This is a genomic window from Streptomyces sp. NRRL F-5123 (assembly GCF_000721495.1).
In the GTDB taxonomy this organism is placed as follows: domain Bacteria; phylum Actinomycetota; class Actinomycetes; order Streptomycetales; family Streptomycetaceae; genus Actinacidiphila.
Genome location: NZ_JOHY01000009.1, coordinates 115,344 through 172,137, shown reverse-complemented (window position 1 = coordinate 172,137; position 56,794 = coordinate 115,344). Strand labels below are relative to the sequence as shown.

General features: G+C 74.3%; 48 protein-coding genes (2 of these 48 only partly in view). 26 read left to right on the top strand and 22 right to left on the bottom strand.

Annotation, left to right across the window (positions count from 1 at the left end):
• Positions 1–885, top strand: partial view of an NAD-dependent epimerase/dehydratase family protein gene (locus tag IH54_RS0111900; protein WP_031515724.1) — the 3' portion only. The gene continues 15 nt to the left of window position 1, outside the view; the window shows 885 of its 900 coding nt (coding positions 16–900); the start codon falls outside the window, past its left edge; the stop codon is at positions 883–885.
• Between the two features lie 396 nt (positions 886–1,281).
• Here the strand turns inward: IH54_RS0111900 and IH54_RS0111895 are convergent, their stop codons facing one another.
• Both IH54_RS0111895 and IH54_RS0111890 read right to left on the bottom strand, forming a co-directional pair.
• Complete coding sequence (locus IH54_RS0111895; RefSeq protein ID WP_043180553.1) at positions 1,282–2,028, bottom strand: hypothetical protein; 747 nt, start codon at positions 2,026–2,028, stop codon at positions 1,282–1,284.
• A gap of 207 nt (positions 2,029–2,235) precedes the next feature.
• The gene (locus tag IH54_RS0111890; protein ID WP_031515720.1) at positions 2,236–3,888 is read right to left on the bottom strand and encodes a PucR family transcriptional regulator; all 1,653 of its coding nucleotides are present in this window, start codon (positions 3,886–3,888) and stop codon (positions 2,236–2,238) included.
• Between the two features lie 284 nt (positions 3,889–4,172).
• On the opposite strand from IH54_RS0111890, the gene IH54_RS0111885 reads away from it, so the two are divergent.
• The 6 genes from IH54_RS0111885 (at position 4,173) to IH54_RS0111860 (ending at position 11,164) form a co-directional block, all read left to right on the top strand.
• The gene (locus tag IH54_RS0111885; RefSeq protein WP_031515717.1) at positions 4,173–5,060 is read left to right on the top strand and encodes an FAD binding domain-containing protein; all 888 of its coding nucleotides are present in this window, start codon (positions 4,173–4,175) and stop codon (positions 5,058–5,060) included.
• Entirely contained in the window at positions 5,051–5,527 is a 477-nt protein-coding gene (locus IH54_RS0111880) for a (2Fe-2S)-binding protein (RefSeq protein WP_031515715.1), read from the top strand. Before IH54_RS0111885 ends, IH54_RS0111880 begins: the two co-directional genes overlap by 10 nt.
• 5 nt (positions 5,528–5,532) lie before the next feature.
• Positions 5,533–7,926 (top strand): xanthine dehydrogenase subunit D, encoded by a 2,394-nt coding sequence (gene pucD, locus IH54_RS0111875; protein WP_031515713.1) that lies wholly within the window; start codon positions 5,533–5,535, stop codon positions 7,924–7,926.
• 91 nt (positions 7,927–8,017) lie between these two features.
• Positions 8,018–9,148 carry an XdhC family protein gene (locus IH54_RS0111870; protein WP_031515711.1) on the top strand — a complete coding sequence of 377 codons (1,131 nt, stop codon included), beginning with the start codon at positions 8,018–8,020 and terminating at the stop codon, positions 9,146–9,148.
• Positions 9,149–9,236: 88 nt separating this feature from the next.
• Complete coding sequence (locus tag IH54_RS0111865) at positions 9,237–9,881, top strand: ArsR/SmtB family transcription factor (RefSeq protein WP_078862110.1); 645 nt, start codon at positions 9,237–9,239, stop codon at positions 9,879–9,881.
• Positions 9,878–11,164 carry an MFS transporter gene (locus IH54_RS0111860; protein ID WP_031515707.1) on the top strand — a complete coding sequence of 429 codons (1,287 nt, stop codon included), beginning with the start codon at positions 9,878–9,880 and terminating at the stop codon, positions 11,162–11,164. The genes IH54_RS0111865 and IH54_RS0111860 overlap by 4 nt, the downstream gene beginning before the upstream one ends.
• A 253-nt stretch (positions 11,165–11,417) precedes the next feature.
• Here the strand turns inward: IH54_RS0111860 and IH54_RS0111855 are convergent, their stop codons facing one another.
• Positions 11,418–13,100 carry a DUF4132 domain-containing protein gene (locus IH54_RS0111855; protein ID WP_031515705.1) on the bottom strand — a complete coding sequence of 561 codons (1,683 nt, stop codon included), beginning with the start codon at positions 13,098–13,100 and terminating at the stop codon, positions 11,418–11,420.
• A 410-nt stretch (positions 13,101–13,510) separates the two neighbouring features.
• Between IH54_RS0111855 and IH54_RS0111850 the strand changes: the two genes are divergently transcribed.
• Entirely contained in the window at positions 13,511–14,605 is a 1,095-nt protein-coding gene (locus IH54_RS0111850) for a winged helix DNA-binding domain-containing protein (protein ID WP_031515703.1), read from the top strand.
• Positions 14,606–14,741: 136 nt separating this feature from the next.
• Here the strand turns inward: IH54_RS0111850 and IH54_RS0111845 are convergent, their stop codons facing one another.
• The 6 genes from IH54_RS0111845 to IH54_RS0111820 form a co-directional block, all read right to left on the bottom strand.
• On the bottom strand, positions 14,742–16,682 hold the full coding sequence (locus tag IH54_RS0111845; protein WP_031515701.1) for a sigma-70 family RNA polymerase sigma factor: 1,941 nt from the start codon (positions 16,680–16,682) through the stop codon (positions 14,742–14,744).
• 124 nt (positions 16,683–16,806) lie between these two features.
• The gene (locus IH54_RS0111840; RefSeq protein ID WP_031515699.1) at positions 16,807–18,231 is read right to left on the bottom strand and encodes a cellulose binding domain-containing protein; all 1,425 of its coding nucleotides are present in this window, start codon (positions 18,229–18,231) and stop codon (positions 16,807–16,809) included.
• Between the two features lie 176 nt (positions 18,232–18,407).
• Positions 18,408–19,928, bottom strand: coding sequence for a beta-N-acetylhexosaminidase (locus tag IH54_RS0111835; RefSeq protein WP_420711731.1), 1,521 nt, complete (start codon positions 19,926–19,928; stop codon positions 18,408–18,410).
• Positions 19,929–20,027: 99 nt separating this feature from the next.
• The gene (locus tag IH54_RS0111830; protein WP_052397317.1) at positions 20,028–20,909 is read right to left on the bottom strand and encodes a carbohydrate ABC transporter permease; all 882 of its coding nucleotides are present in this window, start codon (positions 20,907–20,909) and stop codon (positions 20,028–20,030) included.
• Positions 20,906–21,889, bottom strand: a complete 984-nt coding sequence (locus IH54_RS0111825; RefSeq protein ID WP_324607775.1) for a sugar ABC transporter permease — start codon at positions 21,887–21,889, stop codon at positions 20,906–20,908. Before IH54_RS0111825 ends, IH54_RS0111830 begins: the two co-directional genes overlap by 4 nt.
• Positions 21,890–21,959: 70 nt before the next feature.
• The gene (locus IH54_RS0111820; protein ID WP_234343464.1) at positions 21,960–23,258 is read right to left on the bottom strand and encodes an extracellular solute-binding protein; all 1,299 of its coding nucleotides are present in this window, start codon (positions 23,256–23,258) and stop codon (positions 21,960–21,962) included.
• A gap of 262 nt (positions 23,259–23,520) precedes the next feature.
• On the opposite strand from IH54_RS0111820, the gene IH54_RS0111815 reads away from it, so the two are divergent.
• Positions 23,521–24,366, top strand: coding sequence for a GntR family transcriptional regulator (locus tag IH54_RS0111815; protein WP_031515689.1), 846 nt, complete (start codon positions 23,521–23,523; stop codon positions 24,364–24,366).
• A gap of 254 nt (positions 24,367–24,620) precedes the next feature.
• Here IH54_RS0111815 and IH54_RS0111810 read toward each other — a convergent pair whose 3' ends face one another.
• From IH54_RS0111810 to IH54_RS0111800, 3 genes are all read right to left on the bottom strand, one after another.
• The gene (locus IH54_RS0111810; protein WP_031515687.1) at positions 24,621–26,150 is read right to left on the bottom strand and encodes an MFS transporter; all 1,530 of its coding nucleotides are present in this window, start codon (positions 26,148–26,150) and stop codon (positions 24,621–24,623) included.
• Between the two features lie 161 nt (positions 26,151–26,311).
• Positions 26,312–26,938 carry a LysE family translocator gene (locus IH54_RS0111805; protein ID WP_052397316.1) on the bottom strand — a complete coding sequence of 209 codons (627 nt, stop codon included), beginning with the start codon at positions 26,936–26,938 and terminating at the stop codon, positions 26,312–26,314.
• A gap of 393 nt (positions 26,939–27,331) precedes the next feature.
• Positions 27,332–28,132, bottom strand: a complete 801-nt coding sequence (locus tag IH54_RS0111800; protein WP_043180604.1) for a helix-turn-helix transcriptional regulator — start codon at positions 28,130–28,132, stop codon at positions 27,332–27,334.
• A gap of 140 nt (positions 28,133–28,272) precedes the next feature.
• On the opposite strand from IH54_RS0111800, the gene IH54_RS0111795 reads away from it, so the two are divergent.
• On the top strand, positions 28,273–29,946 hold the full coding sequence (locus IH54_RS0111795; protein ID WP_031515681.1) for an AMP-binding protein: 1,674 nt from the start codon (positions 28,273–28,275) through the stop codon (positions 29,944–29,946).
• Positions 29,947–30,121: 175 nt separating this feature from the next.
• Here the strand turns inward: IH54_RS0111795 and IH54_RS0111790 are convergent, their stop codons facing one another.
• Together IH54_RS0111790 and IH54_RS0111785 are read right to left on the bottom strand one after the other, a co-directional pair.
• Positions 30,122–30,865, bottom strand: coding sequence for a hypothetical protein (locus tag IH54_RS0111790; protein ID WP_031515679.1), 744 nt, complete (start codon positions 30,863–30,865; stop codon positions 30,122–30,124).
• Between the two features lie 441 nt (positions 30,866–31,306).
• A complete protein-coding gene (locus tag IH54_RS0111785; RefSeq protein ID WP_031515676.1) occupies positions 31,307–32,059 on the bottom strand; it encodes a hypothetical protein in 753 nt (250 codons plus the stop codon).
• A 118-nt stretch (positions 32,060–32,177) separates the two neighbouring features.
• Here IH54_RS0111785 and IH54_RS0111780 point away from each other — a divergent pair, with 118 nt between their 5' ends.
• From IH54_RS0111780 to IH54_RS0111755, 6 genes are all read left to right on the top strand, one after another.
• Positions 32,178–32,429 carry a hypothetical protein gene (locus IH54_RS0111780; RefSeq protein WP_031515674.1) on the top strand — a complete coding sequence of 84 codons (252 nt, stop codon included), beginning with the start codon at positions 32,178–32,180 and terminating at the stop codon, positions 32,427–32,429.
• A 59-nt stretch (positions 32,430–32,488) separates the two neighbouring features.
• Positions 32,489–32,818, top strand: coding sequence for a helix-turn-helix domain-containing protein (locus tag IH54_RS0111775; RefSeq protein ID WP_199923372.1), 330 nt, complete (start codon positions 32,489–32,491; stop codon positions 32,816–32,818).
• 70 nt (positions 32,819–32,888) lie between these two features.
• Positions 32,889–33,401: a 2-oxo-4-hydroxy-4-carboxy-5-ureidoimidazoline decarboxylase gene (gene uraD / locus IH54_RS0111770; protein WP_031515670.1), complete on the top strand. Its 513-nt coding sequence runs from the start codon at positions 32,889–32,891 to the stop codon at positions 33,399–33,401.
• Positions 33,398–33,739, top strand: a complete 342-nt coding sequence (gene uraH / locus IH54_RS0111765) for a hydroxyisourate hydrolase (protein WP_031515668.1) — start codon at positions 33,398–33,400, stop codon at positions 33,737–33,739. Before uraD ends, uraH begins: the two co-directional genes overlap by 4 nt.
• A 4-nt stretch (positions 33,740–33,743) precedes the next feature.
• Positions 33,744–34,643: a factor-independent urate hydroxylase gene (gene pucL / locus IH54_RS0111760; protein WP_031515666.1), complete on the top strand. Its 900-nt coding sequence runs from the start codon at positions 33,744–33,746 to the stop codon at positions 34,641–34,643.
• 40 nt (positions 34,644–34,683) lie between these two features.
• Positions 34,684–36,063, top strand: a complete 1,380-nt coding sequence (locus IH54_RS0111755; RefSeq protein WP_031515664.1) for an 8-oxoguanine deaminase — start codon at positions 34,684–34,686, stop codon at positions 36,061–36,063.
• Between the two features lie 30 nt (positions 36,064–36,093).
• Here IH54_RS0111755 and aceB read toward each other — a convergent pair whose 3' ends face one another.
• Together aceB and IH54_RS0111745 are read right to left on the bottom strand one after the other, a co-directional pair.
• Positions 36,094–37,725, bottom strand: coding sequence for a malate synthase A (gene aceB / locus IH54_RS0111750; RefSeq protein WP_031515662.1), 1,632 nt, complete (start codon positions 37,723–37,725; stop codon positions 36,094–36,096).
• Positions 37,726–38,330: 605 nt separating this feature from the next.
• Positions 38,331–38,972 (bottom strand): nucleotidyltransferase family protein, encoded by a 642-nt coding sequence (locus IH54_RS0111745; protein WP_031515660.1) that lies wholly within the window; start codon positions 38,970–38,972, stop codon positions 38,331–38,333.
• 195 nt (positions 38,973–39,167) lie between these two features.
• Here IH54_RS0111745 and IH54_RS47640 point away from each other — a divergent pair, with 195 nt between their 5' ends.
• The gene (locus IH54_RS47640; protein WP_052397315.1) at positions 39,168–41,258 is read left to right on the top strand and encodes a serine/threonine-protein kinase; all 2,091 of its coding nucleotides are present in this window, start codon (positions 39,168–39,170) and stop codon (positions 41,256–41,258) included.
• 206 nt (positions 41,259–41,464) lie between these two features.
• Positions 41,465–41,740: a DUF5955 family protein gene (locus IH54_RS0111735; RefSeq protein ID WP_234343462.1), complete on the top strand. Its 276-nt coding sequence runs from the start codon at positions 41,465–41,467 to the stop codon at positions 41,738–41,740.
• On the opposite strand, the gene IH54_RS0111730 is transcribed toward IH54_RS0111735, so the two are convergent.
• Entirely contained in the window at positions 41,715–42,482 is a 768-nt protein-coding gene (locus IH54_RS0111730) for an IclR family transcriptional regulator (protein ID WP_043180544.1), read from the bottom strand. The genes IH54_RS0111735 and IH54_RS0111730 overlap by 26 nt on opposite strands.
• A 221-nt stretch (positions 42,483–42,703) precedes the next feature.
• Here IH54_RS0111730 and allB point away from each other — a divergent pair, with 221 nt between their 5' ends.
• The gene (allB, locus tag IH54_RS0111725) at positions 42,704–44,083 is read left to right on the top strand and encodes an allantoinase AllB (RefSeq protein ID WP_052397330.1); all 1,380 of its coding nucleotides are present in this window, start codon (positions 42,704–42,706) and stop codon (positions 44,081–44,083) included.
• A 46-nt stretch (positions 44,084–44,129) separates the two neighbouring features.
• Here allB and IH54_RS0111720 read toward each other — a convergent pair whose 3' ends face one another.
• Genes IH54_RS0111720 through IH54_RS0111705 form a run of 4 tightly spaced genes read right to left on the bottom strand, consistent with a single transcriptional unit; the run spans position 44,130 to position 48,735 of the window.
• Positions 44,130–45,485, bottom strand: coding sequence for a GH1 family beta-glucosidase (locus IH54_RS0111720; protein WP_031515651.1), 1,356 nt, complete (start codon positions 45,483–45,485; stop codon positions 44,130–44,132).
• A gap of 20 nt (positions 45,486–45,505) precedes the next feature.
• Positions 45,506–46,381, bottom strand: a complete 876-nt coding sequence (locus IH54_RS0111715; RefSeq protein WP_078862109.1) for a carbohydrate ABC transporter permease — start codon at positions 46,379–46,381, stop codon at positions 45,506–45,508.
• Positions 46,374–47,378 (bottom strand): carbohydrate ABC transporter permease, encoded by a 1,005-nt coding sequence (locus tag IH54_RS0111710; RefSeq protein WP_031515647.1) that lies wholly within the window; start codon positions 47,376–47,378, stop codon positions 46,374–46,376. Before IH54_RS0111710 ends, IH54_RS0111715 begins: the two co-directional genes overlap by 8 nt.
• A 16-nt stretch (positions 47,379–47,394) precedes the next feature.
• Positions 47,395–48,735: an ABC transporter substrate-binding protein gene (locus IH54_RS0111705; RefSeq protein ID WP_031515646.1), complete on the bottom strand. Its 1,341-nt coding sequence runs from the start codon at positions 48,733–48,735 to the stop codon at positions 47,395–47,397.
• Positions 48,736–48,883: 148 nt separating this feature from the next.
• Here IH54_RS0111705 and IH54_RS0111700 point away from each other — a divergent pair, with 148 nt between their 5' ends.
• The 6 genes from IH54_RS0111700 to IH54_RS0111675 all read left to right on the top strand — a co-directional run bounded on the left by IH54_RS0111700 (position 48,884) and on the right by IH54_RS0111675 (position 54,943).
• On the top strand, positions 48,884–50,188 hold the full coding sequence (locus tag IH54_RS0111700) for an ROK family transcriptional regulator (protein ID WP_031515645.1): 1,305 nt from the start codon (positions 48,884–48,886) through the stop codon (positions 50,186–50,188).
• Between the two features lie 64 nt (positions 50,189–50,252).
• Positions 50,253–51,083: an AIM24 family protein gene (locus IH54_RS0111695; protein ID WP_031515644.1), complete on the top strand. Its 831-nt coding sequence runs from the start codon at positions 50,253–50,255 to the stop codon at positions 51,081–51,083.
• Positions 51,084–51,369: 286 nt separating this feature from the next.
• Complete coding sequence (locus IH54_RS0111690; protein WP_031515643.1) at positions 51,370–51,987, top strand: bifunctional 4-hydroxy-2-oxoglutarate aldolase/2-dehydro-3-deoxy-phosphogluconate aldolase; 618 nt, start codon at positions 51,370–51,372, stop codon at positions 51,985–51,987.
• A 624-nt stretch (positions 51,988–52,611) separates the two neighbouring features.
• Positions 52,612–53,019 (top strand): GntR family transcriptional regulator, encoded by a 408-nt coding sequence (locus IH54_RS0111685; RefSeq protein WP_031515642.1) that lies wholly within the window; start codon positions 52,612–52,614, stop codon positions 53,017–53,019.
• Positions 53,016–53,876 (top strand): ABC transporter ATP-binding protein, encoded by an 861-nt coding sequence (locus IH54_RS0111680; protein ID WP_031515641.1) that lies wholly within the window; start codon positions 53,016–53,018, stop codon positions 53,874–53,876. Before IH54_RS0111685 ends, IH54_RS0111680 begins: the two co-directional genes overlap by 4 nt.
• A complete protein-coding gene (locus IH54_RS0111675) occupies positions 53,873–54,943 on the top strand; it encodes an ABC transporter permease (protein ID WP_052397314.1) in 1,071 nt (356 codons plus the stop codon). The genes IH54_RS0111680 and IH54_RS0111675 overlap by 4 nt, the downstream gene beginning before the upstream one ends.
• Before the next feature lie 34 nt (positions 54,944–54,977).
• Here the strand turns inward: IH54_RS0111675 and IH54_RS0111670 are convergent, their stop codons facing one another.
• Complete coding sequence (locus IH54_RS0111670) at positions 54,978–55,565, bottom strand: PH domain-containing protein (protein WP_159011780.1); 588 nt, start codon at positions 55,563–55,565, stop codon at positions 54,978–54,980.
• Positions 55,566–55,853: 288 nt separating this feature from the next.
• Between IH54_RS0111670 and aroA the strand changes: the two genes are divergently transcribed.
• Positions 55,854–56,794: the 5' portion of a 3-phosphoshikimate 1-carboxyvinyltransferase gene (aroA, locus tag IH54_RS0111665; RefSeq protein ID WP_420711730.1), read on the top strand. The gene runs 295 nt beyond the window's last position; 941 of the gene's 1,236 nt are visible here — the first part of the coding sequence; the start codon lies at positions 55,854–55,856; its stop codon lies off the right edge, out of view.

Below are 56,794 nucleotides of genomic sequence, written 5' to 3'. Positions count from 1 at the left end.
GTGACCGGCGCGAGCGGCTTCTGCGGGGCGTACGTCGCGGCCGAGGCGGCGGCGCGGGGCGCACGGGTGCTGTGCGTGGGGCGCCGGCCCGGACCCGTCGGGCGGCACGTGCCGTGGGACGCGGCGCGCGAGGTGCCGGACCTGGGCGGGGCGGACGTCGTCGTCCACTGCGCAGCCGCCGTCGGCGACCCCGTGCCGGGCTCGGCGGCGGAGGCCGTGATGCACGCGGTCAACGTGGCCGGCACCGCGCGGCTGCTACGGGCCGCCGCCGGGCGGCCCGTGGTGTGGGTGAGCAGCGCGAGCGTCTACGCGCCCGTCGTGCGTCCGGGCGTCCCCGTCGGGGAGGGCCATCCCGTACGCGACCAGCTCAACGCGTACGGCCGCACGAAGGCGGCGGGCGAGGCGCTGGCCCTCGCGGCGGGCGCGGTCGTGCTGCGCCCCCGGGCCGTCTACGGCGCCGGGGACCCGCACCTCGTGCCGCGGCTGCTCGCGCGGGTGCGCGGGGGAGTGCTGCTGCTGCCGGGCGGTGACGTGCGGATGAGCCTCACGGCGGTGGAGAACCTCGCGGAGGCGTGCCTGGCCGCGGACGGGTGGGCGCCGGGCGCGTACAACATCGCCGACGCGGCGGCGTACGGGCGGGACGCGGCGGTGGGGTGCGTGCTCTCGGCCCACGGCGTACGGGCGAGGGTGCGGCACGTGCCCGTGCCCTTGGCCCGCGCCGCCGCGCGGGGGGCCGAGGCGCTGGCCCGCGCGCGGCCCGGCCGCGAACCGGCCCTCACCCGCTACGCGGTCGACCAGCTCGCCCGCGGACTCGTCCTCGACACCTCCCGCGCGCAGGCCCAGGGCTGGACCCCCACCCGCACGCTGGCCTCCTACACACCGTGAGTCCGCGGGCCAGCCACGCCATGTACCACTCCCGGGCGCCGGGCACGCTGGCCTCCTACACACCGTGAGCCCCAACGCGGTACGAACCGGACCCGCCCGCCCGTGGGTGGCTGTGCGCGCAGTTCTCCCCCAGGGCTTCGCCCGGGAGGCACCCCCACGCGCCCCTGGTTCGTTGCCCTGCGCGGTATGTGCGAGCCTCTGCGGGCGCTTCCCCTTGCGGGGCAGGCTTGCTGGCGGGGGCGAGCGTTTCAGGGGCGCGTGGGGGTACCTCCCAGGCGAAGCCCTGGGGGAGAACTGCGCGACAAGCCCCCACCGGCGGGCGGTCGCGCAAGTCACCGTATGTGGAAGCCCGGTGCGTCCCGCCGGGAAAGCGGGAGAGCGGGAGAGCGGGAGAGCTCAGCGCAGTGACGGGGCCAGCCAGGTCGGGATGGCGCCGAGGAGGGTGAAGAGGCGGGTCGCTTCGGCGCGCAGGGGGGCGGCCTCGTCGTCGGGGGAGACCTCGGCGAGGGAGAGGAGCGCGGGGGCCGTGCCGACGAGGTGGCCGAGGGCCACCCGGAGGCGGAGGGATTCGGCGAAGCCGTGGCGGGCCTCGGCGATGTCGCCGTCCGCCGCGGCGAGGCCGGCGAGGTGGCGCCAGGTGAAGGAGGTCAGGAAGGTGTTGCCGTGGGCCACCGCGCCGGCGTGGGCGCGGCGGTAGGCGGCGCGGGCGGCGGCGGGGTTGGCGGCGATGTGCTCGGCGACGAGCCCGCGGCGGAAGTCGAGCAGCGGGCGCCCGGGGGAGCTGGGGGAGAGGAGTGCGGCGCTGCGCCCGAAGGCGGAGCGGGCCTCGTCGGCGCGGTCGCGTACGTGGTGGAGGGTCGCGCCGTAGGCGAGGTAGCCGCGTTCGGAGGCGGCTGCGCCGCGTTCCTCGTCGGTGCCGGCCATCGCCTCGGCGACGCGCAGCGCGTCCTCGGCCTCGGCCCAGCCGTCGAGGTGGTAGAAGCAGCCCTCGATGAGGATCTCCGCCCGCTGGCGTGCGGCTCCCGGGTCGTCGGCGCAGTGCGGTGCGAGCAGCGCCGCGGCTTCCGCCCAGCATCCGCGGGCGCGCAGCCGCCAGACGTCAGGTGTTCCGACCACAGATTCCGACAGGGCGGTTTCCGCCACTTCTCCCCCAAGCGCGTCGTCGAGCCAGTGCGAGTTGTGCGTGCCGTGCAGCAGTGCAGGGAACTGGACGTCCGCGCCGACCCCCCGCGGTGCGGTATCGGGTTCATGTGTCCGGCAGTTGTCCGCGTGCCTGCCGGTTGCCGAAGTTCAGCACGCGGCGGGGGCTTCCGCCAAGGGGTCGGAGATCACATCTTGTGAACGGGATCACTAGCTCATCCGCAGCGCCAGGAAGAAGTCCAGTTTGTCTTCGAGGCGGGACAGGTCACGGCCCGTCAGCTGCTCGATACGGGTGATGCGGTACCGCAGCGTGTTGACGTGCAGGTGCAGCCGGGTGGCGCAGCGGGTCCAGGAGCCGTCGCAGTCGAGGAAGGCCTCCAGGGTGGTGATGAGGTCGGAGCGGTGCCGCCGGTCGTAGGCGCGCAGCGGGTCGAGGAGGCGGGCGGTGAAGGCGCGGCGGACGTCGTCGGGGACGAAGGGCAGCAGCAGGACGTGCGAGGCGAGTTCCTCGTGCCCGGCGACCGAGACGGTGCCGGGGCGGGCGGCGGCGACCCGGCGGGCGTGCCGGGCCTCCTCCAGGGCGCCGCGCAGGCCCTCGGGGGAGGAGACGGCGGCGCTGACGCCGGCGGTGAGCCGGCCCTCGTCGCCGAGGCCGCGGGCGAGCGGGCCGCGCAGCAGGGCGTGCAGGGAGTCGGCGGTGAGCGGGTCGTGCGGGCCGCCCGGCTCGCCGGGTGCGTGCGCGGCGCCGGCGAGCGGGAGGAGCGCCATGGCCTGGCCCTCGGCGTGGGCGACGGCGACGCGCCCGGGCCCGTCGGCGGCGGGGCCGGCCAGCACCTCTTCGAGCAGCGCCTGCGCGGCCGGTCCTGCCGCGGGTCCGCCGCCGGGCCAGTCCACCGCGGCGACGACGATCTGCCAGTACGTCGCGCCCTCGGCGCCGGGCGCGAGGACGGGGGCGGCGGCGCGCAGCCGGGCGCCGGTCTCGGCGGGGGCGCCGCCGCCCGCGACCAGGTCGAAGATCTCGCCGGCCAGCCGCCGTGCGACGGCCCGGGCGGCGTCGCGCCGGTCGCGCTCCACGGCGATCAGCTGGGTGACGCCGCGCAGCAGGTCGAGCCGCTCGTCCGGCCAGTCGCCCGCGTCGGCCTCGACGGCCAGGAACCAGTCGGTGAGCACCCGGGCCCGCGGGTCGGTCCCGGCGGCGGCGCCGCTCACCGGGAAGAGCGAGTACGTACGGCCCTGCACCGCGATCCGGTAGGGCCCGCGGCGGCCGGTGCGGGCCGCGGCCTGCTGGGCCCCGGCGAGTTCGGCGCCCAGCTGCGGGGGCAGGGGGCGGCCGGGGCCGGCGATCTCCCGCCCGGTGGCCGACAGCACCCACGCCCGCAGGTCCAGGTCGCTGCCGAGCAGGTCGAGCACGGCGTCCGGGCCGCCGCCCGCGGGGCCCGACGACATCAGCCGGCGGTGCCGCTCGACGACGGCCGCGAGGTCGCCGGCCCGCTCGCCGGAGACCTGCCGGGCCACGTACTCGGTGATGGTCGCGAACGCCACCCGCTCGTCGACGGCGAACAGCGGCAGCCGGTGCCGGGCGCACGCCTCGACCAGGTCGTCGGGGACGGCGCGCAGCTCGGCCTCGCCGACCGCGAGCGCGGCGACCCCGGCGGCGGCCAGCAGCCGGACGAACGCCTCGCTGTCGGCGGGCGTGTGCCGCCAGGTCAGCCCGGTGAGCACCAGCTCGCCGCCGCTGAGGTAGCGGCTGGGGTCGCGCAGGTCCGTGGTCATCACGCCGCGGACGGTGCGGTCCAGTTCGGCCTCGCCGCCCAGCAGCCGCAGGCCGAGGGTTCCGGTGTCGAGGAGCGCGCGCAGCCGCATCGTGGTCGCCCTGTCCTGTCGTGCGTGGTCCCGGTGCCGTGCCGCCGCGGGCGCGAGCCGGCTGGTCGGCGCCCGGTGTGGCCGGTGGGAAACCGTGAGGTTTCCGCACGGTCTCTTTCAGAGGAATCTACAAGACCGCAGGCGTGGCCAGCCAAGCGCTTCATGGTTTCGGTGACTGCACCCGGACGGCCCACTCGCCGTGTACTGGGCGTACGCAGCGTGTAACAGGACAGGAAGAGCCGCCCGCCCACCCGAAGACGCCAACCCCGGAGACGAGGCACCGCATGGACTTCCTGCGCCCTGCCACCTGGCAGGAGGCGCTCGCCGCCAAGGCCGCGCACCCCGAGGCCGTGCCGCTGGCGGGCGGCACCGACGTCATGGTCGAGATCACCTACGAGCACCGCAAGCCCCGGCAGCTGCTGGATCTCAGCCGGATCGGCGAGCTGGCCCGGTGGGAGAGCGGCGGGACGGACGTACGGCTCGGCGCCACCGTCCCGTACGCCCAGGTCATCGACCACCTGGCGGACGAGCTGCCGGGCCTGGCGCTCGCGAGCCGTACGGTCGCCTCGCCGCAGATCCGCAACCGCGGCGGCGTCGGCGGCAACCTGGGCACCGCCTCACCCGCCGGTGACGCCCACCCGGCGCTGCTCGCGGCGGGCGCGCAGGTCGAGGCGGAGTCGGTGCGGGGGAGCCGGATGATCCCCATCGACGACTTCTACACCGGTGTGAAGCGCAACGCGCTCGCGCCCGACGAGCTGATCCGCGCCGTGCACGTGGCGAAGGCGACCGGCCCGCAGCAGTTCTCCAAGGTCGGCACGCGCAACGCGATGGTGATCGCGGTGTGCGCCTTCGGCATCGCGCTGCACCCGGACGCCCGCACCGTCCGCACCGGCATCGGCTCGGCCGCGCCGACCCCCGTCCGCGCCCGCACCGCCGAGGAGTTCCTGACCGCGGTGCTCGACGAGGAGGGGCTGTGGGACAGCGGCCGGCCCGTACCGCCGTCCGCGGCACGGGAGTTCGCCGTCCTGGTGGCCGCCGCCGCGAGCCCGATCGACGACGTGCGCGGCACCGCGGCGTACCGCAGGCACGCGCTGGGCGTGCTGGCCCGGCGCACCCTGGAGTGGACCTGGCGGCAGTACCGCGACGAGAGGGGGGACCGGACATGCGCGTGACGTTCACCGTCAACGGCCGGCGACGGCAGGCCGACGACGTCTGGGAGGGCGAGAGCCTGCTGTACGTGCTGCGCGAGCGGCTCGGCCTGCCGGGCGCCAAGAACGCCTGCGAGCAGGGCGAGTGCGGCTCGTGCACGGTCCGCCTGGACGGCGTCCCGGTGTGCTCCTGCCTGGTCGCGGCGGGGCAGGCCGAGGGCCGCCGGGTCGACACGGTCGAGGGACTGGCCGGACCGGAAGGCGAACTCGCCCCGGTGCAGCAGGCGTTCGTCGACGCCGGGGCCGTGCAGTGCGGCTTCTGCACGCCGGGCCTGCTGATCACCGCCGACGAGCTGCTGGAGCGCAACCCCTCGCCGTCCGACGCCGACATCCGCGAGGCGCTGTCGGGCAACCTGTGCCGCTGCACGGGCTACGAGAAGATCCTCGACGCAGTCCGCCTCGCCGCCGCCCGTACCGGAAAGGCCGGGTGAGCGCGATGACCCCCACGCACGGCACCCGCCTGACCCCCGCCGGCCTCACCCAGTCCAGCGCCGCACGCGCCGGCGGCGTCGGCGAGTCGGCCCCGCGCCCGGACGGCACGCTCAAGGTCACCGGCGAGTTCGCGTACGCCTCCGACCTGTGGCACGAGGACATGCTGTGGGGCCACACACTGCGCAGCACCGTCGCGCACGCGCGGATCACCGCGATCGACACCGCCGAGGCGCTCGCCACCCCCGGGGTGTACGCCGTGCTCACCCACGACGACCTGCCCACCGAAGTGCGCCACTACGGGCTGGAGTTCCGCGACACGCCCGTCCTCGCCCACGGCAAGGTCCGCCACCACGGCGAGCCCGTCGCGCTGGTCGCCGCCGACCACCCGGAGACCGCGCGCCGCGCCGCCGCGAAGATCCGCGTCGACTACGCGCCGCTGCCCGTCGTCACCGACGAGGCGAGCGCGACCGGCCCCGGCGCCGTCCTCGTCCACGAGGACCGCGACGACCACCACGCCGCACACGTCCCGCACCCCAACGTCGTCCACCGGCAGCCGGTCGTACGCGGCGACGCCGCCGCGGCCGCCGCCCGCGCCGACGTCGTGGTGCGCGGCGAGTACGTCTTCGGCATGCAGGACCAGGCCTTCCTCGGCCCCGAGTCGGGCCTCGCGGTGCCTGCCGAGGACGGCGGTGTGGACCTCTACGTCGCCACCCAGTGGCTGCACTCCGACCTGCGGCAGATCGCCCCCGTCCTCGGCCTGCCCGAGCGCAAGGTGCGCATGACGCTGTCCGGCGTCGGCGGCGCCTTCGGCGGGCGCGAGGACCTGTCGATGCAGATCCACGGCTGCCTGCTGGCGCTGCGCACCGGCAAGCCGGTGAAGATGGTCTACAACCGCTTCGAGTCCTTCTTCGGCCACGTCCACCGCCACCCCGCCAAGCTCGCGTACGAGCACGGCGCGACCCGCGACGGCAAGCTCACCCACGTCCGCTGCCGCATCGTCCTGGACGGCGGGGCGTACGCGTCCTCCTCGCCCGCCGTCGTCGGCAACGCCGCCTCGCTCGCCGTCGGCCCCTACGTCGTGGACGACGTCGACATCGAGGCGCTCGCCCTTTACACCAACAACCCGCCCTGCGGGGCGATGCGCGGCTTCGGCGCCGTCCAGGCGTGCTTCGCCTACGAGGCCCAGATGGACAAGCTCGCCGCCGAACTCGGCCTGGATCCTGTGGACTTCCGCCGCCGCAACGCCATGAGCCAGGGCTCGGTCATGCCCACCGGGCAGGTCGTCGACGCCCCAGCGCCCGTCGCCGAGCTGCTGCGCCGCGTCAAGGCCCGCCCGCTGCCGCCGGAACGCCAGTGGGAGACCACCGAGGGCCCCGACCTGCGCGCCCTGCCCGGCGGGCTGTCCAACACCACGCACGGCGAGGGCGTCGTGCGCGGGGTCGGCTACGCCGTCGGCATCAAGAACGTCGGCTTCTCCGAGGGATTCGACGACTACTCCACCGCCCGCGTCCGCATCGAGGCCGTCGCGGGCGAGCCCGTGGTCACCGTGCACACCGCGATGGCCGAGGTCGGCCAGGGCGGGGTGACCGTCCAGGCGCAGATCGCCCGCAGCGAACTGGGCGTCGCCCAGGTCACACTGGCCCCCGCCGACACCACCGTGGGCTCGGCCGGCTCGACGTCCGCCTCTCGCCAGACGTACATGACCGGCGGCGCCGTCAAGCACACCTGCGAGGCCGTACGGGAGCGGGTGCTCGACCTCGGCCGCCGCAAGTTCGGCACCTACCACCCGGCCTGGGCCACCGCCGAACTCCTCCTGGAGGACGGCAAGGTGGTCACCGACGGCGGCGAGGTGCTCGCGGACCTCGCCGACGTCCTCGGGGACCAGGCGGTCGACCTGGAGCTGGAATTCCGCCACCGCCCCACGCAGCCCTTCGACCTGCGCACCGGGCAGGGCAACGGGCACGTCCAGTACAGCTTCGCCGCGCACCGCGCCGTCGTCGAGGTCGACACCGAGCTGGGCCTGGTCAAGGTCGTCGAGCTGGCGTGCGCGCAGGACGTGGGCAAGGCCGTCAACCCGCTGTCCGTCACCGGCCAGATCCAGGGCGGCAGCACGCAGGGCCTCGGCGTGGCGGTGATGGAGGAGATCGTCGTCGACCCGGTGACGGCGCTGGTCCGCAACCCGTCCTTCACCGACTACCTGATCCCGACCATCCTCGACACCCCGCCCATGCCCGTCGACATCCTCGAACTCGCCGACACCCACGCCCCGTACGGCCTGCGCGGCGTGGGCGAGGCGCCGACGCTGTCCTCGACCCCGGCGATCCTGGCCGCCATCCGCCAGGCCACCGGCCGCGCCCTGACCCGGGCCCCGGTCCGCCCGGAGCACCTGACGGAGTAGGGACGCGTCTCCCCGTCCCCGGCCTGGGGGACGCCCCATTCCGTCCGACCACCCGCACGCAACGGCCCACCGGCCCGAGGAGGTGAGCGAGATGCTGGACATCGCGGCCGATCTGCACCGGTGGTGCGCCGCGGGCCGGCCCTTCGCCGTGGCGACGGTCGTGGCCGTCAGCGGCAGCGCGCCGCGGCAGCCCGGGGCCGCGCTCGCCGTGGACGAGGACGGCACCGCCGTCGGCAGCGTGTCCGGCGGCTGCGTCGAGGCCGACGTCTACCTGCTGTGCCAGGAGGCCCTGGCCGCAGGGGAGCCGGCGCGCCCGGTGCTGCGCCGCTACGGCTGGTCCGACGACGACGCCTTCGCCGTCGGCCTGACCTGCGGCGGCGAGATCGACGTCCTCGTCCAGCGCGTCGACCCCGCCGCCCGTCCCGAACTCGCCGCCGCCCTGGCCGCGTTCGCCGCCGACGAGGTGTCGGCGCTCGCCCGGATCGTGGCGGGCCCCGCCGGACTCCTGGGCCGCGCCCTCCTCGTACGCCCGGACCTGCCGTACGAGGGCGGCCTCGGCGACGAGCGGCTCGACGCCACCGCGGCCGCGCAGACCCGCGCGCTGCTCGCCGCCGGGCGCACCGGCACCTTCGTGATCGGCGCTGACGGCAGCCACTGCGGCGAGCCGCTGACGCTGCTGGCCGAGTCGAACGCCGCGCCGCCGCGGATGCTGGTGTTCGGGGCGACGGACGTCGCCGCGGCGCTGGCCCGCGCCGGGTCCTTCCTCGGCTACCGGGTCACGGTGTGCGACGCGCGGCCCGTCTTCACCACCCCGCGCCGCTTCCCGGACGCGGCCGAGGTGGTCGTCGACCACCCCGACCGCTACCTCGACGCCGAAGCCGCGGCAGGCCGTCTCGACGCCCGTACCGCGGTGTGCGTCCTCACCCACGACGCGCGCTTCGACGTACCCGTCCTGGCCCGCGCGCTGCGCCTGCCGCTCGGCTACGTCGGGGCGATGGGCTCGCGCCGCACCCACGCCGACCGGACGGCCCGGCTGCGCGCGGCCGGCGTCCCCACCGGGGCGCTGGCCCGGCTGCGCTCCCCGATCGGCCTCGGCCTCGGCGCCCGGACGCCGGAGGAGACGGCGCTGTCGATCACCGCGGAGATCCTGGCGTGCCGCACCGGCGCCTCGGGCATGCCGCTGACCGGCGCGTCGACGCCGATCCACGCCCTGCCCGCCTGACGCGGCAGTTCACCCGCGCGGCAGCGGGCACCGCCGTGTCCATGTTGCAGAGTTTCCTCTGCAGAGGATCCTCTGTAATATCGCCGCCATGCCAGACGCGACGACTCCTGACGCGACCGCTCCCGACGTGACGACGCCCGACGGGCCCGCCCCCGCGGCCACGCGCCCCACCCGCCGCCTCGACGCCCGCAGCCTGCGCGGGCTCGCCCACCCGCTGCGGATGAAGATCTTCGAACTCCTCAGCCTGGACGGCCCGGCCACCGCCACCACGCTCGCCGAGCGCCTCGGCGAGAACACCGGCACCGTCAGCTGGCACCTGCGCCACCTCGCCGAGCACGACTTCATCGAGGAGGAAGTCGGCCGCGGCACCAAGCGGGAGCGCTGGTGGCGCCGGGTGGACACCACGAACGAGCTGAACAGCGCCGACTTCCGGAACGACCCCGACAGCCGGGGCGCCTTCGGCGTCTACCTGCACGAGCTGCTGCACCAGTACTTCAACCGCGTCACGGCCTACGTCAACGAGGACTGGGACACCGTCTGGCGCAACGCCGGCACCATCGCGGACTGGCGCGACCTGCGCCTGACGCCCGACCAGCTGAAAGCGCTCAACGCGGAGCTCGCGGCCGTCGTCGCACGCCACACCCCGGCCCCCGGCGCCGAGGCCGCCCCGGACGCGCTTCCGGTCGTCGTGCAGTTGCAGTCGTTCCCCCGCAGGGCCCGGGGCACCGGATGAGCCGCGGGGGCCTGCTGCGCCGCCACCGCGACTTCCGCCTGCTGTGGTGCGGCGAGACCGCGGGCAAGTTCGGCGCCTCCGTCACCGGGGTGTCGATGCCGCTGGCCGCCGTGTCCACGCTGCACGCCGGGACGTTCGAGGTCGGGCTGCTGAGCGCCACCGCCTGGGCGCCCTGGCTGGTCATCGGCCTGCCGGTGGGCGCCTGGGTGGACCGGCTGCCGCGCCGCCCGGTCATGACGGCCTCGGCCGCGGTCTCCCTCGCGCTCTTCGCCGCAGCCCCCCTCGCAGCCCGGCTCGGGCTGCTGAGCCTCGGGCTCCTCCTCGCGGTGGCCCTGCTGGCCGGCACCGCGGCGGTCTTCTTCCAGACCGCCTGCACCGCCTACCTCCCCGCCCTCCTGGACCCCGCCGACCAGCCCGAGGGCAACGCCAAGCTGCACGGCAGCGCGTCCGCCGCGCAGTTCGCCGGACTCGGCTCCGGCGGCGTCATCGCGCAGCTCGCCGGGGCGGTGAACGGGCTGTTCGCCAACGCCGCGACCTTCCTCGTCTCCCTCCTCTGCCTGGCCGGCATCCGCCACCGCGAGCCCCGCGCCACCCGCGCACGACGCCGCGGATCGCTGGCCGACGAGGTCCGCGCGGGCCTGCGCCTCATCGCGGGAGACCCCTGGTTCCGCACCTTCGCCCTCTTCGGGGCCGCCTCCAACCTGGCCCTCATGGGCTACCAGTCCCTCCAGGTGGTCTTCCTCGTCCGCAGCGTCGGCCTGCCGCCCGGCCTCGTCGGGACGCTCATCGCCGCCACCAGCACCGGCGGCGTCGCCGGCGCCTTCGCCGCCCGCCGGGTCGCCCGCCGTATCGGCACCGCCCGCGCCACACTGCTCTTCGAGCTGGCCGTCCCCGTCCTCGCCCTGCTCATGCCCCTCACCACCCGCGGCGCCGGTGTGCTGCTCTTCGTGGCCGGCGGCTTCTGTGTCACCGCGGGCGTCGTCGGCGGCAACGTCATCAAGGCGAGCTTCCAGCAGCGCTACTGCCCGCCCGAGCTCCTCGGCCGCCTCACCGCGAGCTCCGCCTTCCTCGGCTACGGCACGATCCCCCTCGGCGCCCTCCTCGGTGGCGCTCTCGGCACGGCCCTGGGCCTGCGCGCCGCGATGACCCTCATGACCGCGGGCATCCCCCTCGCCGCCCTGATCCTCGCCTTCTCCCCGATCCGCACCGCCCGCGACCTCCCCGACCAACGACGCCCCCCGCAGGCCGGCCCGCGCCCGGCGGTGGCGGAGCAGCCGGTGTAGCCGCGACGGGGGCCCGACTCCGCCCGTCCCGTGGTGGCGCAAGCCGCGCCATCCCTCGGCCGCGCGGCGGCGGCAGCACCGCCGGTTCGGCCACCCGCGGCCCCAACTCCCCGCCCGGCGGGGGACGTCCTCCCGCGCGGTGCCCGAGCGTCGGGCGCGACCGCGCAGCGCCGACGCCGACCGGGGCCGGCGATCGTCCCTGGGGCGGCGGGAGTTGACGTGCGGAACCGGTCACCCCTGCAGCGCCCGCGCCCTACGCCGGCGGCGGCGCAAGCTGCGGGACCGGCTGGGTCACCCTGCGGCGGGCGAAGTCCGCGCGCCATGCCGCGACTTCGGCCGCGTCCGCGGTGTGCGGGTCCCAGAGGCGGACGACGGTCGTGCCGGCCAGAACGTGTGTCTGCCGCTGTACGTCGAGCAGCGCCCACCGCAGCCCCTCAGGGCGGGGGACGGGACGGCCCACCACCGCGCCGTCCGGCAGTTCCGCCTGCCACAGCACCGCGCGGCTCAGGGGCTCCAGGGCCGGGTCGTCCAGACAGGTCGCCACCCACCGGGCCACGGGCCGGCCCGGGTCGGCGTGCAGCCGCTCGCTCAGGCTTCCCCGGAACGCGGCGACCCGCGCCCGCACCTCCGCGAGCCGCACCCGCAGCGCCGCGTACTGCACCGGCAGTCGCTCCCGGACCCGTACCGGCACGCGCTGCACGGCCCCGCCCCGGGCGTCCCGGAAGCCCAGCGTGACCTTGCCGTCCGACCGGACCGCGAGGACGGCCGTGCAGCCGCCCAGCTCGTACCGCAGCCCGAGCCCCTCCCAGCTCGGCGGCGCCTGGCGTACGAGCCCCAACTCCTCCCGCGCGGCTGCCACCAGGGCCCGCGGCCGCCCGGCGGCCAGCACCCGGTGGTGCCGGCCGGTCCCCGGCTCCCCGGCGAGCGACGCCAGCGCGGCCAGACCCGCCCGCAGGAAGAACGCCTCCGCCTCCGGCCGGTCCCCGAGCGGACCTCCGGCGTGGTGCCGCAACGCCCGGCCCAACTCCCTTACGGGCAGCTCCTCGCCCGACACGCACGCGGCCCACGCCAGCGCCCCCAGCACCCGCGCCGACCCGTCCGCGAGGGGCCCGCGGTGCGCGTCGGCCTGCGCGCACCTCTGCGGCTCGCCGTGCCCCGCCGCGAGCAGCAGCCCCAGCGCCTCGCGCGCCGCCGCCGACCGGGCGAGCAGCTCACCGGCCGAGCCGAGCAGCCCGTAGCGCGGCCGCAGCTCCCGGACGCCGCCGCACCAGCGCAGCAGTGCCACCACGTCCTCCTCGTACGGGCCCGGCCCGAGCGCGCACCGCGCCGCCACGGCGTACGCGCCCGCGCTCCGCGGCAGCAGCGCCTCCAGCACGGCGTCCGGCGGGCACGCCTGCCGCAGCCGTGCGGTCACCCGCTCCCGCCCGCGCTGCGGCGCGCCCGTACCGCCGTGCTCCGCGCCCGCGAGCACGTGCGCCGTGCGCAGCAGCGGCCGCAGCGGTTCGCGCTCGGGCGCGGGGATTTCGGCCAGCGCCGCGAGGGGGAGGTGCAGGGCGTGCTCGCCGCCCGCGGCCCACGCCGTGGCCGGGGTGCCGGACCCGTCCGTCAGAGCCAGCTCCCACAGCTCCGTGACGCCCGCGACGTCCCACCCGCAGTGGGCGTCGCCCAGCGCTCTCGCGGTGGACCGGTCCCCGTCCTCGCAGGCCAGAGCGCGCCTGCGCCGCTGGATCCGGAGGGCGGCGGCCCTCCGCTCCTCCGCCGGCAGCCGCGCCACCGCGGCGGCGCTGTGCGCAGCCCCCACCGTGCGCGGGTCGGCGTCGTCCGCCGCCGCGGCCTTACGCGACCGCCGGGCGTCCTTCGCGGCTGCAGCCGCGAGCCGCTCCTCGTACGCCCCCTCACCCGCGGCCCTCCCGGCCAGACGCTGCCACAGCCCCATCCCGTCCTCCCTCCCCGCACCCGGCGTGCGGTGTGCGGTGTGCCTGCGGCGTGAGCCCCTGCCGCACCCGGCGTGCGGTGTGCGGTGTGCCTGCGGCGTGAGCCCCTGCCGTGCCCGCACCCGGCGGGCGGCGCCTCCGGCGGGGGGCTTCCCACCCCACCACCCGTGCGACTCGGACGTCGGCTCTCTGTCCCCCTGTGGGGCGCATTCGCCGTCGGGGGCGAGCCGCAGTCCCCGGGTTTCCCCACCCCCACCGGGCGGAACGCCGCCGCCGCGGCCGGAGTGGCCCCCGACCCACCCACAGGTGGCACCGGCAGACGGCCGAGCACCCGCACGGGCGGGCAGGGCGGGCACAGCAAAGGGAGGGACGCGGACCGCCCCTGTCCGCAAGGGTCCCTACCGTATGGACCATGCCCCTCAGCCAGCGCACGCTCAACCGCACGCTCCTCACCCGTCAGCACCTCCTCCACCGCGCCGGACCGGCAACCACCGCCGAAGACGTCGTCGCGCATCTGCTCGGCATGCAGTCGCAGGTGCCCACCTCCCCCTACCCGGGGCTGTGGACCCGGCTCGGCACCTTCGACGTCGCCGAGTTGGGGCGGCTGCTCACCGAACGCCGCGTCGTGCGGCTGGCGATGATGCGCAGCACCGTGCATCTGGTGACGGCTCAGGACGCGTTGCGGTTGCGGCCGTGGGTGGAGCCGATGCTGCGGCGGTCGTTCGCCGGCTCGCAGTGGGCGAAAGGCCTGGCGGGGGCGGACGAGGCCGCGCTGACGGCGGAGGGCCGCGCGCTGCTGCGCGAGAAGCCGCGCACACCCGCGGAGTTGCGCGCGGCGCTCGCCCCGCGGTTCCCGGCCGCGGACCCGGCGGCGCTGGTGAACGCGCTGCGCTCGTGGCTGCCGCTCGTGCAGTTGCCGCCCCGCGGGGTGTGGGGTGCGGGCGGGGAGACGACGTACGGCCTGCTGGACGAGTGGCTCGGGGCGGAGCCCGCCGAAGCGGCGGACTGCGCGGAGACGGTCCGCCGCTACCTCGCGGCCTTCGGCCCGGCCGCCCCGGCGGACCTCCAGAAGTGGTCGGGGCTGACGGGCCTGAAGTCCGCCTTCGCCGGGCTGGACCTGCGCACGTACACGACCGAGGACGGCCGGGAGCTGTACGACCTGCCGGAGGCCGAGTTGGCCGACCCGGACGTGCCCGTGACGGCGCGTTTCGTCGCGGACTTCGACAACGTCCTGCTGTCGCACGCGGACCGTACGCGTATCGTGCCGGAGGCGTACCGCACCCGCGTGATGACCGTGAACGGCATCGTGCGCGGCACGATCCTGGTCGACGGCTTCGTGGCCGGCACGTGGCGCTTCGTGCGGGCGAAGGGCACGGCGGCGGTGGAGGTCACGCACTTCGCCCCGCTGTCCCCGGCCGACCGCGGGTCGCTCACGTCCGAGGCCCTGCGCCTGCTGGCGACGACGGACCCGGATGCGAGGCCCGAGGTGACGTTCACGGCGGGATGAGGGCCGCCCCCGGACCCGGCGCGGAACCGTCCGCAACGTGCGGCGGTGTCGGCCCAGCGGTCCGGGGCCGGGGCCCGAGAGCTGTTCCCGTGAACGGCGTCCCGGGAACAGCTCCCGGAGAACAGCCACCGAGGTCCTACCTCGCCGACTCGAACGCCCGCCCCGCCGCCGTCTCGGCGGCCCCGCTGCGGAAGAGCCCGCTGCTCGGCTTCGTGTCGTCCGCCCCGAGGCCGAACCACGCGTAGCGCTGCAGGTAGGGCAGCCCGTCCAGCATCTTCGTCGCCGCCGTCACGAACGCGGCCTGCTGCGCGCCGGTCGGGAAGCGCGTGCCGTTCGAGAAGTCGATGAGGGCGAATTCGGTGAGCCAGATCGGCTTGTGGTAGCGGTCGTACACCGCCTGGAGGTAGGACTTGAGCTGGGCGACCGCCTCGGGGGTGCGGAAGTCGCCGCCGTACCAGTGCAGGGCGACGAAGTCGACGCGGTAGCCCTTCGACCGGGCCCCGGACATGAAGCGGTCCAGCCAGCCGCCCGGGGTGTCCCCGCCGTACGCGACGGCGGGGCTGCCCAGCACCTTCCCGCTGGACATGAGCTTCGGCCACAGCGAGAGTGCCTGGTCCACGGTCATGTCGGACTGGGCAGACATGTCGGGCTCGTTGAAGCCCAGCAGGTAGGGGCCGGCCTTCTTCGCCTGGGCGAGCGAGGCCGCGTCGGTGCTCGCCGGGCCCCAGATCATCGGGACGAATCCGGGGCCGCTGACGCCGCTGTGGTTCGTGGACCAGGTGTAGTACCAGCTCGCCCCGGACTTGCCGAGAGCGGAGTTCACCCCGTCGAAGGACCAGACGCCGACGCCTTTGCGGGTCGAGGACGCGGGGGCGGCGGGCGCCGCCTCGGCCGGGGCGTGGGTGGCGTCCTTGCGGGAGGGCGTGGGCGAGGAGGGGCCCAGGGTGGGCGTGGCCGTCGTGGGGGACGGTGCGGTGGTGGGCGGGACCGGCGGGGTGGTGCTGCTCGCCGCCGGGCGCGGCGTGGCGGAGGCGTCGGCGGCGGGGGCGGAGCCGCCGCCCCCGGAGAGGTGGACGGCGAGCAGCGCGCCCGCCGCGACCGCGGCGACGGTGCCGGCCGCGGCGCCGGTCACCCCGGCGGGTCCCTGCGGCAGCCGGGGCCTGGCCCGGTGTCCGTGCCGCGCACCGCTCCGGCGTGGGGGGTGCCCCGGAGCGGTGCGCGGGGCCGCGGCACGGGACGCGGCCTGGGTGGGGGGTATGTGCGCGGGGAGCGGCCCTCCGAGCCCGGGTCCGAGCCCGAGCCCGATCGGCACCGGCAGCAGCGGCAGCCCGCTCAGCAGCCGGTCCATCGGCAAAAGCCCGCCCGCCCGCGCGGTGCAGTCGGCGCAGCCGCGGATGTGCCGGGCGAGGCGTTTGCGCCACAGCGGGCTCGGCACCCCGTCCCATCCGGCGGCGGCGTGCCGCAGCCCGTCACAGGGCTGGGCGGCGCCGAGGGCGCGGACCACCGCGCGGGAGACGTCCAGTTGCTCCTTCATGCGCTGGACCTTGACGGCCGCGTGCTGCCTGGACAGGCCGAGCGCGTCCGCGAGTTCGGCGCGGCCGAGGTCGCCGGTCTCCTCCAGCCACCACAGCGCGAGCAGCGTGCGGTCGTCGCCGTCGAGCCAGCGGGTGGCCTCGGCGATCTCCCGGCGCTGGTCGGTGAGACCGAGCCGCAGGACGGTGAGGGCGGCGAAGTCGGAGGCGGGGTCGGGTATCAGCTCCGCGGCGTCCAGCGCCGTCTGCTGGTGCCAGAACGCCTTGCGGGCCTGCTCGCGGTCGCGGACCTGGCGTACGGCGATGGCCACCAGCCAGGAGCGGAAGGCCGCCGGGTCGCGCAGCCCGTCCAGGCCGCGGACGACCCGCAGCAGCGTCTCCTGCACCACGTCGTCGACGTCGTCGTGCCCGTCGAGCGCGCGGCCCACGATGTTGTAGACGAGCGGCAGGCACTGCGCGACCAGCCGGTCGAGCGCCTGCTGGTCGCCCGCCCGCGCGGCCGCCACCAGCGCGGGGTCGGGTCCGGCACGGCCGTCTGCGCGCATGCTGCTCCGCTCCGATCTTCCGTCGTCCATGTCCGCGGGGCGCCGTCCGTACGGCGCTCCCCCCGGACAGGAGACGGTGCCACGCCCGGCGGATAACGGAAACCCGCCGGGCGCGGCGGACGGTTCACGGACTGGGCACGGTGTCCGTGAAGGCGGTCCCTGCCGTCCGGTAGCCGGCGACCCGGCTGCTGACCTGCGCGGGGGTCAGCACCTGGTCCTTGACGAAGACGACGTAGTCGACCTGCTCGTGGTAGGAGCGGGAAGTGCTGCCGGTCTGGCCCGCGAGGTCGATGAGCCAGTGGTTGAAGTCGATCCACTGCGGCGTCTCGGGCAGGTACGGCTCGCCGTGCGTCGCGACGGCCTGGCCGTCGATGTAGTAGGTGATGTTCGCGTTGTCGATGGTGATCTGGAGGTCGTGCCAGCCGTTCAGGCTCCCGTACTGCTGCCCGTGGGTGTTGACGGCGTTCCACGGGTCGGGGTTGTACGTCTCCCAGGACGTCTCGTACATGATGTTCTGCGTCTCGCCCCAGCCGCCGTTGGGCAGGTACTCGAAGTCCTGCTCGCTGTAGTCGGGGTCCATGGGCGTGTTGAGCGGGGTGAAGGTGAAGAAGGTCTGGTTGATGTGGTCGCCGTCCGGGCCGCTGTCCGGGGAGTCGCCGAAGCGGACCCGGGCCGCGTACGTGCCGTTCTTGAACTTCCGTGCGGTGGTCTGGAGTTCGGTCTCCCGGGTGCCTGACGCGGTGCCGTCCGTGGTGAGCTTGAGGTCCATGACGCGGTTGCTGCCGTCGGCGGCGAAGGTGATGTCGCCCGGCGACCAGGTCGCGCCCGCAACACCCGGGCCGCCCTGGCCGGACTTGACCGTCCAGCCGTGCTGCGAGAGGGCCGCGTCGGAGCTGGAGTTGTAGGAGAAGTCGTCGAAGAGCGCGGGCGCGCCCGGGTTGTCGCCGCCGCCCCCGGAGGTGGGCGGGGTCGTCGGCGGGGTGGTGGGCGGCGAGGTGGGGTCGTTGCCCGCGGGCGCGGTGCCGAAGACGGCCGAGCCGTTCTCCTGCACGGTGATCTTCGGCCAGTTCGCGTACGAGGTCTGGCCGGCGCCGAAGGAGTAGTCGTCGGACTGCGTGAGAGTCTGCCAGTCGGCGCGGTAGAAGCGCAGCTGCATGTCGCCGGTGCTCTGGCCGGGGGCGAGGGAGCCGGCGCCCGAGGTGAAGCCGATCTCCAGGTAGCGGTCGGCGGTCGCGGTGGGGTTGGCGAGGGTGCCGAAGGTGCCGGTGATGTTCGCGCAGCCCTTGACGGCCCAGGAGCACGCGAAGCGGTAGGAGAGGGAGGGGCCGTCGGACTTGAAGTAGTACCGCAGGGTGACCTGGCTGAGCGGTACGGACGCGGCTCCGGTGTTGGTGACCTGGAGCCAGGGCTCGGACTGGTCGGCGGTCGCTCCCGTCGCGCTGGTCCGGTACTGCGCGGTCAGCGCGTCCTGTGCGGCGGAGGCGGGCAGCGCGGTGAGGGCCGCGCAGCCGAGCCCGGCGGCCGCGCACAGCGCCATGGCGGCGCGCATGCGGACCGGGCGGCGGCGTGCGGTGCGTGCGGTGGTGCTTCGTGCGGTCGTACCTGACACGGTGATCCCTTTCCAGTGGGGTGGGTGGGTCCGGTGGGTCACGTGGCCCGAGGGGGAGGGAGGTGCACGCCGGGCCGGGGGCCCGGCGGGTCGAGGGGCCGCGCGCGTCCGGCGGCTCAGCGCGGGGACGCCGGGGACGCGGTCGCGGGGGTGCCGCCGGGGTCGCGGCGGTGGTGCACGCGCAGCGCGTCCAGCCGGGACTGGTGGGCGTGCAGCGCGGGGCGGAAGTCGGCGCTCCAGCGGCTCGCCGGGTTCCACGCCCGGTCGGCGAGCGCGGCCAGCCGCGGGAAGGCGAGGTATTCGGCCTGGGCGGTGGTGGTCACGTACTCCGTCCAGAGCTGCCCCTGTGTGCCGAGCACCCGGGCGGCGGCCTCCGGCTCCCAGCCGGGCGGCACCGCGTCCGCGGCGTGCACCGCGCGCAGGTCCAGCACCCCGCCCGCCTGGCCGGGCGGCTCGTCGGGGCCGGTGGCCTGCGGGTAGTCGAGGTACGTCGAGCGGTAGGGCGTCATGACGACGTCGTGGCCGCGCCGGGCGGCGGCGAGCCCGTGGTCGGTGTCCCGCCACGGCATGACGGTGAAGCCGGCGGGCGGCGCGCCCGAGTCCTCCGCCCAGCACACCGGGAGCCTGCCCTGCGCCAGCAGGAAGTCGCCGACCTGGCCGAGGAACCAGCCGTGCAGCGCCTTGGGCGACTCCAGGCCCAACCGCGCCGCCCGCTCGCGCGCCGCGGTGCCGGTCTCCCACTCGGTGACGGGGCATTCGTCGCCGCCGATGTGCACGTAGCGGGACGGGAAGACGTCCAGCACCTCGCCGAGCACCGTGCGGCAGAAGTCCAGAACCTCGTCGTGGACGCCGAGCACGGTGTCGCACACGCCCCACTCGGTCCACACGTCCAGCTGCCGCCCGGGCACGTTGCCGAGTTCCGGGTACGCCGCGAGCGCCGCGCGGGTGTGCCCCGGCATCTCGATCTCCGGCACCACGGTGACCCCGCGCTCCGCTGCGTACGCGACCAGGCCGCGCAGCTCGGCCGCGGTGTAGGCGCCCTCGTGCGGCACGGGGCCGCCGCGCCGCCCGCCGACCTCGGTGAGCCGCGGGAAGGCGGCGACCGGCATCCGCCAGCCCTGGTCGTCGGTGAGGTGCAGGTGCAGCACGTTGAGCTTGTGGAAGGCCAGCAGGTCGGTGAAGCGGCGCAGGAAGGACACCGGGAGGAAGTGCCGGGCGACGTCCAGCATCGCGCCGCGCCAGGGGTGGCGCGGCACATCGGTGATCTGCACGCCGGGGATGCGCCACGGCACACCCGCCACCGGCTGTGCCGCCAGCGCCTCGGGCGGCAGCAGTTGGCGCAGCGTCTGCACGCCCCGCAGCAGACCCGCCGGGCGGGCCGCGCGCAGCAGCACCGCGTCGGGGCCGACGGTCAGCCCGTAGCCCTCCTCGCCGAGCCCGCCGAGCATGTCGTCGACGACCAGCACGACGTTGCCGGCCGGGGAGAGCCGCAGCGGCAGCCCGGTGGCGGGCGCGAGGAGCGTGCGCAGCAGCCGGGCGGCGCCGGCGGCGGGGCCGTCGGCCCGCACCGCGGTGGACGCGTCGAAGGTGAAGTGGCCGGGGATACGGGCGTATTGGGTGGGGTGCGGGATGATCACGGCAGTCGCTCTCCAGGGCAGGGCGGGGCGCGCGCTCGGCGGGGGAGCGCGGGACAGGGGCGTACGGAAGGGGCCGGGCGTGCGGCGGCGGGGGAGGGGTCAGCCCTTGACGGCTCCCGCGGTCATGCCCGAGGTCACCCGGTTCTGGAGCAGCAGGAAGACCACCAGCACCGGCAGCATGAACAGCGACGAGGCGGCCATCGTGGCGCCCCAGTCCGTACCGAAGACGTTGCTGAACGACGCCAGCCAGACCGGCAGCGTGCGGGCGTCCTGGTTCTTGATGATCAGCGTGTTGGCGAAGGCGAACTCGTTCCACGCCGTGATGAAGCCGAACAGCGACGTCGACAGCAGCCCGGGCGCCAGCAGCGGGAAGGTCACCCGGCGGAAGGCGGCGGGCCGGGTGCAGCCGTCGACCTGCGCGGCCTCCTCCAGCTCCACCGGGATCGCGGCGAGGAAGCCGCGCAGCGTGACGATGGTGAAGGGCAGCGTCGTCATGAAGTAGACCAGTGTCAGCATCGACAGCTTGTCGAGCATGTCGGTGTCCCGCGCGATCACGTACATCGGGATCAGCAGCGCCTCCCACGGCGCCATCTGCGCGACGAACACCATCAGCAGGAAGGCGCGCCGCCCGCGCCAGCGCATCCGGCCGACCGCGAAGGCCGCGAGCAGCGCCACCACCAGCGACATCAGCACCGCGCCGAGCGTCACGGTGAGGCTGTTGCGCCAGAAGGTGCCGAAGCCGGGGGAGTCCACGGCGGTGCGGAAGTGCGCGAGCGTGGGGCGCAGGGGCAGGAAGGACGGGGTGTCGGACTGGATGTCGGCGGACGGCTTGAAGGCGGTCACCACCATCCAGTAGACGGGGAAGACGGAGATCGCCACGGTGAGCAGGGCGGCCAGGTTGAGGGGCAGCCGGCCCGCGCGCGGCCGGCGGCGGAGCGTCCGCTGCGCACGTGGCGCCTTACCAGTGGTCCAAGCGGTCACAGCGCGCCCTCCTGGTGGAACATCCGGCGCAGGTTGAACACGAGCGCGCCGAGCAGGATCAGTACGGTCAGGGTGGAGACGGCCGCGCCCAGGTCGTACTTGTGCAGGCTCTGGGCGATCTGGAAGGCGTAGACCGGCAGTGTCGTCGTGGCGCCGTTCGGGCCGCCCTCGCTCATCACCCAGATCTGCGTGAAGGCCTTGGCGCACCAGATCACTTCGAGCGAGGTGACGAGCGCGAACAGCGGCCGCAGCATCGGGAAGGTCACCAGTCGGAAGGACTGCCAGGCGCCCGCACCGTCGATCCGCGCCGACTCGTACAGCTCCGCCGGGATCGTCGTCAGGCCGCCGTAGAGGGTCAGCGCCGCGAAGGGCACGGACTGCCACACCACGAGGACCACCAGGATCGCGAAGGTGGCCGTGCCGTGCGCGAACCACGAGTAGTCCCGGTAGGAGTCGAAGCCCAGCTTGACCAGTGCCCAGTTGACCACTCCGAAACGGGACTGGAAGAGCCACTGGAAGATGGTGGTGGCGGCGATGACCGGGGTCGCCCAGGTCAGCACCAGCCCGCTCATCACCGCCAGCCGCATCCGCTTGCCGAGCCGGACGAGCATCAGCGCCACCAGCGTGCCCAGCACCATGATCAGCACGACGTCCAGCGCGGTCCACCACACCGTGCGCCGCACGACCGTCCAGAACTCCGGATCGTCCAGCACCGCCCGGTAGTTGGCGAAGCCGGCCCAGGTGGCGCCGCCGCGGATCAGCTCCCCGAGGCCGAAGTGCTGGAAGGACATCACGATGTTCCTGACCAGTGGATAGGCCAGCAGGAACACCGCTCCCACCACGGTCGGGGCGACCAGCAGGTACGGCCAGAGGGCGGCGGCCGCCCGGCCCCGCCGGCGGCCCTTCCGGGCCCGCGGCGGCGCCGGCGGCGGATCCATGACGGCCGGCCGTGGAGCGGCGGCGGAGCGGGCGGTGGACACGGGGACTCCTCGGGGTGTCGGCGGGGCGGGGCCGGGTCCGGGCGGGCGGCCCGGACCTGCGGGCGGGCGGTCAGGAGGCGGACGCGAGGGCCTTGTCGATCGCGTCGTCCGCGGTCTTCGCGGCGGCCGCCGGGTCGGCGCCGGTGAGCACCTGCGTCATGTACTGCTTGATCGGGTTGTTCGCCTCGACCGCGGCCCAGTTGGGGGAGTTGGGCGTGGCATGGCCGTTCACCGCGCCGGCCGCCATGACCGACGCGCCCGGGTTGCCGGCCAGCACCGAGCCGAGCGAGGTGCGGTTGGGCACGTAGCTCATCGCCTTGGCCATGTCGGTCTGGAAGTCCGTGCCGGCCAGCGCCTTGACCACCTGGTAGGCCTGGTCCTGGTGCCGGGACGCCGCCGGGATCACCAGGTCGGAACCGCCGGTGAAGACCGCGCCGGGCTTGTCGGCGGTCTTGCCCGGGATCGTGAAGAAGCCGATCTTGTCCTTCATCGCCGGGTTGGCCTGCTCGATCACCGCGGCGCCGCCGGGCACCGAGATGATCTGCGCGGTCCTGCCCTTGGCGAAGACGTCCGCCTGCAGCGGCTTGGCCTCGTCGGAGTCCTTGGGGCCCTTCCCGAGCGCCTGGAGCTGCTGGTAGAAGGCCATGCCCGCCTGCGCCTGCGGGGTGCCCAGGGCGCCCTTCCAGGAGTCGCCGTCCTTGACCGCCAGGTCGCCGCCCTCGTCCCAGACGAAGCCCGCGAGCGCGTACCAGGTCTGGCCGGGCAGGTAGATGCCTTCGTTGCCGCCGGTGTTGAGCTTGGTGGTGTCCTGGATCCACTCCTCGCGGGTCTTCGGCGGCGCGGAGATGCCGGCCTTGGCGAAGAGGTCCTTGTTGTAGATCACCACGCGGTTGGCGGCGTACCACGGCACGCCGTACTGCTTGCCGTCGATCTTGCCCGGGTCGGCGAGGCCCGGGATCCAGTCCGAGCCCTGGAGGTCGGCGACCTTCTCCGTGAGGTCCGTGACGCCGCCGCTGGCCGCGTACTGGGCGACCTGGGTGTTGCCGACCTCGATCACGTCCGGGGCGTCCTTGCTGGCCAGGGCGCTGATGATCTTCTGGCCGATGCCGTCCCACTGCTGGATCTGGATGTCGAGGGTGACGCCCTTGTGCGCGGCCTCGTAGCCGGTCTTGAACCGGCTGACCACCGCGTCCGACATGCTGTCCTGCATGAACCACACGGTGAGCTTCGCCGGGGAGTCCGAACCTCCCGCGGAGCCGGGGGACTTGCCGTCGTCGTCGGAGGAGGAGCCGCAGGCGGTCAGGCTCAGGGCGGCCGCGAGGGCGAGCGCGGCGGCGGGGAGAAGTCGGGATCTCACAGGAGAACTCACGGGGGTGTCACCTCGGAAGCGCAGGGCTGGTGTTTACCACTTACACGTGGTCTAGAGCTGTGCGCCGAAGGTGGCATAGACCACTGGTCACGTCAAGGCCCTGTGCGCGGCCCGAAAATCGGGTCGTATACGGTCGTGTCCTGCGCTGTGGCAGCTCACAGCGGCTGGCGCGCTGGTCAACATCTGGATAACCTCGGCGGACGAGGGTGGACAAGCCACCGCCGGAGTGCCGACGGGGTACTGACGGGAAGGGACACACGTCATGGTGAGCGAGCCGTCGCGATCCGCGGTGAAACGCGAACGGGTCCGCGACTACCTGATGGAACTCGTCGAGTCCTGCGCCCCCGGCGACCCGATCCCCTCGGAACGCACGCTGTGCGAGCAACTCGGCGTCTCCCGGCCGACGTTGCGCTCCGCGGTGGACGAACTGGTCACGACCGGGCTGCTGGTGCGCGAGCACGGCCGCGGGATGTTCGTCGCCCGCGCCAAGATCACCCAGGAGCTCGCCCCGGCCCGTGACGCCTACCGCCTGCCGCAGGCGTCGGGCACGTGGGCCAGCCGCGTCCTGGAGTTCACGACCGTGCAGGCGGGCGCGCGCGTCGGCCGCCGGCTGCACATCTCACCGGCCGCGGAGATCACGTACATCGCGCGGCTGCGGCTCGTCGACGACGAGCCCATGGCCATCGAGTACCTGCACGTGCCCGCCGCGATAGTGCCCGGGCTCGGCCCCGGCGACATGGAGTCCGGGGACTTCTACGACTTCCTGCGGGAGCGGCACGGGGTGCGGGTGCACGAGGCCGTGCAGTCCATCGAGCCGACCGTCACCAACGAGGAGGAGGCCCGGCTCATCGGGGTGCCGGTGCTGTCTCCCGCGCTGCTCTTCGAGCGGCTCACCAAGGACGTGGACGGGCGGCCGGTGGAGTACGTGCACTCCGTCTACCGCGGCGACCGCTACCGCATCGTCTCCCGGCTCGCCCTCGGCGACAGCCCCCCCGCGGCCGGCCCGCGGCTGTCCGCGGCCCAGCACCACCCCGGCATGCCCCCGGGCGACCTCCCCGCCCGCCGCGAGGTCCCCGCGACCACCTCGGGGGACGTGCAGCCGGGGTAGCCCCTCAGGCCGTCCGGGACGCGCCCGCCGGGCACGGGAAGAGCAGCGGGTCCACCGTGGCAGCGGTGCGCGGACGCGAGACCGCCCCGCCGGCGCGCGGGGGACGCGACCGGCGGGGCGGTGGTGTGTTGGGGGGCCGGTGATGCCGGGTGTCCCGTCCCCACGATGACCCGGCTGCCGGCCCCCGGCCCGGCGCCGCCCGCTCGGTCGGCACCGGGTGTTCCGGGAGCCCGGGGCGCACGCGCCCCGGGGGCTCACATGTGGACGGCCTTGACCGCCTCGCCGTCGGCCGGCTGGGTGCGCCCGCTGCGGTACATGAACGCCGCGAGGATGCCGCCGACCAGGAAGAAGCCCGCCGACCACCAGTAGGCCGTGGCGTAGCTGTGCAGCGCCGCGTTCGCCTTCGCCATCGGGCCGGTGTGGTCGGCCAGGTACGCGGTCAGCGCGCTGGCGGCCAGCGTGTTCAGCAGGGCGGTGCCGATCGAACCGCCCACCTGCTGCATGGTGTTGACGGCCGCGGAGGCCACGCCCGCGTCCTGCTCGGCGATCCGCTCGGTGGCCACGCTCATCGCGGCGGGCATCACCAGGCCGATGCCGAAGCCGGTCACCAGCAGCGGCGGCAGCACGTTCGCGGCGTAGCTGCTGGTCAGGCCGAGGTCGGTCATCCAGGCCATGCCGACGGCCGCCAGCAGCATGCCGCTCGTCACGATCCAGCGCGGGCCGAACTTCGGCAGCAGCGTGTTCGTGGTGAGCTGTGCCGCGACCATCAGGGCGCCGATCATCGGCAGGAACGCCAGACCGGTCTTGACCGCGTCGTACCGCAGGGTCAGCTGGAGGTAGTACGTCAGGAAGAGGAAGACGCCGAACATGCCCGCGCCGGAGATCGCCAGCACCGTGAAGGAGGCGCCGCGGTTGCGGTCCAGCAGGACGCGCATCGGCAGCAGCGGGTGCGCGATCCGGGTCTGCCACCAGCTGAAGACGGCCACCAGCAGCGCGCCACCGGCCAGGAAGCCCCAGGTCAGCGGGGAGCTCCAGTCGTGCGTCTCGGCGTTGGAGAAGCCGTAGACGATGCCGAAGAGGCCGACGGTGACCAGCAGGGTGCCGGGGACGTCCAGCCGCTGCCGGTCGGCGGGCGCGCCCTTGCGCAGCAGCATCATGCCGCCGATGAACGCGACGACCGCGAAGACCAGGTTGACGTAGAGCGTCCAGCGCCAGTTGAGGTTCTTGGTCAGCACGCCGCCGAGCAGCAGGCCGACACCGCCGCCGGCGCCGGCGATGGCGCCGTAGATGCCGAACGCCTTCGCGCGCTCCTTCATGTCGGTGAAGGTCGTGTTGAGCAGCGACAGTGCCGCGGGCGCCAGCAGGGCGCCGAACAGGCCCTGGAGGGCGCGCCCGGTGACCAGCACCTCGAAGTTCTGGGCGGCACCGGCCAGCGCGGAGGCGCCCGCGAAGCCGACCACGCCGACGAGGAAGACGATTCTGCGGCCGATGAGGTCCGCGAGCCGGCCGCCGACGAGCAGGAGCGAGCCGAAGGACAGCGAGTAGGCGGTGACGATCCACTGCCGGTTGCCGTCGGAGAACTTCAGGGCCTCCTGGGCGGAGGGCAGGGCGATGGTCACGACGGTGGCGTCGAGCACCACCATGAGCTGGGCGATGGCGATGACGGCCAGGACCCACCAGCGGTGGTTGGGCCGCTCGGTGGGCGCGGGCGCGCCGCCGGAGGTGCCCGGCGAGGACTTCGTGAGCCGGTCGACGGGGACGTCGGCCGCGGACTGGGATGACATCAGGCGGAGCTCCCGGGCTGGGACGTAGGGCTGTACGGCTGTACCGCAGGAAGAACGAAACGGTTTCGTACTCGAACGACGTTACGTCCGCCCTTATCGAAACGCAAACGTTTCGCTGACGCCCGGTGTGTGCGCCTGGTCACATGCCCCGTGACCAGGTCCTACGAGTCGGCGCGCCCCGTCACGGCGACCGCCACGCCCAGGCCGATCATCGCCAGGCCGCCCGTCCCGCCCACCGCCGCGAGCCGCCGCGGGGACGAGGCGAACCACGTGCGCGCGGCCGACGCGGTCAGCGCCCACATGCTGTCGAAGAGCAGTGCGATGACCGTGAACACGAGGCCGAGCAGCAGCATCTGCTCGTGCACGCGGCCCGCGCCGCGGTCCACGAACTGCGGCAGGACGGCGGCGAAGAACACCATCGTCTTGGGGTTCGTGGCACCCACGACAAAGCCTTCCCACAGCGTACGCACATCGCTGCGGCGGGTCGCCGGGGCCCCCTGCGCGGAGTCCTCCCCGCTCATCGCCCCGGCCAGCACCCGGCGCTGCCGGAAAGCCTTCACGCCGAGGAACACCAGGTAGGCCGCGCCGGCCAGCTTGAGCGCGGCGAACAGCGCGACGGAGCGCGACACGATCTCGCCCAGGCCGATCGCGACGGTCGCGCTCAGCACGTAGGCGCCGATGGCGTTGCCCAGCACGCTTCCCAGGGCGGTGCGCCGCCCGTGCGCGAGTGCTCGTCCGAGCACGAACAGGACGCTCGGTCCGGGGATCAGGACCAGCACGACCGACATCGCGGCGAAGCCGCCAATCCTTTCGAGGCTCACGCGGCGCACGCTACCCGCCCCCGCATGCGGCGCGCGCCCCGTTTTTCGCACCGGCTGCCCCGTGCGGTGGCTTGCGCGAGCCCCCGCCGGTGGATGGCCGGTCGCGCAGTTCTCCCCCCAGGCTCCGCCCGGGAGGTGCCCCACGCGCCCCTGATGGTTGCCCCTGCGGGAGGAGGGTGAGCGTTTTCAGGGGCGCGGGGAACTGCGCGACCAGCCGCGACGAAAGGGACGGTCCCGGGACGGCAGGAAGCGGCAGCCCGCAGGGCTGGAAGCGGGCCCGCGCGGCTCGCGGGGCGGCGGCAGCCCGCAGGGCTGGAAGCGGGCCCGCACGGCTCGCGGGGCGGCGGCAGCCCGCGAGGGCTAGGGCAGAAGCCCCGAGCGGCGGGCCGAGGTCACCGCCTCGAGACGGGTGTGCGCCCCGAGCTTGCGCATCGCCGACCTCAAGTAGGACTTGACCGTTTCCGGCTGGAGCCGCAGCCGCGCAGCGGCCCCCGCGTTGGTCGCGCCCGAGGCGATCGCCGCGAGAACGTCCAGCTCGCGGGCGGTGAGCTGCACCACCGGCGCCCGCTGCGCCGGCACTCCCGGCACCGCTGCCGACGCCAGCCGCGCGCACGCGGCCAGCAGCTCCCGCCGCAGCTGCGGGTCGCCGATGCGGACGGCGAGCCCGCGCAGCTCGCGGTGCGCGTCGCGGACCTCCTCCCAGGCCCGCGGGTTGGCCGTGACGACCGGCGGCTGGCAGGACGCCAGCAGTCGCCGCGCCTCGTCCCGCGCCACGATCGCCTGCTCCAGGTCCCGCGCGGCGTCCATCGCGGCGGCGAGCGGGCGGTCGCCGATCATGCAGGCCTCCCGCAGCGCCCCGTAGAGCACCCCGCGGACCTGGCGGTGGACGACGATCGGTACGGCGAGCACCGAGCGCAGCCCCTCGCCGGCGACGGCGGCGTCGTACTCGTGGCTGATGGTGCGCGAGGAGCCGTAGTCGGTGACGGCGTACGGCCGCCGCAGGGCGAGCGTCTTGCCGCCGAGGCCGTTGCCCGTGCGCACCTGCAGCCCGCGCAGCGACTCGGTGTCGGCGCCGGACAGCTCGGTGATCCGGAAGAACGCCGCACCGGGCTGCGACACCAGCCCGCCGAAAGTCACGGGCAGCATGGCTGACCTGCGCATCCGCAGGAGTGCTGCCCGTACGTCCACGGCTTCTCCGGCACTGCCGTCCACCGCGCCACCTCCTCACCCCCGTCCGGGGGTAGTGAGACCCACGTCACTCGCGCACGATGCTACCGAGAGCACGTGCACGAGGAGGACACATGGCCGTATCGGACGCGACCGGGGCATTCCGGGCTGCTCGGGACGTCTTGCTGCGGCACCGCGAGGACTACGAGGCGGCCGTGGCGGCCTTCCGATGGCCCGAACTGCCGCAGTTCAACTGGGCGCTCGACTGGTTCGACGTGATCGCCGCGGGCAACGACCGCCCCGCGCTGTGGATCGTGGAGGAGGACGGCACCGAGGCGATGATCTCCTTCCGGGAGATGTCCGACCGCTCCGACCGGGTCGCCTCCTGGCTGCGGGCCCGCGGGGTGCGGGCCGGCGACCGGGTGCTGCTGATGCTCGGCAACCAGGTCGAGCAGTGGGAGTGCGCGCTCGCGCTGATGAAGCTGCGCGCCGTGGTGATCCCGGCGACGCCCCTGCTCGGCCCGGCCGACCTGCGCGACCGCATCGGCCGCGGCGGGGTCCGGCACGCCGTCGTGCGGGCCGCGGACACCGCGAAGTTCGACGGGGTGCCGGGCGACTACACCCGGATCGCGGTGGGCGGCGCGGCCGGTCCCTGGCTTGCGTACGAGGAGGCGTACGCGGTCCCGCCCGGCTTCACCCCGGACGGGCCGACGGCCGGGTCGGACCCGCTGCTGCTGTACTTCACGTCCGGCACCACCGCGCAGCCCAAGCTCGTCGAGCACACCCACGTCTCGTACCCGGCCGGGCATCTGGCCACGATGTACTGGATCGGGCTGCGGCCGGGCGACGTGCACCTCAACATCTCCTCGCCGGGCTGGGCCAAGCACGCCTGGTCGAGCCTGTTCGCGCCGTGGAACGCCGAGGCCACGGTCTTCGTGCACAACTACACGCGCTTCGACCCGGCCCGGCTGATGGCCGAGATGGAGCGCTGCGGGGTGACGAGCTTCTGCGCGCCGCCCACGGTGTGGCGGATGCTCATCCAGGCCGATCTGAGCCTGCTCGCGACCCCGCCGCGGGAGGCCGTCGCCGCGGGCGAGCCGCTCAACCCCGAGGTGATCGAGCACGTGCGGCGGCTGTGGGGCGTGCTGATCCGCGACGGCTTCGGCCAGACCGAGACCGCCGTGCAGGTCGCCAACACCCCGGGGCAGCTGGTCAAGGCCGGTTCGATGGGCCGCCCCACGCCCGGCTACACGGTCGCGCTGGTCGACCCGGTGACGGGCGAGCCCGGCGACGAGGGCGAGATCTGCCTCGACCTGAGCGACCGCCCGGTGGGCCTGATGACGGGCTACGCGGGCGACCCCGGGCGCACCGCGCAGGCCATGGGCGGCGGCTACTACCGCACGGGGGACATCGGCCGCCGGGACACGGACGGCTACATCACGTACATCGGCCGCTCCGACGACGTCTTCAAGTCCAGCGACTACAAGATCAGCCCGTTCGAGCTGGAGAGCGCGCTGCTGGAGCACGAGGCGGTCGCGGAGGCCGCGGTGGTGCCCGCCCCGGACGAGCTGCGGCTGTCGGTCCCCAAGGCGTACGTGGTGCTCGCCGAGGGCTGGGAGCCGGACGGCGCGACCGCCGAGGCGATCTTCGCGCACTCCCGCTCGGTGCTGGCCCCGTACAAGCGCATCCGACGGCTGGAGTTCGCGCCGCTGCCGAAGACGGTGTCCGGCAAGATCCGCCGGATCGAGCTGCGGGAGGCGACGATGCGCGACGGCAGCGCCGAATTCCGCGAGGAGGACTTCCGCTGACGGCGGCGGCCGCCGGGCCGCCGCTCCGTTCGACGGTGCGGGGAGGGGCGCAGTCACACGTGACGGTGTCCACCGGTCCGGCGGATCGCGGGTGCGCCGGGCCCGGCCGAGCGAGCCGAGGGAGGCCTGGGCGGGCTCGCCCTGACGGCCGGGTCCCGGGGCGGGGCGTGCGCCTTCAGGCCGGGCCGGGCGCCGGGCCGGACTGGATGAGCGCGTCGGCCGCCGGGTTGACCGGCTGCGGCGTCCCCGTGAGGTCCATGACGAACAGCGGCACACCCAACTGGTCCGCGCGCAGCCGCCCTTCGTGCGTGTAGCCGGCCAGCGAGAAGAACGCGCCGACCGCGTCCTCGTTGGCGCAGTTGAGCCACAGGCACTCGACGTCGCGCACCGCGGTCGGCTGGGTGCTGGGGTCGACCTGGGCGACCAGGCCCCGGCCGCGCAGGTCGATGCCGTTGGCCGTACGGTCGCCCGCGAGCCGCACGTCGGCGAAGCCGAGCCACTTCAGGTACTGGGCCGCGGCCGTGAGCGCGTCCCGCCCGGTGCGGATGGTGACCGGCCGGAAGGGCGGCCGGGAGGTGGTCGGCGGCGGTACGGTGCCGGCCGGCGCGGGCGCGCTGCCGCCGGGGGAGTGCAGCGGGCCGGGCGATCCGGCGGCCTCGGCGTCGACCGGGAGCCGGATCAGCGCGCCGCAGGAGCAGCCGAGTTCGGGCGTCGGCCACTGGCCGGTGCGCCCGCAGCCGGGGCAGCGAAGCCGTACCCACGACTCGTCCCACGAGCGGTGCAGGACCTCGACCGGGGGACCGCCGCGCAGCACCGGCAGGCACAGGGGCGCCCCGCACGGGCAGGGGTAGGTCGGCGCCGTGTACGTATGGTCACGGCGGCAGGCCGGGCAGCGCACCGGCACGCTCTCCGCTGCCATGGCGGTCACCACTTCCGATCGGTGTCGTCACCCCCATAGTGCAGGAATTCCCGCCTCCGGGTGAGCGGTTGACGGGACTGAGGGTCGACCGTGCGGAACGCTGCGTCACCGGCCCCGACCGCCGGACGCTCCGCCGCCGCCCGTCCCGCCCGTGCCCGTGCCCGCACCCGCGGGCGAGGAATTGGGCGCGGAAAGTACTTCCTCTTAATTGCCGGGGACTCGGCGATACCGCGGGTAAAGCCGCCGCAGCCCTCGCGACCTGCGGTACAGCTGGCCGCATTGCTGCCGAATGCGAATTCGGTGGGCCCGGGGGAATTCCTGCAGCGTGTCATCCGGCCCGCCCCGGGCGACGGTGGGCGCGGCAAGTCCTGTTGTCGCAGGCCAGGAGTGCCTGCATGTTTTTGACCAGCCGTCGGCAGCCCACCCCGCGAAAACGCGAGGCTAGAGCGCGTGCCGCACCCACACGTTGGGCTCGACGTAGACGGCGTGGCCGTTCGCCGTGTCGCAGTGGACGGGGGACAGCGCGCCCGGCACGACCACCTCGCCGTCGTGGTCGAAGGGCAGGCCCGTCCATGTGCGCCACTGGGCGAGCGAGCCGCTGACGGTCATGGACGCCGGGGCGACCTTCTCCACGGTGCCGCCCGCCTTGACGTGGACGCGCAGCCAGGGGTCCTCGGGCAGGCCGTCCTCGCGCGTGCGGCGGACGTACTCGGCCAGCGGGACGCGCGGGTGCAGGTGCTTGCCGTTGGGGCGGACGGGTGCCAGCAGCGAGCGGTGGCCCTGCCGGGCGACGGCCCGCCGCATCGCGTCGAGCATCCGGTAGGACAGGCCGCGGCCCAGGTAGTCCTGGTCGAGGGTGATCTCCAGCGCGCTGGCGGCAGTGGTGGGCGTGCCGGTGGCGCGGTCCCGCACCGCCCAGCCCAGCACGCGGTCCCAGCCCTGGTCGGGCAGTTCCTCGCGGCCGTCGAGCTCGGCGTTGAAGGGCACGCTCAGGCCGCGGGCCACGACGCGGTCGCCGTCCGTCGCCACGACGCAGTAGTCCGGGAAGTCGTGCACCACACGGCCCAGCAGCGATCCGGCCAGCAGGTCGTGTCCGGTGAAGACCGGCCAGGTGTCGGCGATCTCGTAGACGCGGGCGGCCAGGTGCGGGCGGTCGGCTATCCGGGTGACGGTAAGGGAATCGGTGTCGTTCACACCGTCGATCCTGCCAGGCCCGCGCGGGCGGCCGAACCCGCCTCCACCACGGGGAAGCCGCTGCCGTACGGCGTCGCGTAGGGTCTCGCCCGGACACCGCCGACGGAGGAGGGGACCGGTGCGACTGAGGCTGGAGTTCACGACCGAGCCGTTCGACCTGGACGTACCGCCGCGGCACGCCGTGGTCGCGCGGGAGGTGGTGGAGGGCGGGACGCTGGAGGGGGTGGAGGTCGGGCCGTTCGGCAACACCGCCGAGGGGGCGGCCGACGAGGTGGTCGCGGCCGTCGCCGAATTGCTGCACCGTACCCTCGCCGCCGGGGCCACCCGAATATCGCTCCAGGTCAGCGCGCTGCCGGACGGTGGGGCGTGACCGGCGCGGAAGGGCCGGAGCACCCCTTCGCGCGGGCCGTCAGACCGCTCGTGGACGCGATGGGCGGCGAGCTGCTCGCCCCGGCGGCCGCGCGGGCCGACGATGTCGTGCTGAGCTGGGAGGGCGCGCCCGTCGTCGCCGTACGGCTGCCGCACCTCGCGGACTCCCTCGACCACCTGCTCGCCGACCTGCGCCGCCGCCACGGGCGCCCGCTCGCCGAGCTGGGCCGCAAGGAGAAGCAGCAGGTCGTGCGGCAGTTGGAGGAGCGCGGCGCGTTCGTCGTCCGGCACGGTGTGGAGACCGTCGCCGCGGCCCTCGGCGTCAGCCGCTTCACCGTCTACAACTACCTCAACCGGGAGGGCGCGGCGCCGCCCGCCGAGGGGCCGTGAGAGGGAGCCGTAACGGGAAGTTTTCAACAAAATGTTGACGCCCCTTCACGGCGGCTCCTAGCGTGCCCGTGTGACCTCCCGCACCCCGCCGGGGCTCTCCCGGCTCAACCAGGCCGACGCGGCCACCGCCGTGTCGCTGCTGCGCGAGGTGTGCGCGAGCACCACGTGGTGCGAGCGGATGGCCGCCGGGCGGCCGTACGCGCACACCGACGAGCTGCTCGCGGCGAGCGACGCGGCCATGTCCCGGCTGACCGCCGCCGACCTGCACGAGGCGATGGCCGCGCACCCGCCGATCGGGCGGCCCGCGCCCGGCGACGCCGCCTCGGCCCGCGAGCAGTCGGGCGTGGCCGCGGAGGAGCGCGCCGAACTGCTGGAGCTGGGCGAGGCCTACCGGCGCGCGCACGGCCACGTCTTCCTGATCTGCGCCACCGGTGCGTCGGGCGAGCGGATACGGGCGGAGCTGCGCGCGCGTACCGGCAACGACACCGCCACCGAGCGCGAGATCGTCCGCACCGAACTGGGGAAGATCAACCGCATCAGACTCGGCAGGCTCGCGGGCACCCCGCAGGAGGACGCACCATGACCGACCGGGAGATCTCCGTCTCCACCCATGTCCTGGACACCGCCGCGGGCCGCCCGGCCGCGGACGTGCCCGTCACGCTCTCGGCCCGCGCGGGCTCCGACGCCCCCTGGACGGAGCTGGGCACCGCCGCGACCGGCCCGGACGGCCGCTGCACGGGCCTTCCCGCACTGCCCCCGGGCACCACGCACGCCCGGCTCGCCTTCGACACCGCCTCCCGCGCGCCCGGGGCCGCCTTCTTCCCCGAGGTCGCGGTGGCCTTCGCCGTCAGCCCGGACGAGCACTACCACGTACCGCTGCTGCTCAGCCCGTTCGGCTACTCCGTATACCGAGGGAGCTAGCGAGATGACCACGACGCTCGGCCAGACCCAGTACGGCAAGGCGGAGACGCGCGTCGTGCGCGTCACCCGCGACGGCGCCACCCACCACCTGAAGGACCTCAACGTCTCGGTCGCGCTGTCCGGCGCGATGGAGGCCGTCCACCTGTCCGGCTCCAACGCCGCCGTGCTGCCCACCGACACCATGAAGAACACCGTGATGGCCTTCGCCAAGAAGTACGGCATCGCCTCCGCCGAGGACTTCGGGCTGCTGCTGGCCCGGCACTTCGTCACCGCGCAGACGTCCATCCACCACGCCCGGATACGCATCGAGGAATACGCCTGGGAGCGCGCTCCGGGTGGCTCCGGCCACTCCTTCGTGCGCCGCGGCGGCGAGGTGCGCACCGCCGAGGTCGCCTTCGACGGCGAGCGGTGCCAGGTCGTGGCCGGGGTCACCGGGCTGGTGGTGCTCAACTCCACCGACTCGGAGTTCTGGGGCTTCGCCCGCGACCCCTACACGACACTCCCCGAGACCCGCGACCGCATCCTCGCCACCGAGGTCGACGCCCGCTGGCGCTACGCCTGGGACGGCACGGACGGCACGGACACCCCGGCCCCCGGGTGGGACGACGCCTGGGCCCGCGCCCGCGGCGACCTGCTCGCGGCCTTCGAGGGCACGTACTCGTACTCGCTCCAGCAGACGCTGTACGCGATGGGCTCCCGGGTCGTCGAGGGCAGCACGGCGGACGCCGCGGTCGACGAGGTGCGGCTCTCGCTGCCGAACAGGCACCACTTCCTCGCCGACCTCGCGCCCTTCGGCCTGGCCAACGAGGACGAGGTGTACTTCGCCGCCGACCGCCCCTACGGGCTCATCGAGGGCACGGTGCTGCGGGACGGCGCCGAGGCCCGCCTCCCGGTCACCGGCTGACCGGCCCGCACAACGCCACGTACGACGGAAGAGGACACCCATGCCCGCAGCAGAGCGCATCGTCATCGAGAACTGCGCCGTCGCCACCGTGGACGCCGCGGACACCGAGTACGCCGCGGGCCATGTCGTCGTCGCGGACGGCGTGATCGAGGCGGTCGGCGCGGGACCCGCCCCCGCCGATCCGGTCGCGGGCGCGGCCCGCCGCATCGACGGCAGCGGGCACCTCGTGACCCCGGGCCTGGTCAACACCCACCACCACTTCTACCAGTGGCTCACCCGCGGCATGGCCCAGGACAGCAACCTCTTCGACTGGCTCGTCGAGCTGTACCCGGTGTGGGCGCGGATCGACGAGGACATCGTCCACGCGGGCGCCGCCGGGTCGCTCGCGATGATGGCCCGCGGCGGCGTGACCACCGCGATGGACCACCACTACGTCTTCCCGCGCGGCACCGGCGACCTGCTCGGCGCGGAGATCCGCGCCGCCGCCGAGACCGGCGTGCGCTTCACCGCCGCGCGCGGCTCCATGGACCGCGGCACGAGCGACGGCGGCCTCCCGCCGGATTTCGCCGTGGAGTCCACGGACGCGGCGCTGAAGGCCACCGAGGCCGCGATCGACGCCCACCACGACCCGTCGTTCGGCTCGATGCTGCACGTCGCCGTGGCCCCCTGCTCACCCTTCTCGGTGTCGACCCGGCTGATGACCGAGGCCGCGGAACTGGCCCGCCGCAAGGGCGTACGGCTGCACACGCACGGCAGCGAGACGGTGCAGGAGGAGGAGTTCTGCCACGAGCTGTTCGGCATGGGCCCCACCGACTACTTCGAGTCCACCGGCTGGCTCGGCGCGGACGTGTGGATGGCGCACTGCGTGCACATGAACGACGCCGACATCGCCGCCTTCGCGCGCACCGGCACCGGTGTCGCGCACTGCCCCTCCTCCAACGCCCGGCTCGCCGCCGGGATCGCACGGGTGCCCGCGATGCTCGCCGCCGGGGTGCCGGTCGGCCTCGGCGTGGACGGCACCGCCTCCAACGAGTCCGGCGAGCTGCACACCGAACTGCGCAACGCCCTGCTGGTGGCCAGGCTCGGCGCGGGCGAGAAGGCCCTCACCGCCCGTCAGGCGCTGCGGCTCGCCACCTACGGCGGGGCCCAGGTGCTGGGCCGGGCCGCCGAGATCGGCTCGCTGGAGCCCGGCAAGCTCGCCGACCTGGTGCTGTGGAAGCTGGACGGGCTCGGCCACGCCTCGATCGCCGACCCGGTGGCCGCGCTCGTGCTGGGCCCGCCCGCGCCCGTCACGCTGTCCCTCGTGGGCGGCGAACCCGTCGTCGAGCAGGGCAGGCTGACCCGGGTCGACGAGGAGCAGGTCGCCCGGCTGACCCGCGCGCAGGCCCGCCGTCTCGCCGAACGGGCGGGCCTGGCGTAGGAGTTCGCCCGGCTCAGGGGGCCGGGCGGCTCAGTCCGCGAGCTGCCGGTAGGCGGGCAGCGTCAGGAACTCGACGTAGTCGCGGTCCAGCGCGAGGCGCAGCAGCAGCTCGTGCGCCTCCTCCCAGCGGCCCGCGGCGAAGGCGTCCTCGCCCAGGTCCGCGCGGATCGCCGCGAGGTCGTCGGCGGCGACCTCGCGCACCAGGTCCGGGGTCACCTTCTGCCCGTCGTCCAGCACCACACCGGCGTTGACCCACTGCCAGATCTGCGAGCGGGAGATCTCGGCGGTGGCCGCGTCCTCCATCAGGTTGAAGATCGCGACCGCGCCCGTGCCGCGCAGCCACGCCTCGATGTAGCGCACGCCCACCTGCACCGCGTTGTGCAGGCCCGCGGCGGTCGGGCGGGCGTCCAGCGAGGCGACGTCGATGAGCTGTGCGGCGGTCACGTTCACGTCCTCGCGCAGCCGGTCCTTCTGGTGCGGGCGGTCGCCGAGCACCGCGTCGAAGGACGCGCGGGCGATCGGCACCAGGTCGGGGTGGGCGACCCACGAGCCGTCGAAGCCGTCGGCGGCCTCCCGGTCCTTGTCCGCCCTGACCTTCTCGAACGCCGTCGCGTTGACCTCCGGGTCGCGCCGCGAGGGGATGAAGGCGGCCATGCCGCCGATCGCGTGCGCGCCGCGCTTGTGGCAGGTGCGCACCAGCAGCTCGGTGTAGGCGCGCATGAAGGGCGCGGTCATGGTGACCGCGGCCCGGTCCGGCAGCACGAAGCGGGCGCCGCCGTCGCGGAAGTTCTTCACGATCGAGAAGAGGTAGTCCCAGCGGCCCGCGTTGAGGCCGGAGGCGTGGTCGCGCAGCTCGTAGAGGATCTCCTCCATCTCGTACGCCGCGGTGATCGTCTCGATCAGGACGGTGGCGCGGACCGTGCCGTACGGGATGCCGAGCGCGTCCTGCGCGTAGGTGAACACGTCGTTCCACAGCCGGGCTTCGAGGTGCGACTCGGTCTTGGGCAGGTAGAAGTACGGGCCCTTGCCGAGGTCGAGGAGCCGCCGCGCGTTGTGGAAGAAGTACAGCCCGAAGTCGACGAGCGCGCCCGGCACCGGCTCGCCGTCCACGGTCAGGTGCCGCTCGTCCAGATGCCAGCCGCGCGGCCGCACCACCACGGTGGCCAGCTCGGCGGCCGGGCGCAGCGCGTACGTCCTGCCCTCGGGGGTGGTGAAGTCGATGCGCCGCTCGTAGGCGTCGGTCAGGTTGAGCTGGCCGCCGATGACGTTGGTCCAGGTCGGCGCCGAGGCGTCCTCGAAGTCGGCGAGCCAGATACGGGCGCCGGAGTTGAGCGCGTTGACCGTCATCTTGCGGTCGGTGGGCCCGGTGATCTCGACCCGGCGGTCCTCCAGCGCGGGCGGCGCGGGCGCCACCCGCCAGCTCTCGTCGGCGCGGACGTGCGCGGTCTCCGGCAGGAAGTCGAGCGTCGCGGTACGGGCGATCTCCGCGCGGCGGGCGGCGCGCAGCGCCAGCAGCTCGGCGCGCCGCGCGGCGAAGCGGCGGTGCAGCTCGGCGAGGAACTCCAGCGCCGCGGGCGTCAGCACCTCCTCCTGGCGCGGCACGGTGTGCCCGGCGGTCCCGGTGACGACGGCGGCTGCGGGCGGCGGTGTCGGTGCGGACATGCGGTCGGTTCCTCCTGGACTGGGCCGGTGGGCGCGGCGGTTGGCGGGCGCCGGGAGACCGGTGTCGGGTGGATCTTCTGCATGGCGAAGCATAGTTTTCGCACTGCGGAAGCTCAATGCCATCCGCCGGGGGCGCGGCGCGGCGCCGCGCGGCGGACGGTGTGGTCCGGCGGCCCTGCGCCGCCGGGGGCGCGATGCGGTCCGGCCGGGGCCGGCGTGGCGGGTACCTGCCTCCGTCCGGCGGCGGTTCGGCTGCACGGCGGGGGCCGGCGCCGCCGGAGGTGGGCCCCGACGCGGTCCGGTGGGGCTCGGCGCTGTCCGGCGAGGGGTGGGTGGCGCTCCGGCCGGGGTGTGCGGTCCGGCGTGGGTTGCCGCCGGGCCAGGCGCGGGGCTTGTGCTGACTCGCTGGACGGCTCGGCGGCGTCCGCGGCGAGGGTTTCCGCTCGGTGGGACCCGACGCGGTCCGGTGGGGCTCGGCGCTGTCCGGCGAGGGGTGGGTGGCGCTCCGGCCGGGGTGTGCGGTCCGGCGTGGGTTGCCGCCCGGCCAGGCGCGGGGCCGGGCTCGTGGCGTCCCGCCGGACGGCTCGGCGGTGTGCTGGAGGGGCTCAGCCCGCGTCCGTGCCGAGCCCGGGGGGTTCCAGCAGGCGCAGGTCGGCGGGGGAGTCGATGTCCGCGGGGGTCGCGATGTCCGCGCAGTCGACCAGCAGCGTCTGCCCGGCGTGCTCGCGCAGGTACGCCCGTGCGCCGCTGTCGCCTGCCGCGCTCGCCGCGACCCCGGCCCAGCGGGCCGCGCCGATCAGTACCGGATGGCCGCGGCGCTCCCCGTACACCGCGGACACCAGCGCCGACAGCAGGTCGTCGCCCGCGCGGGCGGCGGCCGCCACGCGGGCCACGGCCGCCGCGCCCACGCCCGGCTGGTCGACCAGGGTGACGACCACCGCGGCGGGACGCGGCCGGGCCGCCGTGAGCGAGGCCAGGCCCGCGCGCAGCGACGTGCTCATGCCGTCCGCCCAGTGCGGGTTGTCCACCACGACGCAGCCCGGGAGCCGCGCCTCGGCCCGTACCCGCTCCGCGCCCGCGCCCAGCACCACGTGCACCGGCCCGCAGCCGCCCGCCCGCAGCGCCTCGGCCGCGTGCTCGGCCAGCGGCCGCCCGCGGTGGGCCAGCAGCGCCTTCGGACGGCCGCCGAGCCGCCGCCCGCCACCGGCCGCGAGCAGCAGGCCGGCCACCTCGCCGTGAGAGTCCATGGCTTCTGCATACCGCGCCCGGCGTGCATCGGAACGGGTTCCGGCCGCCCCCGTGGCTTCCGGTATCGTCTGGCCACGGGCCGGGAGGGGCGGCACCCGCGTCGGTGCCCGCGCCGCACGGCCCGGCCGGCGCCCGCGGCACCCCCGCACCCGCGCCGGCGGGCTTGTCCGCGTAGGCCCGAGGAACGGGGACTGATGGGCGCTCAGCACACCGGGGGTCACGCCGCCCCCGGGTACCCCGGCCACCCGGGGCCGCTGTATCAGCCGCTCGCGCCGGACGATCCGGCGGCGATCGGCGGGCACCGCGTCGCCGCGCGGCTCGGCGTCGGCTCGCTCGGCCCCGTCTACCTCGCGTACGCGCCCGCGGGCCACCCCGTCGCCCTCACCGCCGTCCGGCCCGAACTCGCCGCCCGTGCCGGCTTCGCCGCCGCCTTCGAGCACGACGTCCAGGCCGTACGCCGGGTGAGCGGCCCCTACACGGTGCCGGTGCTCGGCAGCGGGCACGACGGCACGCGCTACTGGCTCGCCGCCGGCTACGTCCCCGCGCTCACGCTGCACGCCGCCGTCAGCGACACCGGGCGGCCGCTGCCCGTGCCGACGGTGCTGCGGCTGGTCGCCGGGGTCGCGGAGGCGCTGCGCGCGGTCCACCACGCGGGCGTCGTGCACGCCGGACTCGGCCCCGGCACGGTGCTGCTCGCCGCGGACGGGCCGCGCGTCACCGGTTACGGCGTGACGCGCGCCGCCGCCGACGCGCCCGGCATCCCCGCCTTCTCCTCACCGGAGCAGGCCGCGGACAAGGCGCCCGTGCCCGCCACCGACGTCTTCGCGCTCGGCCAGCTCGCCGCCTATGCCGCGATCGGGACCGCGCCCTTCGACCCGGACACCGGCCGCAAGCTCGCCGAGGAGCCCGACCTCAACGAACTCCCCGGCGAGCTACGGGAGATCGTGACCCGCTGCCTCATCAAGGACCCCGCGCTGCGGCCCTCGCCCGCGCAGGTCGTCGCGATGTGCGCGCAGGCCGGCCACGGCCGTCGCCCCGACCCCTGGCTCCCCGTCCCCCTCCAGACCCTCCTGACCCTCCCCCCGCCGCTCCCGCCTCTCCCACCGCCGGGCACATGGCCGACGGTTCCGTCACCGGCGCCGCCGCCCGCGGCCACGGGGGGAGCGCCTGCGGACCCGGGTGCCGTGCCGGGCGCCCCGGGCGCGGCGTCCGCGTCCGCGCCGCAGCCGCCGAACGCGGGCTCGCCGGCCGCGCCGTTTCCGCCGGGTGCGACGCCCGCGGGCGGGGTGGCTGTGCCGCCGGGGGGGCCGAACGCGGGCTCGCCGGCCGCGCCGTTTCCGCCGGGTGCGACGCCCGCGGGCGGGGTTGCCGTGCCGCCGCAGCCGGTTGTGCCGCCGGGGGCGACTCCCGCCGGGGGTACGCCGGTGCCTCCCGCGCCGCCGGGTGCCGTACCGCCGGCTCCCGTACCGCCGCAGCAGCCCGTACCCGTGCACGCCGGGGCGACGCCCGCCGCGGGTACGGTCGTCCTGCCGCCGACGCACTCCGCTCCCGTACCGCCGCCCCCGGCAGCTCCCCTGCCGCCGCAGCCGCCCGCGCCGCCGGGGGCGACACCCGCCCACGGGGTGCCGGTGTTCGTCCCGCCGCCCGCGGGGCACACCGCGCCCGTACCGGCCGGGAAGCGGCGCGGTGGCGGGCCCGCGGTGTGGATCGCGCTCGCGGCCGCCGTCGCGGGCGGGGTGATCGTGGCGGGCCGCTTCGGCAAGGACGGTTCCGCGGACCACTCGTCCGCGTCCGCGGTGCCGCACTCCACCGCCCCCTCGCAGGCGCCCGGCGGCGGAGCGCCGAGCCCCAGCCCCAGCCCGAGCCCGACCGGCGACGCCCCCGCACCGGGCGGCGGCGGGCAGCGGGACTACCTCGCGGTCACGCTGCACGCGGGCCAGGCACTGGATCTCACCGCCGATCCGCTGCGCCTCCAGGAGGGCGCGGACACCGGCACGTTCGGCTACGACGGCACCGGCGACGCCCTGGTCGCCGCGCCCTCCCGGAGCTCCCTCGTACTGCTCGCCCCGCAGGAGGCCGGCACGCGCGAGCGGTGCAGCGCCGCGCAGGGCGACACGCGGGTCCAGGTGCTCCCGCGGGCCGGGCTCGTCCAGGAGGCGCGGCTGTGCGTGGTCGGCACGGACGGCACCGTCGCCCTGGTGACCGTCAGGAGCCTGTCCCCGGCGGCCGGCCCGGACGGGTACGCGACCCTCGACCTCTCGGTGTGGCCCGCGCAGCGACTTTGACGCATCTTTCGCCGACCGTGTGGCGCAATTGCGCGGCAGGGCGTTTACTGATCGCCCCCAGTACCCGAGAGGCGGAATCGGTGGGGCAAGAGGTGCGCACGAGGCAGGGGCGGATGTTTGTGGGGGAGACGCGTGTGGTCAATGGAGACCGCAGCGAAGGTCCCGTACGGCCGGCGGCCGGCGGTGACGTGTCGTTACGTGCCGCGGTGATCCGCCTTGAGCGGGAAGTCGCGGAATACCACCGTTTCTTACCCGATCGGGCGGTTGCCGAGGAGGAGCTGGCCGAATTGGAGCGGCAGGCCGGAGGCGGCGCCCCGGCGCCCGAGCAATTGCGCCAGTCGCTCCTGCTGATCGCGGCGGCCCTCGGTTCGGTGAGCGCGCTCGCCGCCCCGGTGGCGGCGCTGCGCGAGGCGGTGGAGCGGGAGCTGAACCGGCAGCCGCCGCAGCCCGTCCCCGTCAGGCCGCGCCGCCCGCACCGCTGAGCGCTGCCGCGAGCCCGCGCGCCGCGGCGTGCAGGACGGGCACGATCTTCTCCGTCACCGCGTCCGTGACGCGCGCCGCCGGGCCCGAGACGGAAATTGCGGCGGGCGCCGGCGAATCCGGCACGCTCACCGCGAGGCACCGTACCCCGGTCTCCTGCTCGCCGTCGTCGACCGCGTAGCCGGCGGCCCGGACGCGCTCCAGTTCGGCGAGGAAGGCCTCGGGCTCGGTGAGCGTGCGATCGGTCGCCGCGGGCATGCCGGTACGCGCCAGCAGCGCGCGCACGTCCGCCGCGGGCAGACCGGCGAGCAGTGCCTTGCCGACACCCGTGGAGTGCGGCAGCACCCGCCGTCCGACCTCGGTGAACATCCGCATCGAGTGCCGCGAGGGCACCTGCGCGACGTAGACGACCTCGTCGCCGTCCAGCAGCGCCATGTTGGCGGTCTCGCCGGTCGCCTCGACCAGCTCGGCCAGGTACGGCCGGGCCCAGGTGCCGAGCAGCCGCGCGGACGTCTCGCCGAGCCGGATGAGCCGCGGCCCGAGCGCGTAGCGGCGGTTGGGCTGCCGCCGGACGTAACCCCCGGCGAGCAGGGTGCGCATCAGCCGGTGGATGGTCGGCAGCGGCAGCCCGCTCACGGCGGACAGCTCGCTCAGGCCGAGTTCGCCGCCCGCGTCTGCCAGCCGCTCCAGCAGGCCGAAGGCCCGTTCGAGGGACTGGACACCTCCGGTGCGCTCCGCAGGCACGTGCGGTCCCCTCTGGTCGTCGCCGGCGGTGCGGCCGGTCGTGGAAGGCGGTTTTCGCTGTGCGGAATCCTATCGCCCTTGACGCCTGGGCCGGGGGCTCTCCACCATGTCCGTCAGCAGCGTCGACAGGGTCGTTGGCGAAGTTGTCCCCGCCCCGCCCCCAACTCGCCCCCGGAGGCAGCCCGTTGGACGCCGAGCACGCCGACAACGCCGAGTACGCCCTGCGCACCCGGCACGCCGCGGGCCCCGCCCCCGACCTGGTGCTGCGCTCCACCCGCGTCGTCACCCCCGAGGGTGAGCGCCCCGCGGCCGTGGCCGTACGCGCCGGGGTCGTCGCCGCGGTGTTCGCGCACGACGCGCCCCTGCCGCCAGGCGTGCCCGTCCACGACCTCGGGACGGACGTGCTGCTGCCGGGCCTGGTCGACACCCATGTGCACATCAACGACCCCGGCCGCAGCGAGTGGGAGGGCTTCGCGACGGCCACCGCCGCCGCCGTCGCGGGCGGTGTCACGACGCTCGTCGACATGCCCCTCAACAGCATTCCGCCCACCACGACGACCGCCAACCTTGAGGTCAAACGCGCCGCCGCACGCGGCCGGCTGCACGCGGACGTCGGCTTCTGGGGCGGTGCCGTACCCGGCAACACCGCCGACCTGCGGCCGCTGCACGACGCGGGCGCCTTCGGCTTCAAGTGCTTCCTGCTGCCCTCGGGCGTCGACGAATTCCCGCCGCTGTCCCCGGCGGAGCTGTCCGCCGCGCTGGCCGAGATCGCCGGCTTCGGGGGGCTGCTGATCGTGCACGCCGAGGACCCCGCGGTGATCGACGGCGCCCCGCAGCGACCGGGCCCGCACTACGCCGACTTCCTCGCCTCCCGGCCGCCCGCCGCCGAGGAGCGCGCGGTCGAGGGCCTGGTGGAGCTGGCCGCGCGGCTCGGCGCCCGCGTGCACGTCCTGCACCTGTCGTCGGCCTCCGCGCTGCCGCTGATCGCCGCGGCGCAGCGTGCCGGAGTGCCGGTGAGCGCCGAGACGTGCCCGCACTTCCTGACCCTGACGGCCGAGGAAGTCCCGGACGGGGCAACGGAGTTCAAGTGCTGCCCGCCGATCAGGGAGGCCGCCAACCAGGACGCGCTGTGGGCCGCGCTCGCCGACGGCACGATCGGCAGCGTCGTCTCCGACCACTCGCCCTGCACGCTCGCCCTCAAACGCCGCGACACCGGCGACTTCGCCGAGGCCTGGGGCGGCATCTCCTCGCTCCAGCTGGGCCTGTCCGCGGTGTGGACCGAGGCGCGGCGCCGCGGCCACACCCTCGGCGACGTCGCCCGCTGGATGGCGCAGGGGCCCGCGGCGCTCGCCGGGCTCGCCGCCAAGGGCGCGATCGCGCCCGGCCGGGACGCCGACTTCGCGGTGCTCGACCCGGACGCCGCCTTCACCGTCGACCCCGGCCGGCTGCACCACCGCAACCCCGTCACCGCCTACGCGGGCCGCACCCTGCACGGCGTGGTGCGCGAGACCTGGCTGCGCGGCCGCCGCGTCGCCTCCGGCGGCGCCCCGGCCGGGCCCCCGGCCGGTCGGCTGCTGGCCAGGGAACCCGAAAAGGGGTGACGCACCGGCGGGACCGGTGACGCCACCCCTCGCGGGCCGGGCCGGGTCAGGCGGCGCGGCGCGCCTTGCGGTGGTGCGCCGCGATGATCTCGGCGTACCGGCGTCCGCTGCCCTTGACGGTGCGCTTCTGGGTGGTGTAGTCGACGTGGACGAGGCCGAAGCGCTTGTCGTAGCCGTAGGCCCACTCGAAGTTGTCCAGCAGCGACCAGGCGTAGTAGCCGGCCAGCGGCACCCCGCGGCGGACCGCGCGGGCGCAGGCCGCGAGGTGCTCCTCCAGGTACTGCGTGCGCTCGGGGTCGTCGACCTGGCCGTCGGCGCCGACCGTGTCGCGGTAGGCCGAGCCGTTCTCGGTGACGAAGACCTTCCGGGCGCCGTACTCCTCGTGCAGCCGGACCAGCAGCTGCTCCAGGCCGTCCGCGTTGACCTCCCAGTCCATCGCGGTGCGGCGCACGCCCGGCAGGTACACGGCCTTGGCGTGCGGCGCGGGTCCGGTCGGGTCGTCCGCGATGACGTTGCGGAAGTAGTAGTTCAGGCCCAGCCAGTCCAGCGGAGCCGCGATGGACTCCAGGTCGCCGTCCTTGACCGGCAGCTCGACCCCGTAGTGCTCGACCATGTCCTGCGGGTAGCCGCGGCCGTGGATCGGGTCGAGCCACCAGCGGTTGGTGTGGCCGTCGGCCCGGCGCGCCGCCGCGACGTCGGCCTCCCGGTCGGTGGCCGGCTCGCACGGGCTGAGGTTGTTGACGATGCCGACCTGGACGTCGGAGTACGCCGCCCGCAGCGCCTGCACGGCAAGGCCGTGCCCGACGTGCAGGTGGTACGACGCGCGCACCGCTGCGGTCAGGTCCGTCCACCCGGGGGCCATGTTGCCCTCCAGGTGGCCGATCCAGGCCGAGCACAGCGGCTCGTTGAGCGTCGCCCAGTTCTTGACGCGGTCGCCCAGCGCCTGCGCGACCACGGCCGCGTAGTCGCCGAAGCGTTCGGCCGTGTCGCGCTCGGGCCAGCCGCCCCGGTCCTGCTGGGCCTGCGGGAGGTCCCAGTGGTAGAGGGTGGCGTTGGGGGTGATGCCCGCTTCCAGCAGGTCGTCGACCAGCTTGTCGTAGAAGGCGAGACCGGCCGCGTTGACCTCGCCGGAGCCCTGCGGGACGACGCGGGGCCAGGCGATGGAGAAGCGGTAGGCGTCCAGGCCGAGGGTCTTCATGAGCCCGATGTCCTCGGCCGTGCGGTGGTAGTGGTCGCAGGCGACGTCGCCGGTGTCGCCGCCGTCGACCTTGCCGGGGGTATGGGAGAAGGTGTCCCAGATGGACGGGGCCCGGCCGTCCTCGTCCGCGGCGCCTTCGATCTGGTACGCGGCGGTGGCCGCGCCCCAGACGAAATCGGCGGGAAGAGCGCTCAGGTCGTTCACAAGCTGCCTTTCGGGAAGGGTCACTTGACCGCGCCGGCGGTGAGCCCGGCGACCAAGTAACGCTGGAGGAGCAGGAATCCGGCGACCACCGGCACGCTCACCACGATGGAGGCGGCCATGACCTGGTTCCAGTACACGTCGTTCTGGGTGGCGTACTCGCGCAGGCCGACCGCCAGCGTCCTGGTGGACTGGTTGGTCATGACCGACGCGAAGAGCACCTCACCCCAGGCCGTCATGAACGCGTACACGCTCACGGCGACGATGCCCGGCACGGCGGCCGGCACGACGACCTGGAACAGCGCACGGATCGGGCCGCAGCCGTCGACCTTCGCGGCCTCGTCGAGGTCGCGCGGGATCGAGTCGAAGTAGCCGGCCAGCATCCAGATGGAGAAGGGCAGCGAGAAGGTGAGGTAGGTGATGATGAGGCCGAGCCGGCTGCCGTTGAGCGTGATTCCCGTCGTGTTGCCGATGTTGACGAAGATCAGGTACAGCGGCAGCAGGAAGAGGATGCCCGGGAACATCTGGGTGGCCAGCACGGACACCGTGAAGACCTTGCGGCCCGCGAAGCGGTAGCGGCTCACCGCGTACGCCGCGAAGATCGCCAGCAGCACCGAGAAGGCGGTGGCGCTCACGCACACGATCAGCGAGTTCACGAAGTAGTGCGCGAGCGGGATGGTCTTCCAGATGTCCACGTACGGCTTGACGGTCAGGCTGTGCGGTATCCACTTGAAGGAGCCCTGCACGTCCTGGAGGTTCTTCAGGGACGAGCTGAGCATCACGTACACGGGGACGAGCACGAAGGCCAGCAGGAGCGTCAGCACGATCCGCCGGGTCCACAGGAAGGACTTCGGCTGCGCCATCGGGGACGGCTGCTCGGAGAACCGGGACCTAGACATCGTTCTCGCTCCTTCCCCTGGATGTGACCAGCAGGTAGATCGCGGTCACCACGAGCAGGAAGAGCAGCAGGAGCACCGACATGGCCGAGCCCGAGCCGAAGTTCCAGTTGATGAATGACGACTGGTAGATGTGGATGGATATCAGGTCGGCCTGGTGCGGCGGGTTCTGACCGAACATCACGAACGGCGTGTTGAAGTCGTTGAACGTCCACAGGAACAGCACCAGCACGATCACCTGGTTGACCGGCCGCAGGGCCGGCATGGTGATCTTGCGGATCTGCTGCCAGACGCCGGCGCCGTCCATGGCGGCGGCCTCGTACAGCTCGCGCGGGATGTTCTGCAGACCGGCCATCAGTGCCAGGAAGGCGAACGGCCAGGACTTCCACACCGATACGATCACCATCGACCAGAAGGCGTTGTCGCCCAGCAGCCAGAAGGACTTGCTGGAGGTGACGTGCAGCTGGTCGTGCAGGACGTGGTTCACCAGACCGGTGTCGTGCTGGAACATGAAGGCCCAGGTGATCAGCGCCGCGTACGCCGGGAGCGCGTACGGCACCAGGAAGATCGTGCGGATCAGGCCGCGGCCGCGGAACTTGTCCTGGAGCAGGATCGCGGCGGCGACACCGAGCAGCCAGGACAGCGCGACCGACAGCAGTGTGTAGGAGAGCGTCACCCAGAACGAGTGCAGCAGCTCCTGGCCGATCGGCTGGTGGATCTTGACCGCGGCCTTGTAGTTGTCGAAGCCGGACCAGGGGGCCCTGTCCCAGTGGTGGATGTAGAACAGGGTGAGGTTCTTGAAGCTGATGAGGATGCCGAAGACCATCGGCACGATGTGGATCAGCAGCTCGACCAGGATGGCGGGGAGCAGGATCAGGTACGGGAGTCCGCCGCGGCGGATGCGTTCGACGACACGCGGCCGCAGCCGGCCGCCGGCAGCGGATTTCCCGCTGTCGGGGCCGGCTTCGGGCACGCGCCTCGGGGGGGCGGTGGCAGTCATGGAGGAGGGCCGATCCTTACGACGTCGGCATCTGCTGCTGCGCGTGCTGCAGCGCGGCCTTGACGGAGTCGTCCGTGACGGGCTTGCCGGCGGCGGCGTCGGCGAACAGGCCCTTGACGGCGGGGCCGACGAGGTTCTCGAACTGGCTCTCGTTGGCGACCTGCGGCAGCGGGGCGGCGGACTTCTGCAGCACCTGGCCCAGGACCTTCAGGTCCGGGGTCTGGAAGGCCGGGTCGCTCTGCGCCTCGATGACCGGCGGGATCGACGCGTACTTGGTGTTGAGCACCTTCTGCTCGTCGGTGCTGGTCATGAACTTCACGAAGGCCTCGGCGGCCTCCTTGTGCTTGGTGTCCTGGAAGATGGCGATGTTGATGCCCGCCACCATCGAGGTCACGCCCGCGTCGCCGGTGGCGCCCGCGGTCTGCGTCGGAACCGGCACCACGCCGTACTCGTCGGGCTTCATGCCGTGCGAGGCGATGCTCGCGGCGGCCGTCTGCCACATCATCATCGCGGCCTTGCCGGTCGCGAAGTCGGTGATCGTCTGGTTCTGGTCGTACTCGGCGTCGCCCTTGGCCGCGACCTTGTTGGCCGCGATGAAGTCGATGTACTGCTTGACGGCGGCGACCTGCTGCGGGCCCGTGAAGGTCGGGTTGCCCTTGTCGTCGAACCAGCTCGCACCGCGCTGCTTGGCGAGCACGAAGATGTGGTGGATGTTCTCGGCGGCGTTCGCGCCCTCGACCGCCAGGCCGTACTTGCCGCCGGTGGTGAGCTTGGTGGCGTCCGCGACCAACTCGTCCCACGTGGCGGGCGGGTTCTGGATGCCGGCCGCGGCGAACATCTTCTTGTTGTAGTACAGGCCGTACGCCATCGAGTAGATCGGCACGGCGGCCGGGTCCTTGCCCGCGGCACCCGCGGAGGCGATGGCCGCAGGCGAGAACCTGTCCTTGCCGCCGATGGTCTGGAAGGCGGCGTCGTCCCACGGCATGAGGGCACCGGTGGCCTGGAGGGAGGCCGACCAGGTGTTGCCGATGTTGAGCACGTCCGGACCCTGGCCGGAAGTGGCGGCCGCCAGGATGCGGTTGAGCAGGTCGGCCCAGCCGATGACCTCGACGTTGACCTTGATGCCGGTCTGCTGGGTGAACTTGGCCGTCTCGGTGGCCAGGGTCTTCTTGTCGGCGTCGATGCTGGTGCCCTGGTTGCTGGCCCAGTAGGTGATCGTCTGGCCCTTCGGGCTGCCGCCCGAGGACTTGCTGCCGCCGCTGTCGTCGTCGCCGCCACCGCAGGCGGCGAGCGTGAGACCCAGCGCGGCCACGAGGGCGGTGGCCGCGACGAGTCTGCTGGAGGTGCTGGTGCGCATAACGGTTCCCTCTCAGGGGTGGGATCGCTTCAGGAAGTGAACAGCGCCTGTGCCTTATTTCAGGCCGTGATTTAACTTGTGAGAAAAGGTGGCGTCAAGACCTTGTGCAGCGATAGATTCACGCCGGACCCCCCGGGAGGGAGACTCGATGGCTGAGCGAGGCAAGCGCACCGTGCGTGACCTGCGGCGCGGCAACCGTGCATCGCTTCTGCGTCATTTGTATTTCGAAGGTCCCCTGAGCCGGCAGGAGCTGGGCCGCGACACCGGGCTCAGCGCCGGGTCGATCAGCAACGTCGTCGGAGAGTTGATCGCCGACGGCATGGTCGAGGAGGCCGGGGCCGTCGAGTCCGACGGCGGGCGCCCGCGGATGCTGCTCCAGGTCGCCCCGGGCTACGGCTACGTGGTCGGCGTGGACGTCGGCGAGACCCGGGTCCGGGTCGAGCTCTTCGACCTCGCGCTGACCGAACGGGCCGCCGCCGACCTGCCGCTGTCCGACAGCGGGCACGACGTCGACCACGTCGTGAGCCTCGCACTCCAGGGCATCGCCGGGGTCGTCCGGGAGGCCGGGATCGACGACAGCGAGGTGCTCGGCGTCGGCGTCGGCGTGCCCGGCATCGTCGCCCACAACGCCGCCCCCGACGCCCCGCCCGGCGACGGCGCGGGCATCGTCGTGCACGGACAGACCATCGGCTGGGACGCGGTCCCGCTCGGCCGGCTGCTGCGGGCCGGCACCACGCTGCCGCTCTTCATCGACAACGGCGCCAAGACCCTCGGCCAGGCCGAGATGTGGTTCGGCGCCGGACGCGGCTCGGACAACGTGGTGATCGCCCTCATCGGCTCCGGCGTCGGCGCCTGCGTCGTCACCGACGGCAAGCCCTACCACGGCGCCAGCAGCAGCGCGGGGGAGTGGGGCCACACCACCCTGCGGGTCGGCGGGCGCACGTGCCGCTGCGGTTCGCGCGGCTGCCTGGAGGCCTACGTCGGCGCCGAGGCGCTGCTCGGCCGCTGGCCCGCCGCGCCGAAGGGCGTCAGCGAGGAGACCGCGCTCGCCGCGCTGCTCGCCGCCGCCGACACCGACCCCGAGGCCGAGGCGCTGCTCGCCGAGGCCGCGGAGTACCTGGGCGCGGGCATCGCCGACCTGATCAACCTCTTCAACCCGCAGCGCATCGTGCTCGGCGGCTGGGCCGGGCTCATGCTCGGCCCGCGCATCCTGCCCACCGTCCGGGAGGTCGCCGCCGCGTACGCGCTGCGCCACCCCTGCGCCCAGACCTCCATCGAGCTGGGCCGGCTCGGCACCGACGCCGTCACCGTCGGCGCCGCGACCCTGCCGCTCGCCCGTTTCCTGGACACCGGCGGAGAGCGTACGGTACGGCTGCCGGCCCCGGGCGACGACGAGCGGGCCGGCGACGCGGCCCTTCCGGCGCGGAACCGGATCGCCCGGGCGGTACGTTGACGGGAGGGCGCGAACCGTACCGGTTTCGCCCCTTTCGGCATCGTTCGTTTCAAGGAGTCCTGCGGTGACGCTCCAGCAGCAGATCGTCGGCAACGCCATGCAGATGGCCGTCTGCACCCTCAACCCGGGGCAGACGGTCTACTGCGAGGCCGGGAAGTTCCTCTTCAAGACCGCGAACGTCTCCATGGAGACGCGGCTCGGCGGCCAGCCCCGCGGCGGGGCGGGCGCCGCCGGTGGCGCCGGTGGCGGTGGGGGCGGTGGGGGCATGGGCGGCCTCCTGCGGCAGGCCATGGGCACCGCGATGCAGGTCGGCCAGCGCGCGCTGGCCGGTGAGTCGCTCGCCTTCCAGTACTTCACCGCCTCCGGCGGGGAGGGCACGGTCGGCTTCGCCGGGGTGCTGCCCGGCGAGATGCGCGCCCTGGAGCTGTCCGGCTCGCGCGCCTGGTTCGCCGAGAAGGACGCCTTCGTGGCCGCCGAGGACACCGTCCAGTTCGGCATCGCCTTCGTCGGCGGGCGGCAGGGCATGAGCGGCGGCGAGGGCTTCGTCCTGGAGAAGTTCACCGGCCACGGCACCGTCATCATCGCCGGCGCCGGCAACTTCATCGACCTCAACCCCGCCGACTTCGGCGGCCGCATCGAGGTCGACACCGGCTGCATCGTCGCCTTCGAGGAAGGCATCCAGTACGGCATCCAGCGCATCGGCGGCCTCAACCGGCAGGGCATCATGAACGCCGTCTTCGGCGGCGAGGGCCTGTCGCTCGCCACCCTGGAGGGCAACGGCCGGGTCATCCTCCAGTCCATGACCATCGAGGGCCTCGCCAACGCGCTCAAGAAGGCGCAGGGCGGTGACAAGCAGGGGCCCACGGGCGGGCTGTTCTCCACCCACGCGGGGTGAGATCCGCTCGGGCGGGGGTTTGCGTCCGGGTGGGGTTTGCGTTCGGGTGGTGGGGTCCGGTTCGGTTCCGGCGGGGTGGTGGGGTCCGGTGGGGGCGGGCCCGTGTCCGCCGGGCCCGCGCGCCGCGCAGGCGGATGCTTGCCCCGCTCGTGTCACGGTGCGGTGACAGCTGCCGGAACGTCCGGCGGACGCGCCCTGCCGTGCGGGTAGCGTTCTGATCGCGCTCTCCGTATCCCGCGCACCCGCACCACCGTGCAGCACCGCTAGGGAAGGACCGAGATCCTCCGTGTACCGCTGGGAGACCACCCGGGCCGCGCTCGCACAACGGGTCTTCGCCACCATCCGCACCGAGACGTACGACCAGGCCGCCGTCACCGCTGACACCCTGCTGTCCGCCGGGCTCACGACCCTGGAGATCTCCCTCACCACGCCCTTCGCGCTCGAAGTGGTCACCACGCTCGTGCGGGAGGTCGGCGACGACGCGATCGTCGGGGCGGGGACGGTGCTGGACGAGGTGGCCGCGCGGCTCGCGATCGAGGCGGGGGCGCGGTTTCTGCTCGCGCCGAACCTGGACGAGGGTGTGCTGCGCGCCGGGCACCGCTACGGGGTGCCCGTCTTTCCCGGCGTCGCCACCCCGGGCGAGGCGGTGCGCGCGCTCGAGCTGGGCGCCGACGCGCTGACCGTCTACCCCGCGGTGTCGCTCACGCCTGCGTGGGTGGCGGAGGTGCGGGCGGTGCTTCCGCAGGCGCCGCTCGTTCCGATCGGCGGGATCACGCTGGCGGCGGCGCCCGAATGGATCGCGGCGGGCGCGGTGGCGGTGGGCCTCGGCTCCGCGCTGACGTCCGGCGACCGGCTGACGGTGAGCAAGCGGTTGGCTGAGCTCTTGGACCGGCTCGCGGCGTAGCCCCCCCGGGGGTGTTGTGGTTTGTCGTGCGACCTTGCGCCGGTGGGGGCTGGTCGCGCCCACGCGGCGCCGGCCGCACATCAGATGCTGCCTCGCGCCGCTGTTTCCCACCGGGGTGCCGCGTTCTGCTGTCGTGGGATCGTCCCTCGGCGGGTGGTTGCTCGCGCCGTTCTCCCCCAGAGCTTTGCCTGGGAGGTGCCCCCACTCGCCCCTGGTGTGCCCGGCGGGGCATCGCGCACTCCGTGCGGGGGTGGGGTCGGGGGCCACTCCGGGGGTACCTCCTCGGAATGCGCGTTCGCCCTCTTCCGTGTTCGGTGAGGGGCTGGGAGGCGCATTCCTGCGGGGGCACCCCCGGATCGTCCCCCTCCCGAGGTTGCGTTGGCGGCTGCCCGCCGGTGGGGGTGAGTGTGCGGGGGACTGCGGTTCGCCCCCGACGGCGAATGGGCCCCACGGGAAGACCGTCAGTCGACGTCCTACCTGCACGGGTGGTGGGGGTGGGAAACACCCCGCGCCGCCAGGCGCGGGCACCCCTCCCCGGCGGGAGGCTGAAGCTCTTGCCGTGATGGTGGGCTAGTGTTCTACTTGACCAGAACAATTAGCCCCTGGCCCTCCGCGAGGAGAAAAGTGATCGACCTCCATGTCGACCGGACGAGCACCGTCCCGGCGTACGCCCAGCTCGTGACGCAGGTCCGCGAGGCACTGCGGATGGGAGTGCTGAGGCCGGGCGACCAGTTGCCCACCGTCCGCAGTGTGGTCACCGCCTGCACGGTGAACCCGAGCACCGTCCTGAAGGCGTACCGGGAGCTGGAGCTCTCGGGTCTGGTGGAGGCCCGCCAGGGGGCGGGGACGTTCGTGAGCGGCGAGCTCGGCGCAGCCGACCCGCATGCGATGGCGCGGCTGCGGGCGAGCTTCGCGCGCTGGGCGGGGCAGGCACGTGAGGCGGGGCTGGAGCCGGAGGACGTGCGGGCCCTGATCGCCTCGGTGCTGGCCGAAGAGGCGCGTACGGCGGGGAAGGAGGGCGGGGTCGCATGACGTACGCCGTGGAGGCCGAGGGCCTGGGCAAGCGCTACCGAAGGGCCGAGGCCCTGCGCGACTGCTCGTTCCGGCTCCCCGCCGGGGGCGTCATCGCCCTGGTGGGGGCGAACGGCGCGGGCAAGTCCACCCTCATGAGCATCGTCAGCGGGCTCCTCCCGGCGACGGCGGGCGACGTACGGGTGTACGGGCGGCCCGTGGGGGAGGGTGCCGCACGGGTGGCGATCCTGGCCCAGGACAAGCCGCTCTACCGGGATTTCAGCCCCGCGGACATGCTGCGTTTCGGGCGGGCCACCAACTGGGTGTGGGACCAGGGGCGGGCCGTGGCCTGGCTGGAGCGCTTCGCGGTGCCGGTGGACCGCCCGTGCGGGAAGCTCTCGGGCGGGCAGCGGGCCCAGGTCGCGCTGGCGGTGGCGCTGGGCTCGCGGCCCGCGCTGCTGCTGCTGGACGAGCCGTTGTCGAGCCTGGACCCGGTGGCGCGCGCCGAGGTGACCGGCGAGCTGATGGGGGAGGTGGCGGACACCGGTATGACGGTGATGCTGTCGACCCACATCGTGGCCGAACTCGCGGGCGTCGGCGACCACCTGCTGCTGCTCGCGGCGGGCCGTCCCGTGCTGACCGGCGACATCGAGGACCTGCTGGCCCGGCACGTGCGGCTGAGCGGGCCGCGCGCGGAGCGGCCGCCGGGGCCCGGGAGGGTGGTCGCCGCGCGGCACACGGCGCGGCAGTCGGTGTTCACCGTCCGGGAGGAGGCGGGCGTGCGGCCCGCGGTGGTCGCGCCCGGGTGGACCTCACGGCCGCTGTCGCTGGAGGACCTCGTCCTGACGTATCTCAAGACCCCGGAGGCCGTGGCATGAGCGTGGCACTGGAGCCCGCCGTGGCCGTGGAAGCCCATCGCGGGCGGGGGTTCTCCGGCCTGCTGTGGCTGACCTGGCGCCAGCACCGCTGGGCGCTGGTGTGCGCCCTGGGCCTCACCGTCGTCCTGGCCGGCTGGCTGGCCTGGCTCGGACACGAGATGACGGTGTACTTCCACCAGTGCCACGACCGCCCGTGCCTGTCCGGCACCCCGCAGGACGCGGCGCTGTCGTCCCAGACCGGGCCCTTCCGCGTCGCGGACCACATCCTGCAGTTCGTGGAGTACGAGCCGCTGCTGATCGCCGTCTTCCTCGGGGTGCCGCTGCTGGCGCGCGAGCACGAGCAGCGCACGCTGCTGCTGGCCTGGAGCCAGGACGTCTCCCCGCAGCGCTGGCTGTGGACGAAGACCGCCCTGCTGGGCGGCTGCACGGCGGTGTGCACGGCGGCGATATCGCTGGCCGCCGACCATGTCGCGCGGGTCATGAGCGACGTGACCGGCGACGGCCTCTTCGAGGGCGACACCTTCCTGGACTCCGGCATGCTGCCGCTCGCGCTGGGGGTGGCGATGTTCGCGGTGGGGGTCGCCCTCGGCGCCGCGATCCGCCGGGTGCTGCCCGCGGCGCTGGTCGCGGTGGCCTTCTTCGTCGGCCTGTTCGTGCTGGTCAGCTACCGCTACCCGTACCTGATGGCGCCCCTGTCACGGCTTCGGTCCCTCCCGGACGGCACGCACGACCCGGGCCCGGCCGGCGGCCCGAACGCGCTGCGGATCAAGGCCGGCATCACGATCTCGCCGGAGCGGGTCGGCAATCTGTACGACGCGGCCGGGCGGCCCCTCGACGCCGCGGGCCTGGACCGGTTGTGCCCCTTCGCAGGCCCGGACGCCATGGCCCCCACGCGGCTGCCGTCCTGCATGGCCGGCCACCACCTGCTGACCCGGCTCGTCTACCAGCCCGCCGACCGCATCGGCAGCTTCCACGCGATCCTGGCCGCCGGCTACGCGGGCCTCGGCGTGCTCGCGCTCGCGGCGGTGTGGCTGACCGTCCGGCGTACGAGCCTGACCGCGGGCTGAGACGGCGCGGCTCCGCGTGGCGCGCTCCGGGCGGCTACTTGACGGTCATGAGGAAGACGACCCCCAGGATGACCGCCGCGATGACCCCGGCCAGAACGCTCCCGATCTGCTCGGGCGTCTTGCGGTACAGCCAGTTCGCCCTCGGCTGGAACCTGGCGGAGGGGTCTGTGTTCGCCTTCCACCAGGCGATGACCAGGCGGCAGTTCTCGTCGAACGAGGGGTCGGGGTACAGGGTGCTGACCGAGAGCGCGGGCAGCGAACGGGTCCGCCCGCTCGCGAAGGTGACCCGCAGCAGGGAATACTCGCCGATCCGGGTGCTGCCCCGGTGGACGCCGACCCATCGGATCTCGTCCCAGGAGTGCGTACGGCCCGGCCCGAAGCCCGAGCTGATGGTGATCCCGGACGCCCCGACCGTCGTCCGGGACCGGGCCACCCTGAGGAGGCTCAGCAGGCCGAAGGCGAACGTCCCGCCCACCACCCATCCGGCGGCCGTGGCGCCGAGCTGTGAGAAGGCCATGATCGCCTCGACGAACAGTACCCCGGCCAGCAGGCAGATCCTCGACCACCGGGCGGTGCGGTACCGGTCCTTCCCCTCGAACGTCATCTCGTGCACAGCACTCATCGCGAACCCCCCTGTCCCGTACCCGCGACGGGTTCGTGAGGTGCCCGCCGCTATCCGGTCCTGCTCCCACCGGCCAGAACCGCCGTCCCCGTCCCCAGGGATGATCATGGCACCGGCGGCCCGGGGACGCGTGTGCGGTACACGGCAGTCTTGCAGGTACCAACGCTGCCGACTGCTGGTGGAACCGATCGGTGTCCCTTTGCGTCGGGCGGCTCCGCACGAGGTGGGACCGCCCCGTAGGATCGGGCCCGCCGGGGGAGCGTCCCGCCGGCGAGGCGGGAGGCAGTGGTGATCGTCGCCGTACCGGGGTCGAAGTCAGTGACGGCCCGGGCGTTGTTCCTGGCGGCCGCGGCAGGCGGGGAGAGCGTGCTGCGCAGGCCGCTGCTGTCGGACGACACCGACGGCTTCGCGCAGGGCCTGGCCGCGCTCGGCTACGGGGTGCGGCGCACGGACGACGCGTGGCACGTCACCGGCAGCCCGGAAGGGCCGCCCGCCCCGGCCGCGGACGTCGACTGCCGCGACGCGGGCACCGCGGCCCGCTTCCTGCCGGCGCTCGCCGCCGCCGGGCACCGCGGCGTCTACCGCTTCGACGCCTCCGCGCAGATGCGCCGCCGCCCCGTCGCACCGCTCACCGGGGCGCTGCGCGCGCTCGGCGTGGACCTGACGCACGACGGGGCCGAGGGCCACCTGCCGCTCACCGTGCGGGCGGCGGGCGTCAAGGGCGGCGAGGTGGAGCTGGACGCGAGCCTGTCGTCGCAGTTCCTGACCGCGCTGCTGATGACCGGCCCGCTCACCGCGGACGGCCTGCGGATCCGGGTGACCGGCATCGTGTCGGTGCCCTACGTCGAGATCACGCTGGCGATGATGCGCGGCTTCGGCGTGGACGTGACGCGCGAGGGCGACACCTTCGTGGTCCCGCCCGGCGGCTACCGCCCCGCCGACTACGCCGTGGAGCCCGACGCGTCCGCCGCCAGCTACGTCTTCGCCGCGGCCGCGCTCGCCGGGCGGACCGCGACCGTACCGGGCCTCGGGCAGGACGCGCTGCAGGGCGACCTGCAGTTCGTGGAGGTGCTGCGGCAAATGGGCGCCGACGTCGAGATCGGCCCGGACGCGACGACGGTGACCGGCACCGGCCGGCTGTCCGGCGTGACGGTCAACATGCGCGACATCTCCGACACCATGCCGACGCTCGCGGCCATCGCCCCGTACGCCGACGGCCCGGTGCGGAT

What these genes read in the sequence shown, in the direction of transcription:
- IH54_RS47640 (WP_052397315.1), top strand. Translation starts at nt 39,168, where the DNA reads ATGGGCGCTCAGCACACCGGGGGTCACGCCGCCCCCGGGTACCCCGGC.
- IH54_RS0111890 (WP_031515720.1), bottom strand. Translation starts at nt 3,888, where the DNA reads ATGCGGCTGCGCGCGCTCCTCGACACCGGAACCCTCGGCCTGCGGCTG.
- IH54_RS0111675 (WP_052397314.1), top strand. Translation starts at nt 53,873, where the DNA reads ATGAGCGTGGCACTGGAGCCCGCCGTGGCCGTGGAAGCCCATCGCGGG.
- IH54_RS0111810 (WP_031515687.1), bottom strand. Translation starts at nt 26,150, where the DNA reads ATGTCATCCCAGTCCGCGGCCGACGTCCCCGTCGACCGGCTCACGAAG.
- IH54_RS0111790 (WP_031515679.1), bottom strand. Translation starts at nt 30,865, where the DNA reads ATGGCAGCGGAGAGCGTGCCGGTGCGCTGCCCGGCCTGCCGCCGTGAC.
- IH54_RS0111850 (WP_031515703.1), top strand. Translation starts at nt 13,511, where the DNA reads ATGCCCCTCAGCCAGCGCACGCTCAACCGCACGCTCCTCACCCGTCAG.
- pucL (WP_031515666.1), top strand. Translation starts at nt 33,744, where the DNA reads ATGACCACGACGCTCGGCCAGACCCAGTACGGCAAGGCGGAGACGCGC.
- IH54_RS0111800 (WP_043180604.1), bottom strand. Translation starts at nt 28,132, where the DNA reads ATGCGCAGGTCAGCCATGCTGCCCGTGACTTTCGGCGGGCTGGTGTCG.
- IH54_RS0111855 (WP_031515705.1), bottom strand. Translation starts at nt 13,100, where the DNA reads ATGGGGCTGTGGCAGCGTCTGGCCGGGAGGGCCGCGGGTGAGGGGGCG.
- IH54_RS0111715 (WP_078862109.1), bottom strand. Translation starts at nt 46,381, where the DNA reads ATGTCTAGGTCCCGGTTCTCCGAGCAGCCGTCCCCGATGGCGCAGCCG.
- IH54_RS0111880 (WP_031515715.1), top strand. Translation starts at nt 5,051, where the DNA reads ATGCGCGTGACGTTCACCGTCAACGGCCGGCGACGGCAGGCCGACGAC.
- IH54_RS0111865 (WP_078862110.1), top strand. Translation starts at nt 9,237, where the DNA reads ATGCCAGACGCGACGACTCCTGACGCGACCGCTCCCGACGTGACGACG.
- IH54_RS0111840 (WP_031515699.1), bottom strand. Translation starts at nt 18,231, where the DNA reads ATGCGCGCCGCCATGGCGCTGTGCGCGGCCGCCGGGCTCGGCTGCGCG.
- IH54_RS0111700 (WP_031515645.1), top strand. Translation starts at nt 48,884, where the DNA reads ATGGCTGAGCGAGGCAAGCGCACCGTGCGTGACCTGCGGCGCGGCAAC.
- IH54_RS0111670 (WP_159011780.1), bottom strand. Translation starts at nt 55,565, where the DNA reads ATGAGTGCTGTGCACGAGATGACGTTCGAGGGGAAGGACCGGTACCGC.
- IH54_RS0111870 (WP_031515711.1), top strand. Translation starts at nt 8,018, where the DNA reads ATGCTGGACATCGCGGCCGATCTGCACCGGTGGTGCGCCGCGGGCCGG.
- IH54_RS0111775 (WP_199923372.1), top strand. Translation starts at nt 32,489, where the DNA reads ATGGGCGGCGAGCTGCTCGCCCCGGCGGCCGCGCGGGCCGACGATGTC.
- pucD (WP_031515713.1), top strand. Translation starts at nt 5,533, where the DNA reads ATGACCCCCACGCACGGCACCCGCCTGACCCCCGCCGGCCTCACCCAG.
- IH54_RS0111705 (WP_031515646.1), bottom strand. Translation starts at nt 48,735, where the DNA reads ATGCGCACCAGCACCTCCAGCAGACTCGTCGCGGCCACCGCCCTCGTG.
- IH54_RS0111805 (WP_052397316.1), bottom strand. Translation starts at nt 26,938, where the DNA reads ATGTCGGTCGTGCTGGTCCTGATCCCCGGACCGAGCGTCCTGTTCGTG.
- IH54_RS0111710 (WP_031515647.1), bottom strand. Translation starts at nt 47,378, where the DNA reads ATGACTGCCACCGCCCCCCCGAGGCGCGTGCCCGAAGCCGGCCCCGAC.
- IH54_RS0111755 (WP_031515664.1), top strand. Translation starts at nt 34,684, where the DNA reads ATGCCCGCAGCAGAGCGCATCGTCATCGAGAACTGCGCCGTCGCCACC.
- IH54_RS0111885 (WP_031515717.1), top strand. Translation starts at nt 4,173, where the DNA reads ATGGACTTCCTGCGCCCTGCCACCTGGCAGGAGGCGCTCGCCGCCAAG.
- IH54_RS0111680 (WP_031515641.1), top strand. Translation starts at nt 53,016, where the DNA reads ATGACGTACGCCGTGGAGGCCGAGGGCCTGGGCAAGCGCTACCGAAGG.
- aceB (WP_031515662.1), bottom strand. Translation starts at nt 37,725, where the DNA reads ATGTCCGCACCGACACCGCCGCCCGCAGCCGCCGTCGTCACCGGGACC.
- IH54_RS0111795 (WP_031515681.1), top strand. Translation starts at nt 28,273, where the DNA reads ATGGCCGTATCGGACGCGACCGGGGCATTCCGGGCTGCTCGGGACGTC.
- IH54_RS0111845 (WP_031515701.1), bottom strand. Translation starts at nt 16,682, where the DNA reads ATGCGCGCAGACGGCCGTGCCGGACCCGACCCCGCGCTGGTGGCGGCC.
- IH54_RS0111815 (WP_031515689.1), top strand. Translation starts at nt 23,521, where the DNA reads ATGGTGAGCGAGCCGTCGCGATCCGCGGTGAAACGCGAACGGGTCCGC.
- uraH (WP_031515668.1), top strand. Translation starts at nt 33,398, where the DNA reads ATGACCGACCGGGAGATCTCCGTCTCCACCCATGTCCTGGACACCGCC.
- IH54_RS0111860 (WP_031515707.1), top strand. Translation starts at nt 9,878, where the DNA reads ATGAGCCGCGGGGGCCTGCTGCGCCGCCACCGCGACTTCCGCCTGCTG.
- IH54_RS0111745 (WP_031515660.1), bottom strand. Translation starts at nt 38,972, where the DNA reads ATGGACTCTCACGGCGAGGTGGCCGGCCTGCTGCTCGCGGCCGGTGGC.